Here is a 55183-nt window from a genome sequence, read left to right as displayed (position 1 = left end):
GCGGTTGGTCGTACTCAACCGGCTGGCCGTCTTCGACGAGGATGGACTCGATCACACCGCTGGTTTCAGCTTCGATGTGGTTCATCATCTTCATGGCTTCGACGATGCACAGGGTGTCGCCTTTCTTCACGCTCTGGCCGACTTCGACAAACGACGGGGCGGCCGGCGAGGATTTGCGATAGAAGGTACCGACCATCGGCGAACGGGCTACGGTGCCGTTCAGCGCCGGGGCGGCTGCAGCGACCGGGGCCGCTGCCACTGGGGCGGCAGCCGGAGCGGCGGCGACCGGTGCTGGCATCGGTGCCGGAGCGTAGTACTGCTGCGCCGGGGTCTTGCTGTGGCGGCTGATGCGTACGGACTCTTCGCCTTCCTTGATCTCGAGCTCGTCGATACCGGATTCTTCCAGCAATTCGATCAGTTTCTTAACTTTACGGATATCCATTAATCGTCAACTCCCAAGGGTCGGTCAGGGGTGTTTAGCCTGTGATTCAAGCTGTTCCAGGGCGGCCTCCAGGGCCAGTCGGTAACCGCTGGCGCCAAGGCCGCAGATCACTCCCACAGCAACATCTGAAAAGTAGGAGTGATGGCGGAAAGGTTCGCGTTTGTGCACGTTCGACAAATGCACTTCGATGAATGGGATGCTCACCGCCAGCAACGCGTCACGTAATGCGACACTTGTGTGTGTAAAAGCCGCTGGATTGATCAGTATGAAGTCCACGCCTTCGCCACGGGCCGCGTGGATCCGGTCGATCAGTTCGTACTCGGCGTTGCTTTGCAGGTACAGCAGATGGTGCCCGGCCTCGCGGGCCCGGCGTTCCAGGTCCTGGTTGATCTCGGCCAGTGTTACCGCGCCGTAGACACCCGGCTCGCGGGTGCCGAGCAGGTTCAGGTTGGGTCCGTGCAGAACCAGTAGGGTCGCCATCGGTTGTTCCTTGTTATTCACGTGCAGTTGTCGGTGCGGGCCGACTATGCCGGAAAGCTTTGGCGACTGTCCAGTTACCTGCAATAGCCAGCACGATGTCCGATGTTCGCGCGAAGTTTATGACTGATTTGTCGGATCTGGTCATTCGTCGCGGCAACAGGTTCGACGAAGTTCGCCGCAGCGGTTTCGCCGATGCCCCCCGCAGTGGCGATTTTGCCGCTGTCGCGGGTGAGGGCACAGGGGGGAGGCGGTGTGTGTGGCGCCCGGTCAGACGCGGAAGGCCTGCACGGCGGTACGCAGCTGTCCGCCCAGCACCAGCAGGTGTTCGCCCTGGCTGCGGCCTTCGCCGATGCGCAGCAGGTTGTCGCCGCCCAACTGGTGAATACGTTCGCTGTGATCGCGGATTTCGCTGACGGCGCCGCTTTGCTGGGCGGTGACATCGGCGATGCGCACCGCGGTCTCGGCGATGGTCTGGATCGCGCCGACGATCTTGTCCAGTGCGCCGTCCGCCGCCTGGGCCTGGCCGGCCGTGGCCTCGGCATGTTCGACCTGGGCACGCATGCCTTCCACCGATTGCCGCGCGGCGTTCTGCAGGCCGGCGATCAGGGTCTGGATCTCGCCCGTGGCCCCGGCCGTGCGTTGCGCCAGGCTGCGCACCTCTTCGGCGACCACGGCGAAACCACGGCCCATTTCCCCGGCACGAGCGGCTTCGATGGCGGCGTTGAGGGCCAGCAGGTTGGTCTGGTCGGCAATCGAGCGAATCACCGTGAGCACGCCGCCGATGGTCGCCGACTCCTCGGCGAGTTTCTCGATCATCTGCGCATTGCCCTGGACTTCCCCCACCAGTGCGTGCAAACCGGTGAGGCTCAGGCCGATGACTTTTTGCCCATGTTCGACCGCGCTGCCAGCGCTGCGGCTGGCATCGGCGGCCTGGCTGGCGTCGCCGGCGACTTGCTGGATGGTGGCTTCCAGTTCGCCCAGGGCGTCGCGGATCTGCGCGGTATCGCCGGCCTGGCGCTCGGCGCCGCTGTGCAGGCCGCCGCTGAGGTCGGCGAGGGCGCGACTGCTGCCGGCGACTTCCTCGGCGTTCTGCCGGATAGTGCCCACCAGATCCACCAGGTAGGCGCGCAGGCGGTTCAACGAGGCTTCGATATCGTGCAGTTCGCGGTTGGTCTTGCCCAACTGGATATCCCGGCTGAAATCGCCTTCGGCCCAGGTCGAGAGCGCCGGCGCGAGGTTGGTCAATACCCGCGACAGCTTGCGTTGCAGGGTGTCGATCAACAGGGCGATCAGCAGGATCAGACCGATCATCAGGCCCTGCATCATCCGCACGTCGCCCTGGATCTTGCCATGCTGGGCGCGGACTTCCGGCTCCAGCCCGGCAATCGCCTGCTGTACGGCGCTGATCTTGAGGTGGGTCGCCGCCGCCAGGTCCGAGCGTTTCTGGATCTGCTCGCGGGTGCGGTTCAATTCCGCCGGGTAACGGGTCAGCAGGCTGTGCAGTTCGCGCTTGAGGTCGACGCCGGTGTCCTGGACCACGGCCTTTTCGGTGTTTTCCAGGCCCATCATGGCGCTGAAATCGTCGGTGCTGGACTCACTGCTGGCGGTCACGCCGAGCAAGGGCAGGGCTTCGAGCTGCTCGGCCTGGCCGCGGATGCTCGCCAGTTCGCGTTCGACATCGGCGGCCAGTTCGCTGCGTCCGCTGCTGACCAGCTTGTCCCGCGCCAGGCTCAATTTGGCCAGGTGCGATGAAGCGGTCAGCAACAGGGGCAGGTAGGCGGCGGCTTCCGGCGTCTTGGCCTGGGTGGCGTATTGGCTCAGTTGATCGAGGTTGCCGCCCAGCTCGCGTTCGGCCTGGAGCAGCAGGGCCTGGGGGTCGCCAGCCAGCTTGCCGGCGGCGAGCAGGTCGGTCTTGCTGAAGTCGTTCAGGGCGGCCAGGCTCGGGCGCAGGGTCGCGGTCAGGTCCGTTGGCAGGGCATCGAGCTGCTTTCCCAGTTGCTCGATGGCCTGGCCCGCGCTGCTCAGGCGCAAGGCGTCGCCGCTGCCCAGGTAATCTTCGATATTGCGCGCCGCCTGGTTCTGGAACTGTTGCGACAGGCTGAGGTAACGCTCCATCAGTTGGTAGGGACGTTCCAGCGCCTGTTGCGACCACCAGAGCGTGGCTCCGAGCGCCAGGCAGACGGCGACGAGCAGCAGGGTGTTGAGGTTGGTCAGCAGTTTCAGGCGCATTCAGGATTCTATCCACGACAAAAAGTGGTAAGTACCTGAAGTTATTGCTGTTTTGTTACAGGGTCATGACTGAGTCGGTGGAGTCCGATGAAAAGCTGGCACTTTGCCTTGCCGCTTGCACGCGATTGCGGCCGGCATGTTTGGCGCGGTAGAGCGCTTCGTCGGCCTGGCCGGCCATCATCAGGCTGTCGGAGTCGGCCTGCAGTTCCACCACCCCGGCGCTGAAGGTGCACCACAGATCCTGCGGTTGCGCCGGGTAGTGGATTTCGGCGAAGCGCTGGCGAATTTCATCCAGCACTTTATAGGCCGACTCGATATCGGTGTCGGGCATGACGATGGCGAACTCTTCGCCACCATAACGGCCGATAAAGTCGGTCTTGCGCAGGCGTTGTTTGAGAAACAGCGCCAGGCTCTTGATCACCCGGTCGCCCATGGGGTGACCGTGGCTGTCATTGACCCGCTTGAAGTGGTCGATATCGAGCATTGCGAAGCTCAGCGGCTTGCATTCGCGGCGGGCGCGGAAGCTGCAGTCTTCGAGCAGTTGCAGGATATGGGTGTGGTTGTACAGGCCGGTGAGGCTGTCACGGACCATCCGCGCCTTGAGGTTGCGGGCGCGGGCGGCGCGGTTGCGCACGGTGGTGATCAGGTGACGCGGCTTGATCGGCTTGGTCAGGAAGTCGTCGCCGCCCTCGCTCATGGCGTCGAGCTGCTTGTCCAGGTCGTCCTCGGCCGACAGGTAGATGATCGGCACGCTGACATAACGGTCGTTGTGGCGGATCACCTTGGCCAGTTCCGTGCCGGTGCAGGCCGGCATGTACATGTCGAGGATGATCAGGTCGGGCTGGAAGTCCGCCAGTTCGGCCATGGCCTGGATCGGATCGATCAGCGTGCGGGTGACGATCCCGGCGCTGTTGAGCAGGCGTTCGGTGTGCAGCGCCTGGGCCCGCGAGTCGTCGATGATCAACACCTTGTACGGATCGTATTGGGCGACGCAGGTGAGGACCTCGATTTTCTCCAGCAGGCTGGAGGCTTCCAGGGTCCCGGTGAGGAACTCCTGGCCGCCGGCGCGCACGGCGGCCAGGCGGGTCGGGGTGTCGGTTTCGTGGAGGCTGAAGAACAGCAACGGCAGTTTCTGCTCCAGACCCAGCTGCGCTTCGGCAGCCAGGTGCAGGCCCATGCCGGCGCCGCTGAAGTCGACGTCCATGACAATGGCCGAAGGCAGGCGCTCGGCCATCGACGAACGGAACGCCGCGACACTGTCCAGCGACTGGGCGCTGAGACCGAAGAATTCCAGCTGCTTGGCCAGGCGCTCGCCGCGGTCGTGGTCCTGCAGCATCACGTAGACCGGTTTGCGCAGTGGCGGCAGGAAGGTCTGTTCGAGCTGGTCGCCATGGCGCAGGCCGGTGCGCGACAGGCGCTGCATCAGACGATTGAGTTCGCTGATCAGGCCGCTGCTCAGACGTCCGCGGTTGGCCTCGACGGCGACCAGGGATTCGCTGATATGGCGGGCCAACTGGGTATGTTCGGGTTGTTCGAAGCGTTCGGCGAAGCGCAGCAGGCGCAGGTTGGCTTCGCTCAGTTCGGACATGTCGATGCTCGACCATTCGCTGCGTTGCAGGCGTTGCCAGATCTCAAGGATTTGCCGGGCCTGGTGGATGACCCGCTGGGCAAAGTGCTGCTTGAGGCGCTCGCGGCTGGGGTCTTCTGGCTCGGTCATGTCCTGACTACTTAGTGAGGGGAACGGCTGGGGTCGACTGATGGCTCTATGCTAGCAGCTCTTTTCGTCAATGGCGGTGTCATCTGTCAATTAAGCTGATTCATTTGGTGACCCATGAGTTTCGCTGTTTCGGATCCCACAACAAGACCGGAGAGGTCGTATCGAGGAGGCGTCCTGCCGGGGCTTGATTTATAGTGCTCGCACGGATGGCAACGCTGCCGTGCCCTTGACCTTGCGCAATGACAGGAAAGGCACGATGGAGCAGGGTTGTGGTCGAACCGATGAATTCAGGAAAAGGATAGAGCCATGCTGGACTGGAAAAAACGCCAAGACAGCGCGCCGGAGCGCGCCGCCGAACCCAAGTCGGCGACCCGCGGTTATTTTCGCGGGATGCTGTTCAGTCGAGCACTGGCGACCCTGCTGGGCTTGTACCTGCTGACCACGATCCTGATCGGCTGGTACTGGAGCCAGGAGCCGGCGCTGTTTCCGGTGCAGCAGAACGCACAGATGGCCGCCGAGAAGGAAGGCCGCAAGATGGTGGTGGGCTACACCACGGTGGAAACCCTCAAGACCGTGGCCGGCACCTTGCTCCACAAGCCCGGTGGCTACCTGTCCAACGACCGCTTTCCGCCGGGTATCTGGCTGGACAATATTCCCCACTGGGAATACGGCGTGCTGGTCCAGGTTCGCGATCTGACCCGCGCCCTGCGCAAGGACTTCGCCCGCTCCCAGTCGCAATCGGCTGAAGATGCCGACCTGGCGAAGGCCGAGCCGCGTTTCAACTTCGACAACAAGAGCTGGATGCTGCCGTCCAGCGAATCGGAATATCAGGAAGGGATCAACTCCCTGAGCCGCTATCAGGCCCGTTTGTCCGATCCGAACCAGAGCAACGCGCTGTTCTATGCCCGCGCCGACAACCTGAACAACTGGCTCGGTGATGTGGCTACCCGCCTCGGTTCGCTGTCCCAGCGCCTGTCGGCCAGTGTCGGACGGGTCAAGCTCAACACCGCGCTGAAAACCGAAAGCGTGGTCCCGGGGCAGGTGCCGCAGGTCGACGAGGAAATCGTCGAAACCCCGTGGTTGCAGATCGACGACGTGTTCTATGAGGCCCGTGGCCAGGCCTGGGCGCTGTCGCACCTGCTGCGGGCCATCGAAGTCGACTTCGCCGACGTGTTGGCGAAGAAGAACGCCACGGTCAGCGTGCGTCAGATCATTCGTGAACTGGAGGCCTCCCAGCAGCCGGTCTGGAGCCCGATGATCCTCAATGGCAGCGGCTTTGGCATTCTGGCGAACCACTCGCTGGTGATGGCCAACTATATTTCCCGGGCCAACGCGGCGGTGATCGATTTGCGTCAACTGCTGAACCAGGGTTGAACCATGGATAACGCTTCGAAGGAGGCCCTGCATCGCGCCGCCTCCGATGCCGAGCAGATCGCCTGGGTCGACGCCGATGACCAATTGCTCGGCGCCCTGGCCCGAATCGAGTTGCGCGAGCGCGGCCTGATCGGGCGCGGCACCTATATCCTGCTGTTCAACTCCGCCGGTGAGCTGTGTGTGCACCGGCGTACCTTGAGCAAGGCCATCTACCCGGGTTACTGGGATGTGGCCGCCGGCGGCATGGTCCAGGCCGACGAAAGTTACGCCGAGTCCGCCGCCCGAGAGCTGGAAGAGGAGCTGGGGGTCAGTGGCGTGCCGCTGACCGAACACGAGCACTTTTTCTTCGACCAGCCGGGTAACCGGCTCTGGTGCGCGGTGTTCAGCGCGGTCTGGGACGGGCCGCTGCGGCTGCAGCCTGAAGAGGTCCTCGAGGCGCGTTTTGTCCCGGTGGACCAGGCCCTGCGCGAAACCCTTGAAAAGCCCTATTGCCCGGACTCCCTGGCAGCCTTGAAGCGTTATCTGCAATAACACCGTAGCGACGTCGCAAAAGCTTCATCAATTGGCGCTGTTTGGCTATTGGGCCGGGGGCCTTTTGCCGTTACACTGCGCGACTTTCAAAGCTGCGGCGGCGTTGCCCGCCGCAGTTGCGCTGCCCCTGCCTGAGTGGGGCTTCGCGGTCGCAGACCCCTCCCGGGGGTGTGACCAGTCTTTAGTCCTCCCAAGAGGATTGCCGGTGGCCAAAAAAGCCGCATCCTTCGCCGCCCTCGGTGGCCTGGTGTTTTCCACCGACGCAGGTCGACATTGCCCGGACTGTAGCCAGCCGGTGGCGTCCTGTATCTGCAAACAAAATGTGCTCCCAGCCGGTGACGGTATTGCCCGCGTGCGTCGCGAAAGCAAGGGCCGTGGCGGCAAGACGGTAACCACCGTCACCGGCGTGCCCTTGGCCGAAGACGCCCTCAAGGACCTGGCGACCGCGTTGAAGAAACGCTGTGGAACCGGTGGCGCCTTGAAGGACGGGGTGATCGAGATCCAGGGCGATCACGTCGAGTTGCTGCTGGCCGAGCTGGAAAAACACGGTTTCAAGGCGAAGAAGTCCGGCGGTTAGCAGCCTCTGTGAAAACCACCGTGAAGTTGACCCGCCGGCCCGGATAAACGAAGCCGGGCTGTCGTCCCCATGGTTTTCACAGAGCCTGTTCCCGAACAGTTTCTAAACTCGGTGCTGGATCCAGGGTCTTACCCCCTTGTATGCAGGCGAATCGTCATTTTCATTCTTTAGACTGCGCGCAGCCTGGACCCAGGTGGCGCTATTTGACTTCTTTATAGGGGACTTCGATGTCCGTACGACGCACACGCAAAGACGATGGCAGCCAATGGACAGTTGCGGACAGCCGCAGTGTTTATGGGATTCGCCATTGGGGGGCCGGGTATTTCGCGATCAATGACGCCGGTCGCGTCGAGGTTCGTCCGAACGGCCCGAGCAGTTCGCCCATCGACCTCTTCGAGCAGGTCGACGAACTGCGCAAGAGCGGTTTGTCCTTGCCGTTGCTGGTGCGCTTCCCGGATATCCTGCAGGACCGCGTCCGTCAACTGACCGGGGCCTTTGACGCCAACATCGAGCGTCTGGAATACCAGAGCAAGTACACCGCGCTGTACCCGATCAAGGTCAACCAGCAGGAAGCGGTGATCGAGAACATCATCGCCACCCAGAACGTTTCCATCGGCCTGGAAGCCGGCTCCAAGCCGGAGCTGCTGGCGGTGCTGGCCCTGGCGCCGAAGGGCGGGACCATCGTCTGCAACGGCTACAAGGACCGTGAGTTCATCCGCCTGGCGCTGATGGGCCAGAAGCTCGGTCACACGGTCTTTATCGTGATCGAGAAAGAGTCCGAGGTTGAACTGGTGATCGAAGAGGCCGCGGCCCTCAAGGTCAAGCCACGGATCGGCCTGCGGGTGCGCCTGTCATCCCTGGCCTCGAGCAAGTGGGCCGATACCGGCGGCGAGAAGTCCAAGTTCGGTCTCTCGGCGGCGCAGTTGCTGTCGGTGGTCGAGCGCTTCCGCGACGCGGGCCTGGACCAGGGCATTCGCCTGCTGCACTTCCACATGGGTTCGCAGATCGCCAACCTGGCGGACTACCAGTATGGTTTCAAGGAAGCGATCCGCTACTACGGCGAGCTGCGCAACCTCGGCCTGCCGGTGGACCATATCGACGTCGGCGGCGGCCTGGGGGTGGACTACGACGGTACCCACTCGCGCAACGCCAGCTCGATCAACTACGACATGGATGACTACGCCGGTGTCGTGGTCGGCATGCTCAAGGAATTCTGCGATGCGCAGAACCTGCCGCATCCGAACATCTTCTCCGAAAGCGGCCGTTCGCTGACCGCCCACCACGCCATGCTGGTGGTGCAGGTGACCGACGTCGAGAAACACAACGACGACGTGCCACACATCGACAACCCCGAGAACCTGCCGGAAACCGTGCAGTGGCTGGTGGAACTGCTGGGGCCGACCGATATCGAGATGGTCACCGAAACCTACTGGCGCGCCACCCACTACATGAGCGACGTGGCCACCCAGTACGCCGACGGCAAGCTGACCCTGGCCGAGAAAGCCCTGGCCGAGCAATGCTATTTCGCTGTGTGCCGGCGTCTGCACAACTCGTTGAAGGCCCGCCAGCGTTCGCACCGCCAGGTGCTCGACGAACTCAACGACAAGCTGGCCGACAAGTACATCTGCAACTTCTCGGTGTTCCAGAGCCTGCCGGATACCTGGGCCATCGGCCAGGTCCTGCCGATCCTGCCGCTGCACCGTCTCGACGAAGAACCGCTGCGCCGCGCCGTGCTGCAAGACCTGACCTGCGACTCCGACGGCAAGATCAAGCAATACGTCGACGAGCAGAGCATCGAAACCAGCCTGCCGGTGCACGCCCTGAACGAGGGCGAGGACTACCTGCTGGGGATCTTCCTGGTGGGCGCCTATCAGGAAATTCTTGGTGACATGCACAACCTGTTCGGTGACACCGACTCGGTGAACATCTACCAGAACCCGGATGGCAGCGTTTACCACGCCGGTATCGAAACCCATGACACCATCGAGGACATGCTGCGTTATGTGCACTTGTCGCCGGAAGAACTGATGACGCACTACCGCGACAAAGTCGCCAGCGCGAACATCAGCGTCAAGGAGCGTACCCAGTACCTGGATGCCCTGCGTCTGGGGTTGACCCGCTCTTCGTACCTGTCCTCATAAGGCGACGCCAATAGTTCCCAGGAAATTGCCTTGTTTGAGATTGGTTTTTTCCTGTGATCTTGTAGGCAATGTCCTTTTGTGAAAAACCCACCCTTCGCGGTGGGTTTTTTATGCCCTGAAATCAAGATGCTGGCTTCTCATGTTCCGTGTTTTGCGTAGGTCTTTTCTCTAACACTACTTCAGCCCTCTACTCGGCCTTGTCTCTCGGCGAGAATCCCAGGTCGGTGCCACGATGAGGAAAGCCAATGTTTGATCCAGTCAGCGAGCCGTTTTTTCGGCTGGATGTAGCGGGCTTGTCCCATCCCCTGATTGTCACGGCCTTTAGCGGCGTGGAGGCGATCGACGAACTGTTTGCCTTCGAGCTGGATGTTCTCGACGAGGAAGGCGAACTGGACCTGGCCGGGTTGATGTACCGCAGTTGCTACCTGGCGCTGGGGACTGAAAACGCCGGGTTTCACGGGCAGATACAGGGCGTCAACCTGACGCTCCGGGGGTTGCCGCGGGGCCATTGTCGCCTGTCCCTGGGGCCGCGCCTGGGTTGCCTGGCGCAGCGTGTGAGCCGGCGTCTGTTCCAGCACTGCTCGGTTCCGGCGATCATCGCCCGGGTGCTTGAGGAGCATGGCCTGGGCGACGATGTCGTGCGTTTCTGGCTCAAGGGCCACTATGCCCGGCGTGCCTATTGCGTGCAGTACGAAGAGTCGAACCTGGCATTTGTGCAGCGGCTCTGCGCGGAAGAGGGCATCCACTATCATTTCCAGCACAGCCGGGACCTGCACTTGCTGGTCTTTGCCGATCACCAGGGGGAGTTTCGGCGTACCCCGCGGGCGCGCTTCGCCCATGAGACGGGTCCGGGCGTGCTGGATTTTTTCGTCACGCTGGCCGATGGCAGTCGTCGGCGTGGCGGCCGTGGGGCCCAGGTGGCGGAGGGCGAAAGCGATCTGCCCGGTCTGGCCAGTGGCGCGTATCTGCCTGTTTCCGGCCACCCTTGCGCGGCGTGGAACCGGTTGTGGCTGGTCACCCGGCTTCGCCACCGTGGCGACAGCCTGCCCGGTGGGGCCGCGGACGGCGGGCCTCGGCTGCGTTATGGCAATGCCTTTGCGGCGACTTCCTGGGAGGTGGCGTTTCGTTCCTGGCGGCGCTGGCCCAGCCCGGTGTTATCGGGGCTGTTCCGGGCTCAGGTGGTCGACGCCGACGAGCAGGGGACCTTTCGCGACCAAGCAGGACGGGTGGCGGTGCGCATCGACGCCTTTTCCCAGGGCTGCGCTGCGCCAGCGGTGCCTTGCTGGCTGCCGTTGGCTCGCTCTCTGCAATATGAGTGCGAAGAGCTGACCGTGGGGACGGCGGTGTGGGTGCGTTTTCAGGATGGCGATGCGCAAGCGCCGCGAATTGTCATGCGTGGCGATGTCCAGTTGCCGAGGCCGCTGCCCGCTGGCGCGCAACGTCTGCACCGGGACCCGATTTTCGAATCTCTGCACGCCGGTTATCCGCTGGTGCTGTTGTGTGGGCAACCCATGGGCGGCGGCGAGCGTCACTGCGCGGTGCGGGATTGCGTCTGTCGGGGCGCACTCCCGCGAAGGGGCCTGCCATGAAGGCGACGGACGATTGCAGCCAGTGGTTGCTGCTGGATGTGCCCGGTGCGCCGGAGGTGCTCGAGGCGCTGAAGGAAGGTTACGCGCACTATCTGGCTTACAACCTGTTTGAGGGCTCGCCGTTTCAGGGCCAGGGCGAAGTCGCCCCGCGCCTGCTGCAACTGGCCGAAGGTTGCCCGTTGAGCCGCCTCAGCCAGGCCAACCCGAGTCTCTGGCCCGGTTTGTTCCTGCACACCCGGGCGCCGGTGCAGGCGTTGCTGACCCACCTGCGACAGATACTGGTGGTGGGTTTCGACGAACAGCATCGGGGCTTGCTCAGCTACTACAACCCGCAGACCGCCAGCTATTTCTTCGACTCATCGGACCCGCGCGAACTGAGCGGCTGGCTCGGCCCCATCCGCTGTCTGTACTGGTATGGTGGGACCTGGGCGGACCGGGCCATTGGCGGCGTCGGCTGGCAGCAACTGTTCAACCCCGGGCTCGAGGTGGCCGGTCTCGGTGCGCCACCGGTCCTGAGCAGCCACCAGCAGCGCCGCCTGCAGACCTGCCTGCTGGAGCGCCACGCCTACCAGTGGAGCCGCTGTAGCGGACATGAATACGACCGGACCTGGTGCCATGTGCAGGAGGGCATCGCCCAGGGCTTTCGCGAGTACGGCCTGCTCGATGGCTGGCTGCATCTGCGTGCGGAGTATCCGGCGGCGTCCATTCCGGCCTGCCTGGCGGGAGACTCTCCCGGCGAGCGCCTGGAAAACCTGCGCCAGGCCTGGAGCAGTAGCCCTGATTGAGCCTAGGATGTGGCTCAGTGCGCGGCCTGGCCGAACCAGCCGTCGTTGCGCCGCAGTTTCACGGCGTAGAGCCCCAGGGTCAGGCTGCGCAGGGCCATGAACAGCAGGAAACTTATCCACAGGCCGTGATTGCCAAAGCGGCTCAGGAACCAGGCACAGGGCAGACTGAGGAGCACGCTGAGCAGCATGCTGTCGCGCATCTCCCGGGCGCGGGTGGCACCAATGAACAGGCCGTCGAGCAGGTAGCTCCAGACCGCGATCAGTGGCAACAGCGCCAGGTAAGGCAGGTAGCCGAAGGCAATCTCGCGCACGCTGGGGATATCGGTCTGCAGGCTGACGAACAGGTGCCCGCCGAGCAGGAACAGCAATGCGAAGCCCAGGCTCGCCAGCAGCGACCAACCGGCCGCGACCACCAGGGAACGCCGCAGGGTATCGCGATCACGGGCACCGATGGCATGACCACAGAGCGCCTCCACGGCGTGGGCGAGGCCGTCCAGGGCGTGGGCGGTGAGCAGCAAGCCGTTGAGCAGCAGTGCGTTGGCCGCGACGGTGGCATCCCCCAGGCGTGCGCCCTGGACGGTGATCAGGAAAAACACCGATTGCAGCGCCATGCTGCGAATGAAGATATCGCGGTTCACCGTCAGCAACGGGCGCCAGCTCTGCCAGCGCCGCAGTGCCGCCCAGGCGATCTGCCCGGGGTAGGCGCGCAGGGCCTTGCCGGTCAGGCTCAGGCCGAGCAGGGCGCCGGTCCATTCGGCGATCACCGAGGCCCGGGCCGAACCGACCACGCCCCAGTCCAGCCCGAGGACGAACCACAGGTTCAGGGCAATATTCACCAGGTTGGTGGTCAGCAAAATGGCCAGCGGTGCGCGGGCGTTCTGGGTGCCGAGGAACCAGCCGACCAGGGCATAGCTGGCCAGCGCCGCCGGCAGCCCGAAGAGCCGGATGTGGAAGAAGTCCAGGGTCAATTCGTGCAATTCGGGCGAGGGTTGCATGAAGGTCAGCGCCAGTTGGCTGAACGGCACGGCGATCGCCCCCAGGAACAGCGCCAGCACCAGGCTCAGCAGCAAACCTTGGACGAGCACCTGGCGCAAGGCCGCGCCGTCTCCTCGTCCGGCGGCCTGGGCGGCAAAACCGGTGGAGCCCATACGCAGGAAGCCCATGGCCCAGGCGAGAAAGATATACAGGCTGGCGCCGACCGCCACCGCACCGAGCTGGTGGGCGTGGGGCAGGTGGCCGATCACGCTGCTGTCGACCAGCGCCACCAGGGGCACGGAAATATTCGACAGGATCATGGGGGCGGCGAGTGCCCAGACCCGGCGGTGAGTCGGGCGGTCTCGCCAGTCAGCGATCAGGGGGGACATGCGGGCTCCTTGAAAGAGCGGGCATTGTAGCGATTAGTGGACCACCCAGCTCAACAGCCAGAGCCCGAGCACCAGCCAGATGATGCCGAGGATGATCGAGGCCCGCATAAAGGCGCGGACCGCCGAGTAGAGCAGCATCAGGCCGAGGATCAGGATCAGGATGCTGAAGAACGAGGGGCTCATGCCCAGGGAGCGGGCGAAGCCATCGATAAAGTTGCCGCCGGCATGGGTCAACGCGTGGAAGAAGCCGCTGAGGCCATCAATGATAAAACGAATCACCGAGCCTAGCGCCTGGCCCAGCCATTCAAAAAAACTTTCTACCTGCATAGGTACCCCTGATGAATATGCCGACTGATGCGCCGCACTCGCAGGGAGCAGGTTTTACAGGCCCCGCCTGAGGTTGTCCAGACGGTGCATCAAGAGGGGTTGACCAGATGCATCCTGGGCTGTGGAAACAGGTTGTTGAGGGTTTCCAGCAAGCGCACGTGATAGATGGGTTTACGGAACAGGTCCAGCACCTGGAGCCTGAGCATATCGCTGACATCGTCCATGTCGGCATGGCCGGACGTGACGATGACGGGCAGGTGCTGGCGCGAGGTGTGTTCACGCAGACGTTTGATCAGCGACATGCCGCTTTCTTCCGGCATGCGCAGGTCGGTGATCACCAGGGCGATATCCGGATGATGGGTCAAGTGCGAGAGCGCCAGCTTGACGGAGGTGGCGGTGAAGCAGCAAAAGCCTTCGCCCTCCAGCAATTCGGCCAGTTCGAGCAGGGCGTCCTCTTCGTCGTCCACTAGAAGGAGCTGTTGCCGTGGGGGGGAAGAGGCGTTCATGGGACCATACCTGTCGTTGAGTCGTCTTGAAACTCTAGCTCCCTATTAGAGACTCTGGAGGGGGAAGTTCGTCAAGTCCCTATACCGGTTTGAATTGCGGTGAAGATCGACTTCACCTTGGTGCTGATAGGGTCCATGAAAATCCCGATCACCGCCGCCACCATGGCCGCGACAATCGCGTATTCGATACCCGAGGCGGCTTCTTTGTCTTCGGCAAACAGCTGGGCTTTTATGAACAGCCTGAGGACGATATTCAGCAACATCTGGCTTCTCCTTGCGCCTGAAAAGCGCTGTGCAGCGGTCGTGCGGCGTGATTTGCCTACCTTTAAAGCATTGTCAACAAAACCGCCCTCTACAACTGTAAGAACGGATTAATCACAAAGAATTAGTTTTTGGCCTGGCGTTGAACACTCAGAATTTATCCATCCGAACGAGGGGATATTTGGCGCTCGGTAATGGCGTTTTGTCCTAGCTGCGCTACCGTCCAATAGCGAAATAGTTGATGTTCATCGCTGCCTGATTGCGAATGGGTCATGGCCTCGGGTCTGGCAGGAAAGGGAGAGCAGTCGTGAACAGTCGCGTTACCATAGGGTTGGCCGCCCTGTTTTTGGTCGCAGCCATTGTGGTCGGTTACTGGGGGTTGAGGCTGAGTCGTCAGCCGGTCCCCGTGGCGCCTGCCGATGCAGCGGTAGTCGCGCCTGTGGAAAAAAACGCGGGGGGGGCCGAGGACGCGCTGCGCCAGCCGGTGGTGGTGTTGGCCCACGATGTTCCCCCTTTTGTGCCCCTGACGGCGGCCGATCTCACCGTCGAGCGGCTGCGTACCGCACCGGCCGGCAGTCTGAGCTCGCTGCAACAAGCCATGGACCGCATACCCTGGCGGCCCTTGAAGGCCGGCACCTGGCTCAGCGACGAGAGTTTCGAGGCCGGCGGCCCCCTGGCGCGGATGATCCGTCCCGATGAGCGCGCCCTGGCGGTGGCGGTGGATGAGGTCGTTGGCGCCGGTGGCCAGTTGACGCCGGGAGACTACGTCGATGTCTTGTTGTTTCTGCGTCAGGACGCCAGTAACCCGCAGCAGTCGGCCCAGGTGGTGGTGCCGGCGATGCGCCTGCTCAGTGTCGGCGACCAACTCGGGCTGACCAACGATGGTTTGCCGGCCACGCCGTCGTCCGCTGCCGACGAACGCCTGCACCACTCCCCGAGCCCCGGCAACGCCCGTACGGTGGTGCTGGCCGTGCCGCAAGTGCTGCTCAGCCGCCTGATGCTTGCCACCCAGGTCGGTACGTTGCGCCTGGCGGTGCGTAGCGCCGACGAGCATCTGCTGCCGCGCTACTGGGCGGGGGAGAGTGCTGCCGACAGCGTCGAAAGCATCAATCACGGCCTGTTCCAGTTCAACCAGCTGGCCTTGGCCGGTGTGCCCAGGGGCCAGGCAACGGCGGCTCCCGGGGCGCTTCCCGGTGCGGCGAAAAGCCGGGGCGTCGAAGTGATCCGCGGTAATCAAATCAGCCAACAAACGCCCTGATCTGCCAACAAGGAAGTCGCGGATGAGTCGATGTGTATCGAGATTCAAACCCATGATCGGGGCCCTGCTAGTGGGGAGCTTGGGCTGGAATGTCGCCCTGGCGGCGTCGAGCGGTTGTGCCGGCCTGGGCCCGTTGCCCGCGGTGCTGGAAGTCGGTGAAGGCCTGCAACAGGAACTGCGCTCGCCAGTCGCGATCACGCGCCTGGCGGTGGGCGATGCGAAAATCGCCGATGTGCACCCCAACGGCAACAATGCCTTCCTGCTCACCGGCATGGCCCCCGGTGCCACCAGCCTGATGGTCTGGACCGCCTGCGCCAGCGAGCCGCGCCAGAGCATGGTGTTTGTCCAGGGCAAGGCCACGGCGAGCCTGACCACGACGACCATATCGCCGTCGATGGACCCGTCCCTGCCGATCCAGGTGCAGACCGATATTCGTTTTGTTGAAGTCAACCGGACCAAGCTCAAGGAGGCGGGGACGGCGATTTTCGGCCAGGGCGGTAACTATGTGTTCGGCTCCCCGGGCACGGTAGCGACCAATGCCGTCCCCGGCGCAATCTCCGGTGGGCAGTCACCGGACAGCACCAACTTCAACATCGGTTTTGGCGGCGGACGGGTCAAGGCTTTGATCAACGCCCTGGAAGGCAGCGGTTTCGCCTACACCCTGGCGCGCCCCAGCCTGGTGACCCTGAGCGGGCAGAGCGCGAGTTTCCTCGCTGGCGGCGAGATTCCGATTCCGGTGCCGAGCTCCGGCAGCAACAGCGTTTCGATCGAGTACAAGGAGTTCGGTATTCGCCTGACCCTGACTCCGACGGTGATCAGCCGCAACCGCATCGCCCTGAAAGTGGCGCCCGAGGTCAGTGCGCTGGACTATAGCAATGCCGTGACCATTTCCGGCACACCGGTGCCGGCGCTGACGATCCGCCGCACCGACACCAGCATTTCCCTGGCCGATGGCGAGAGTTTTGTCATCAGCGGCCTGATCAGCACCAGCAACAGTTCGCAGATCAACAAGCTGCCGGGCCTGGGCGACATTCCAGTGCTGGGGGCGTTTTTTCGCAACTCGAGCATGAAGCGCGAGGAGCAGGAGCTGTTGATGATCGTCACGCCGCACCTGGTCCAGCCCCTGGCGGCGGATGCCCGGTTGCCCAGCCTGCCGGGGGAAAAATTGCGCGAATACGATCCGAACTGGTTCCGCCTGTTCTTCCTCGATAACGGCAACTACGATCGCCGCAGCGGGTTATCAAAATGAGCCAGAGCCTGAGCCAGACCTTTCTGGCAATCACCCGCAACAGCACTGATCTGGAGTGGCTGCAGGGCGCGCTGGCGCCCCTGGGGCAGGTGGTCAGCGCCGGCGGCAGCCTCGACGAGTTGCTCTCGCTGGTGGATGTCACCTTTGCCAGCCTGATCTTTGTCGGCCTGGACCGGGAAAACCTGGTGGCCCAGAGCGCCTTGATCGAAGGGGTACTGGAAGCCAAGCCGATGCTGGCGATCGTCGCCCTCGGCGACGGCATGGATAACCAGTTGGTACTCAATGCGATGCGCGCCGGTGCGCGGGATTTTGTTGCCTACGGTTCGCGCTCCAGCGAAGTGGCCGGCCTGGTGCGGCGTCTGAGTAAACGCCTGCCGGCGGTGACCCCAAGTGCGGAACTGGGTGGTTTCACCGTGTTGTATGGCGCCCAGGGCAATGCCGAGGGCGCCTTGCTCGCCAGCCATCTGGCGCTGGTGGTGCAGAAGAGCGGCCAGCAGACCCTGTTGCTGGACCTGGGCCTGCCCCGGGGCGACAGCCTGGCGCTACTGGGCCTGGAAAGTTCGTTCCATTTCGGCGATGCCCTGCGCCATCTGCGCCGCCTCGACGCGACCCTGATGGACAGCGCCTTTACCAGTGCTGAAGGGGGCCTGCGCATCCTCGCCTACTCCAGCACCGACGAACCCCTCAAACGCACCAGTGCGGCGGAGTTGTACATGCTGCTCAGTGCCCTGCGCCAACATTTCCAGCATATCGTCGTCAACCTGGTGGGGCAGCCCGACAGTGAGGCCTTGCGGACCTTTGTCAGCCACTGCGACAAGTTGCTCTGGTATACCGATCAGAATGTGCTCGATTGCCGGCGCAGCCTCGCGGTGCTCAATCTCTGGCGGGAAAAAGGCATGAAGCTCGATCACGCCCGATTGCTGGTCGACCGCTACCTGCGCGGTGTTTCGCCCGACTCGGAAACCCTGAGCAAGACGTTCGGCCTGGAAGTGATTGCCGTGCTGCCCTACAACCCGGACGTTCGCCTGAATGCGAAGAACCAGGGCCAGACGCTGTTCGAGCTGTCGCCCCGGGAAGCCCTGACCCAGGGCCTGAAAGCCCTCGGCGAACGCTTGGCGAAACGTTCCCAGGGTCTGACCAAGACCTCCGAAGGCTGGTTCAATCGCCTCTGGGGGCATAAGTAATGGCGGAGAAACTGTTCGGCGGGCACTCCCGCGGCGGGACTGGCAATAGCGATCATGACGGCCTGAAACTGGTGCTGCACCGCTACATCATCGATGCCATCGAGGAGTCGGGGAAAAACCTGCTGGAAGGCTCGCGCCAGGCCCTGGCACAGTTTGTCATCGACAAGGTCGGCGAGTATGTCTCGCGGCTGCACCTGGCAGTGTCGCGGTATGAGATGGAACGGCTGGCGGAGGAGATCGTCGACGAGCTTACCGGTTTCGGGCCGCTGGAGGTCCTGCTGCGTGACAGTTCGGTGACCGAGATCCTGGTCAACGGCCCGCACCGGGTGTTTATCGAACGTGACGGTGTCCTGTACCAGAGCGACCTGCGGTTTATCGACGATCATCACGTGGAGCGGGTTATCCAGCGGATTCTCGCACCCCTGGGCCGGCGCCTGGACGAGTCCTCGCCGATGGTCGATGCGCGGATGCCCGATGGCAGCCGGGTCAATGCCATTATTCCGCCGATCGCCCTCGACGGTCCGTGCCTGTCGGTACGGAAATTTCGCAAGGACATGCTCAAGAGCAGCGACCTGATGGCAATGCAGACCATCGACCAGTCGATTTTCGAGTTTCTCCAGCTGGCCGTGGGCAAGCGCTGCAATATCCTGATCAGCGGCGGTACCGGCACCGGCAAGACCACCCTGCTGAATATCCTCAGCCAGTTGATCAACCCCCATGAACGGCTGGTCACCATCGAGGACGTGGCTGAACTGCAACTCAACCACCCCCATGTCGTGCGCCTGGAAACCCGCCCGCCGAATGCCGAAGGGCATGGCGAAGTGAAGTCCAGCGACCTGATCCGCAACGCCCTGCGGATGCGCCCCGACCGGATCATCCTCGGTGAGATTCGTGGTGTGGAGGTGCTCGACGTGCTGACGGCGATGAACACCGGCCACGACGGCTCAATGAGCACCGTGCATGCGAACAACGCCCAGGATGCCTTGCTGCGCCTGGAAACCCTGGTGGGTCTGACGGGACGGCAGATCGGCGAAAAGACCCTGCGCCAGATGATCTGCGCGGCACTCGATGTAGTGATCCAGTTGACCCGCCTGCCCGACGGCCGTCGTTGTGTCAGCGAAGTGGTGGAGGTGCTGGATGTGCGCGAGGACATCTATGTCACCAATACCCTGTTTCGCCTGGATCGGCGCAACGGCTTTGGTTTCCTGCGCGAGGCGGTGAACCCGGGCGGTGAGAAGCTGCGCCGTGACTCGCCCTTGTCCTTCGGTTGAGGAGGGGCGCCGATGTTAATTCCCCTGTTGCTCTGGTTGATCAGCCTGGTATTGCTGGGGCTGTCGATGCGTTTGTTCTACATCAGCCTGCGCAAGACCGGTCATGAACGGGTGCTGAGCCGCCTGGGCCAAGGGCAGCCGGTCCTGGCGCCGACGACCCACACCACGAAGAACCACCTGGATCGGCTGTTTGTGCGCGCCGGCCTGAATCGCCCCGGCGAGCGGCAAGGCTTGTGGCTGGGGATCTGGGCGTTGCTGGTGGCGCTCGGCGCTGTGCAGGCCGCTGGCATGGGACTGTTGCTGATGCTGGTACTGCCGCCCCTGGCCTTGCGTCTGTATCTGGCCTGGCGCTATCGGCGTCGTTTGCGGCGGATGGTCGAGCAACTGCCTTCGGCGCTTGATCACGCCGTGCGCAGTCTCAAGTCGGGGCGAACCCTGGCCGATGCGCTTATGGGCGGTGTCGAGGCCTCAACCGATCCGCTGCGCGAGGCCATGGGGCGGGTACGACGCAATGTCGAGCTGGGGGTCAGCCTGTCGGATGCCGTGCACGACTTTGCCCAATTCTATGAGCGCGACGAGTTCCGTTTCCTGGCCCTGGGCTTGAAGGTCAACCACCGGTATGGCGGCAACGCCAGCGAGTTGCTGGAAAACCTGATCAAGCTGATTCGCGAACGCGAGCAGGGTGACCGGCAACTGCGGGCGATGACCGGGGAAACCCGCATGACCGCCGTGGTGCTGGCGTTGCTGCCGGTGGGCATGGCGGGCTTCTTCCTGGTCTCCAACCCGGGCTACCTGATGCACATGTGGGAGGACAACAGCGGCCAGCATATGCTGCTGATGGCCGTCGGGTTACAGGTGTTCGGTTGCCTGGCGCTTTGGCGCATGTTGCGGAGCGTGTGAGATGACGATCCTGGCCAGTGCCCTGCTGCTCTTCGCCGCCTTGACCCTGGCGGCTGGCCAATGGATGCAGCGACGTCGGCGCAAGCGTGCCGTGACCCGGCGTCTGCAAGGTCATATGAGTCGCGACAACCGTTTCGGCAACCTGCTGCGTCGTTTGGGCGAATCCCGTTTTGGCCAGCACTTGATCAGCATGGATAACGAAACCCTGGTGCTGCTCAATCGTGTGGGTTGGCGCAAGGCCAGCCAGCGTTCGTTGTTTGCCGCCAGCCAGATCGCCACTCCGGTGCTGGCGCTGGGGATAGTGTCACTGCTGGAAGGGGGGCTCTTCCCTGACACCACCTCGCCCTGGATCGCGCCTTTCCTGGCCCTGGCCGGTGGCTATCTGTTTCCCAAGCGACTGTTGGTGGTGCTGGCTCGGCGTCGGCAGAAGCAGGTGGTCCAGGAGATATCGACCTTCATTCCGTTGCTGCGCATCCTGTTCGAGTCGGGCATGGCGGTGGAACAGGCCTTGCGGGTGCTCTCCCAGGAGGGTCGGGAGCTGCTGCCGGTGGTGACCGGGGAGCTGCGCCTGGTACTGGCGCGGGTCGATTCGGGGCTGGAGTTGGGAGAGGAGTTGAACAAGGTGGCCGGCCTGTTGGAGGTGGACGAGTTCGACGATATCTGCGTGATTCTCCATCAGTTGATCCACCAGGGCGGTGGGGCGATGAAGTCGTTGCTGGCCCTCAAGCAATTGCTTGATGACCGGCGCTTGACCCGTCAGCAGGAGTACATCTCCAAACTGTCGGCAAAGATGTCCGTGGTGATGATGGTGTTTCTGTTTCCAGCATTGTTGATTGTCCTGGCGGGGCCGGGTTTTACCGCCCTGGCCAAGGCGTTTGGCGCATCCTAGGGAGTGGTTGGATGAAGGTATTGATTGCCGCGGTGGCGTTTCTGACGCTGGCCGGTTGTGCCGGGGATGGTCGTGCGCCCTGGACCGCACTGATGGGGACCGGGGGCAGTTGCGCCAAACCGGACGCCGACCAGGAGCTGTCCCTGAACCTGGCGGATGACATGGCCAATGAGGGCAAGCTGCACGCCAGCCTGGCCAACCTGCAGAACCTGCCGGAAAGCCTCGACGCCGTGCGCTTGCGCAAGGCCCGGGTCTATCGGCAGTTGGGCCGTAGCGAGGCCGAGCCGCTGTATCGCAGCCTGCTCGGGACTTGCCTCGCGGCCGAAGGTGAGCATGGCCTCGGGCAACTGGCGGCGGCGCGCAACGACAACGGCCAGGCCATGGCGCATTTGCAGCGGGCGGCGCGCCTGGCGCCGACCGACGAGAAGATCCGCAACGACCTGGGGGTGGTCTATCTCAACCAACTGCGACTGGAGGATGCCCGTTTCGAGTTTCTTACCGCCATCGAACTCAAGCAGTCCGATCCCTTGGCGTCGGTGAACCTGGTGAGCTTGTTGCTTTATCAGGACAACTGGAGCCAGGCCGCTGAGCTGGTCACCCGGATGAACCTGAGCCCCGGGCAGTTCAGCGAGGCCCAGGCCCGGGCGCAGCAGCTCAAGAGCGGCGTCGGAGCGGGTAGCCGGCCCGCCAGTGACCGGGTGGCGGCAAGGGAAGAGGCGCCTGCCGCTGCGGCAAGCGTGCGTTGAATCGACATCAAGGAGGTCGGGATGAAACCATACAAACTCTGTGGCGTGGCGTGCCTGCTACTGTCGTTGGCGGTCCAGGCGGTAGAGCAGAGACCGTCTTCGCCCTATCAGAAGGAGACGGAAAACTGGTTGCAGCTACAGGTGGCGGGAAAGCAGCAGAGCTCGACGCCCCAGGTCGCCACGCCGAGCGAACGCGAGCAAAGCCTGCAACGCTGGCTGGACAGCTACAAACATCCGATTCCGGAATTTTTCAAGCAGGATGCCGGCGGGTCGTTGAAGAGCAATTAAGCGGACAGGATGCAAGCAGCAGGGCTTGGTGGCGATGGCGGCGGTGAATACAACATCGTTATCGCTGGCAAGCGGATGCCTGGCGGGATCAGTGCTCGGTGATCCCTCTGTGGCCGACCCTGGCGGGCGACAAGGCCAGTGCCAGTTGGGTGCGGTTGTGCATATGGGTCAGGCGCAGCACCTGGGACACATAGAGTTTCACCGTGTTTTCGGTAATGCCCAGCTCACAGGCGATCTGGTAGTTGGTCTGGCCCTTGCCCACCAGCCGCGCGACGTCCAGTTGGCGCGGCGATAGCTGGCTGACGATTTCGGGCAGGATCTGTACCGAGTCGGGATCGGCTTCCTCGCTGCTGTCGGCAGGCGAACCGCTCCGGATCCTGTTCAGGTCCTGGTACAGGTCGTCGATGGATTCGGCGAGGAACTGCAGCTTCTGGTTCAGATGCCCGAGGCTGTCGGTGCGTTTGCGCTCGGCGAGTGCCTTGTCCTGGCGATGGATGCCCTCGAGCAGTTCGTGCAGATCCACGGGCTTCTGGTAGTAGTCGGCGATACCGGCGCGCAACGCCTTGATCACGTCCTGCTTGTCGGCCCGCCCGGTGAGCATGATGGCCTCGAAAGCCCGATGTTTCCCGGCGATCTGTTGCAGCTGGCGCACCAGTTCGATGCCGTCCAGCTCCGGCATCTGCAGGTCGCAGAGCACCAGGCCGATCTCGCTGTCTTCGCTGAAACCTTCAAGCGCCTGCCGACTGGACAGGCAAGGGACGCAACGGTAGCCGTTGCTTTCGAGAAACTCGCAGATTTCTTCGACGATCGGTGGTTGGTCATCCACCACCAGTACTTTTACTTGAGAGACAAGCTTGTTCACGCGCGACTCCATGCTCTACCAGCCAATGACTACGAGCTCCTTGCCCACGCGCGCAGTTTCGCAGGGCTTGTTCCTCAAAAGTAGACGCACTTTGCCACTCTGTACATAGTGCTACTACTAAAGGGAGTTGATCGACATGCCGAGCAGGCCAATCAGCAGGAATGGCGCGAAAGGGCGTTTGCCCAAGGTTTCCGGGGCCAGGTGGTGCAGGCTTGCCTGCGTTCCTTGCCCCAGTAATGGCCACACTCGGGGGGCCAGCCAGTGCCAGAGCAGCATCGCGGCGCCGGCGCCGATAAAGGTGCCGAGCAGGGTCGACGGCTCGCTGGCCAGTGCCAGCGCCGACAACAGCTTGACGTCTGCGGCACCCATGCGTCGGGTGGCGTAGCCGGGCAAGGTCAGCAGCAGGGCCAGGAGCAAGGCGATGCCGCCCTGGGCGGCAGGCGCCCCCAGCCAGGTGCTGCCGGTCCAGAGCAGATAGACCAGGGCCAGCACCGCGCTGCCGAGGGTCAGGCTATTGGCGATTTGCCGGTGGCGCAGGTCCTGGGTGGCACAGAGTGCTAACCAGGCCGCTAGAACAAGGCTGTGCATGGGCTAAAAAACGTCTCTTCCCGGCGAATGATTCTATGCTGATAGCAACGTGCAGTTGTCAGGGTAGACCTTGTCATGAGCCCCAGCCTCCCCCGAAAGCAAAAAGGCGCCGCCGCCATCGAGTTCGCCCTCGTGTTCCTGATTTTTTTCGCGGTGTTCTATGGCATGGTCAGCTACTGCCTGCCGCTGCTGATGGTGCAGTCGTTCCATGAAGCGACGGCCGAGGCCTTGCGCAGTAGCGTGGCGGTCGACCCGGTGGCGGCCGGAAGTGGCTATACCGCTCTGGTCCAGACCACCGCCGTCCAGGCGGCCGCCAACCGGTTGACCTGGATTCCCAGCAGCTTCAACTTCACCGCCGCCAACAATATTACGGCGCTCTACTCGGGCGGTATCCTGACGGTCACCATCACGTACCCGACATCCCAACTGCGTAATGTCCTGCCGTTTCTGGTGTTACCTGGCATCGGCACGGTGCCCAGCCTTCCCGCGAACCTGACGGTCATCTCGAGTCTGCAATTTTGAGCGCAGGGGACAAGCTGTTCGGGCGCTTGCTGGGGCGCGGCAGTGAGTCGCCGCCCGAGCCCATGCGCCACTTGCCCGCCCCGGCCTTCGGCTTGCTGCTGCGGCTCGATGACGAGGGCCGGGTCTTGAGCGTCGACGGTCCCTTGCGCCATGACCTGGCGCCGCAGGCGGCAGGCTGTGAGTTGCGTAACCTGTTGCTGCTCTCCAGTCGCTTGTCTGTCGAAGGCGTGCCGGCGGATTGGCTCGGCCAGAGCCTCGACCTGGACTTCAGTGGACCGGCCGGGCAAGTCCTGCATACCCGCGCCTGGGTCCAGCCCGGCAATCCCGGCTGGTGGTTGCAGGCCCTGGACATCGGCGACCTGCTTGAGCACAACCTGCGCTCATCGTTGCGTGAGCAGCTGCAGCAGGTCGCCGGGCAGATGAGCGAACAATTGCGCCTGTGCAGCCTGGCACGTCTGCCCCAGGTGCTGAACGAGCAGTTGCAGGGCCTGTCCCAGCGCTGGCGGATTCCCTGTGTTGCCCTGGCGCTGCTTGACGAACATCAACAGCAGTGGACGGTGCACAGTCAGTATCGGGCCCATGACGCTCCGGCCCTGTGGCAGACCGGCCAGGCCCTGGGCAGTGGCCTGGACAGCCTCAGCGGCATGGTGCCGCTGTACTTCAACGCGCAACAAGGCCTCAGTGAGCATCTGCGCCTGCAAGGGGTGATGGGCAACGCCGATGGCTTGCTTATTCCTTTTTGTGATGACCATGGGGTGGCGGCGTGGTTGCTCGCCGGTTTTTACCCGGCCCGTCAGCGCGCAACGCAGTTGGACGACCGTGACTGGCTGCAACTGGCGGCGGCCCTGGCGGCGCCGTTGCTGGCGCGCCTGCGCCAGCAGGTTCATCACCATCAACTGGAGCGCCTGGAGGTGCTGCAAGGTTTGTTGGGCACCGGCTGGTGGGAGTGGACGCCGTCCCTCGACGAACTGCAACTGGCCCCGCAACTGGTGCAGGAGTTGGGGCTTGAAGCGTTGCACGGGGTGGTGTCGCTGGAAGGTTGGCTGGGGTTGTTCCACGCCGCCGACCGCCAGGAACTGTCCAGCCGCATGTACGACTTGCAGCAGGGCAAGGCGCTGCTGCTCTGTGTCCGCCGGCATGCCGAGGACCCGCAGCAGGCCCCTCAGTGGTATCGCCTGCAGGGTCAGGTGCTGGGTGTTGGTGACAGCTTGCGGATCATTGGTTTCATGCTCGACATCAGTGACGTCAAGAACCAGGAGCAGGCCGCCGCCGCCGCCCATGCCCGGCTGGACAACCTGATTGCCAGCTCGCCGGCGGTGATCTATGTACAGCGTTATGTCGAGGGTGCCTTGCAGCCGGTGTTCTTCAGCGACAGCCTGTTGCCGCTGCTGGGCTGGACCCTGGCCGACTGTGCCGATGGCAGCCTGGCGCAGTGGATTCATCCCGAGGATCGCGACCGTTATTTCGAGCGTACCCGCCAGTTGCTGCGTAAAGGCAACGTCAGTTGCCGTTATCGGCTCCGGGACAAGGGCGGTGCCTATCACTGGATGCTGGATGAGGCCCGGCTGTTGCGTGATGACCTCGGCTTGCCGGTGGAAGCGGTGGGGCTGTGGCTGGACATCACGGAAGCGACCCTGGCCGCCGAGCAGATCGAGAAGAGCGAGGAGCGCTATCGCATCCTGGTGGAAGATTCGCCGGCGATGATCTGTCGTTACCGCCCGGACCTGACCCTGACCTTCGGCAACAAGCCGCTCGCGGTCTATCTGGAGTGTTCGCCCGAGCAATTGCCGGGGGCCAACCTGGGCAACTGGCTGTCGCCCGAGCAGCGCGCGGCGTTTGTCCAGCGTCTGTCCCTGTTGACTCCGGAGCTCCCGGTGAGTACGGCGGAAATCAGCCTGCAATTGCCCGGCCGCGAGCATGCCTGGTGGGTCTGGTCGGATCGCGGGGTGTTTGACGCGCAAGGCCGGCTGGTCGAGGTGCAGGCGGTGGGACGTGATAACACCGAGGTGCGGCGTTCCCAGCAGCAACTGACCCAGAGCGCGAAGATGGCCACCCTGGGGGAAATGGCTACTGGCCTGGCCCATGAGATCAACCAGCCGCTGAACGTCATGCGCATGGCCATCGTCAATGTGCTCAAGCGCCTGGGCAATGGCGATGTGCAGGTCGACTATTTGCAGGACAAGCTCAATCGCATCGACGCCCAGGTCCAGAGGGCGGCGCGGGTGGTCGATCATATGCGGGTGTTCGGTCGCCGTTCGGAAATCGAGCAGGCGCCGTTCAATCCTGCACAGGCGGTGGAAGGCACCTTGTCGTTGCTCAGCGAAGGGATGAAGGGCAAGGGCGTGGAGCTGCGGGTGGCGCCCATCGGGTTCGAGGTGCAGGTGCGGGGTTTTGTCGACCAGTTGGAGCAGGTGCTGATCAACCTGATGGTCAATGCCCGGGATGCCTTGTTGAGCAAGCGTGAGAAGAACCGCGATTTCGAGCCCTGGATTGCGCTGACCGCCGAACGTGATGAGCGGGCGGTGCGCTTGTTTGTCGAGGATAACGGCGGCGGCATCGATCCGCGGTTGCTGGAGCGGATCTTCGAACCCTTCTTCACCACCAAGCCGATAGGCGTCGGCACCGGGTTGGGCTTGTCGGTGAGCTACGGGATTGTCGAGAACATGGGCGGGCGCCTCAGCGTACGCAATGGCGAGGCCGGGGCGCGGTTCTGTGTGGAACTGCCGATCGCTTCAGATCACCAGGTAGGCCTTGCCGGTCTGGCCGCAGGTGAGGTGGCCGTCGACGGAAATCTGTCCGACAGTGATCCCCAGCCCCGCCAATAGCGTGTTGATCAGGCTGTCCAGCAGGGGGCTGAGCAGGCCGCTCAGGGTTGAGGCCAGAGTGCTGATCACGCCGTTGAGGGTCGTCGTGAGGAGCGTGAAAACCGCTGTCAGGAGCGTTGGGGCGGTGTAAGTCGGTGGATAGGTCGTCAGCTGTATGCCATTGACGGATTGAGCCAGGCTGGCGATGGGATTGGACATCGACAGGGTGTAGGGCGGATAGGCGGGCGTTGGCGTCACATTGACATCGGGTGGATTGATAAAGGTATTGGTGCCGGTTGTTTGCAGCGCCGGGCTGCTGATCATCAGGGATGCGCCGCCGGCGGAAAAAGGTGCCGTTGCCGTGCCGATGGATACCAACGTGAAGGGTGTTACGGTCAGCGGTGTGGTGTTGGTCGCCCAGTCCGAATTGATATTGCCCACCCGCAGGTAGGCGGTATCGGTGGTGGCGCTGATGGACAGGCTTTTATTGGTGTCGCTGACGCAGGTGTAGCCCGTGACATAACTGCTGCCGCCACCGGCTTCAAGGCTGATGTCCAGGGTTGGATTGGGAAGTACATGCAGAGTCAGTCCCAGCAGTCCGGTACCGGCTGAAAGCAGCCCTGTCACTACACTCAATAAATTGGTCACCAATGACAGATCAAGGGTCACCAGTGTGCGGATCTGTGCCGTGCGCACATAGATGCCATTGGGGCCTGTCGGGTTGAGCGCGGCGAGGGCCGGGTTGCCGATCGCGGAGAACTGCGGTGCTTGAATCACCTTGGTCTGCACCGTCGCCCCCACTCCCAAGCCCAGCAGGCTGACGGGCAGATTCACCGCCAGGCCGTTCTGGTTATTGGCCACCTCGACAATCGCCTGGAGTAGTTGGAACAGCTGCAGATTGGCATTCAGTACCGAGGTCGGCGTGAGCGTCGACAGGTTGAGAAAACTCCCCAGTTTGATGCTTCCGGCCGTTTGCGCGGCGACTTTCAGGTTGCCCAGCGCGGTCAGCACGTCGGCGCTCGCGCCATTGGCCTGGGAGACGGTGATAGCGGTCTGGATCAACTGCGTGACGGTGGCATTGGTGGCGAGCAATTGGGTGTAGTTACCGGCTGTCACGTTAAGGTCGATGGCCAGTTGTTGCAGGTAGCCGAGCAGGCTGATGTTGGTGCTGAGCAGGCCGTTCCAGCCGGCCGCGGTGATATTGATCGAACCGCCGAGCAAGGGCCCCATGACCCCGTTGAGCAGGTTCACATTGGCGACGGTGCTGCGGATGCTCAATTGCGCGGTGGGCGGCAAGGGCGTCGCGGCCACCGCCGTTGCGGTCAATTGGGTATTCGGATTGAAGGTGCCGGGCGACACCAGGGAGTAGATCCCGGCAGCGATGCTGGTGGGCACGGCATGGGTGGCGACTACCTTGATGGCCGAGGATTGCGTGGCATCCACGGCAAAGGTGCGCAGGTTATTGGCCCCGGTCACCAGGGTGCCGCAGGTCGTGGTCAAGGTGTTGCCGGTGCCGACCGTGAAGGCGTTGCGGCTGGCACTTTGGGTCGCGTAGCTGGCGGCGCTCAGGCCGGGCAGGCAGGTCCCCGCGCGGCTCACCGCTTCCAGCGCCGAACCGTCGGCGATCCGTTGCAATTTACGTTGTTCGAGGTAGAGCCGGCCGGTATCGACCACCACCACCATCAGGAGCAGGGCCAGGCCGAGGGTAAGGGCCGCCATCAGGCCAATCGCCCCGCGTTGCCCGGACGGGCCACGAAAACCGACGACACGACCGGGGAAAGACATCGAGCACTCCCTTGCCGGCCGCTGGCCGAGCGCTTACTTTCCAGTGTTGTCTGCCAGTGTAGCCAAGGTTGGGCGATTCGATAGGGCCCCTGCAGGCGCCATCGGTCGACGCGCTACAGGGGCGGGAATGTTGCGGCGAACGACTATTTCGGCGGATACGCGCTCATCAACTTGGCCACCGCCTGGTTGATCGCCGCGCTGCGCTCGGCGGGTGTCGAACCGTTGTTGACCATCTGTTCGGCGCTTCCACGCCAGACCAGCTTGCCGTCCTTGCCATCGAGCAGGTCGATCTGGATCGTCGCGACCTGATAGTCGACGCTACGGGTTTCGGTGTAGCCCGGGCCGCCCCAGAAACCGCCTTGCCAAGGGCCACCCCAACCGCCGCCGTAGCTGGTGCTTACCTGCTGCTGGCGGTTGTCGACGATCAGGTACGCCTGGACCTTCACATCGGCCTTGCCGCCGGCCATGACCGGGCGCAAGCCGCGCTGGTCCAACTGCTCGCCGACCGCCTGGCGAATCCGCTGTTCGGTGAGGTCGCTCTTGATTCGCGGATCGTCGGGTCGGTACTGCAACGCGGGTTCTTTCCAGCTCCAGCTGCGGTAGCCGGCGAAGTCGCGACTGGCGTCGAAGTCGTGGTTGACCCGGGTGGTTTCGCAGGCGCTGAGCAGCATGGCAAAAACCACTAAAGCGAGACGGCGGAACATGATTTTTCTCCGGAGGGGGTCTAGCTGGGTGGATAGCTGGCCAGGGCTTTGCTCACGGCCTCGCGCAAGGCATCCGCGCGTTCGAGCTGATTGCCCTGGGTGCCGGTTTCGGCGCTGGCGCTCCAGACCGGTTGGCCGGTGCCGGCGTCGAACAGGCTGATACGCACCACGAGCACTTGCACCTCGTAGGTGCGCACGATCGGGGCGCTGGGGTACATGCCATAGCGGTAGCCATAAGGGCCGCCAGCATAACCGTAGTCTTCCTGGACCTGGCGCAGGCGTTTCTCCACATGCAGGTCGGCGCTGACCCGCAGGTCCGGCGGTGCCGTATCGCGGCGTGGCCGCAAGCCCTGTTGTTCGAGGGCATTGCCGACCACTTCGGCCAACTGCGCCGGATCGGCCCAGGTGGTGCCGGCGGGCAGCCGGTCATTGCTCCAGGCCCAGGTTCGGTAGCGTCCATAGTCCCGTGGTGGCGCCGGGTAGGCGCTCAGGTCCGGGCCATGGGCGACCTGCGCCGGGGCCGGCGGCAGGGGCATGGAACTGCTGGTGTAGGGGTTGTTGCTCTGGCAGGCAGCCATCCCCAGGCACAGCGCTAGCAGACAAAAACGGCGACTCATTGCATCCTCCGTATTCAGACCGGACGGCAGATCCAGTGCAGGTAACGTCCCAGTCCGGCAAAACCGGGATGGCGACGGTGGGCCAGTTCCATTTCCAGCAGGTCCGCCAGGGTGGCGCGGGCCTGGAATTCAACCGGCATGTAGTCGTGGAAAACCCGCACGCCACTCTGGGTTTCGACCCGCCACAGACCTTCAAGTTGCGCCGCCAATTCCCGTGGATCAAGGGGTTGTTGCGGGGTCAGGCTCTGCTTTTCGCCGGCCATGTCGTTCTTGCGCATCTTGCGGAAATGGCCCTTGAGCAAGTTGCGATAGATCAGTGCATCGCGGTTGTAGAAGGCCAGGGACAGCCAGCCATCGGGCTTGCACAGCTGGTGCAGCACCGGCAGGATCGCATGGGGTTCGGCCAGCCATTCAAGCACGGCGTGGCAGAGCACCAGGTCATAGGGTTCGGTGAGCTGGCCGAGCAGTTCCTGCCACGGTGCCTGGATAAAGGTCGCGTTTTGTCCGGCCTCGGCAAAGCGCTGGCGTGCGCCCTCGAGCATCGGTTCGGCGGGTTCGGCGAGGGTCACCTGATGACCGCGTTCGGCCAGCCACAACGACATATGGCCCAGGCCCGCGCCGATATCCAGCACCCGCAACGGGCGCTGCGGCAGGCTCTCGGTCAGGTCGGCCTGGAGCACGGCGAGGCGGATCGCGCCCTTGGCCCCGCCATAGATTTTTTCGGCGAAACGGGTCGCCAACTGGTCGAAATGACGGTCGCTCATTGGGCGAAGCGCCGTTCGCTGTCGGCCAGTTTGGCGCGGACCACTTCGTTCATGTCCAACCCCAGTTCGCTGCACAGCAGGAGCAGATAAAGGACGATATCGCCGACTTCCTGTCCGGCATGGGCGAGCTTTTCCGGTGGCAACTGGCGCGATTGATCCTCGCTGAGCCATTGGAAAATCTCCACCAGTTCGGCCATCTCCACGCTGGCGGCCATGGCCAGGTTTTTCGGGCTGTGGAAAGTTTTCCAGTCGTTGCGATCGCGGATGCCGTGCAGGCGTTGGGTCAGTTCGTCGAGGTTCATGCGGGTGTTCTCCTTCAAGGCGTCTAGCTTCCGGTGGATGAGAACGGGAAGCAAGGGCCTTGCTGTAGGGATAACACCTGGAGCCGATGAAATATTCGTCAGGGCGGGTAGGTGTGGTGTCAGGCAATGGGGCGCCAACGGCCGCTCAGATGTTCCAGTCCCTTGGCCCCGGACAATTTGAACGCGCCGTTCGAGCCCGGTGCACTGACCCACAGGCCGACTTCGCCGGGCAGGCGCACCGGTCTTCTGAACGCCACCTCGATCTCGATATTCGCGCTCGGCAGGTGCTCGTGCAGGGCCGCGAGGATCCGGGCCTTGTTCCACAGGCCATGGGCGATGGGCCGGGGGAAACCGAACAGGCGGGCGCTCAGGGCCGTCAGGTGGATCGGGTTGTAGTCGCCGGAAACCCTGGCGTAGCGCCGACCGATATCCACCGGAACCTGCCAGTGCGTCAGCTCGGTCAAGGGCGGGACCGGGGCCTTGGTTTTCCGTGGTGGCTTGGCGTCCAGGGTGACGCCCCGGCAGAGCAGCCGGCTTTCAGCCTCCCAAAGCGGCCCGAGGGCATCGTCGATCTCGGTGAGCAGATCGAAGGTCGCGCCCTGGACATGAGGCTGCAGGTTACGCACCTGCACACCGATCCGCAGATTGCCCATGCCGCCCAGGGGCCGCAGCAGGCGGATACGGTTGTTCAGGTGAACCAGGCCCGGCAGCGGAAAGGGAAACTCCTTGGCCGTCAGCAACTGCAGTTGCAGGGGCAAGGCCAGCACATGGGGATAGGTCGCCGGCATCGGGCTGCCCTCGGCAAAGCCGCAGACCCGGCGATAAGCGGCCAGGCGCCGTTCATCGACGGTCACCCAACTGCGTAGCCCCTGGTCAGGCAAGTGTTGGCCCGCGATGATGCGTCGTGTCGCAGCGCGCAGGTACAGCGCGGGCAAGCTCGGCGCGGCGGTCAGGTATTGCCAGTTCACGGGCATGAGCAGTCGCTTTGTTTGTGGGAAAAAACTTTCATGTTTATAGGCTGTATCTCGCACAGGATAGGGTTTATTCGTTGCGCCGTGTTGCTTTGCTGCTAGAAGCGAACCACTGTCGGGCGCTGATGGCCCGCGGCATTGTCAGAAACGATGGCTTGGCCTAAGGTCGCAGCCTGAAAGCTGTCTTGCGATACAAGGTCTATTCATGCCGACTAACGGACAACGTGGTCCCCAACGACAGATTCCGCAACTGGCGTCCCTGCCGCGCCCGTTGTATGCCCGGGCCGAGAGTCTGAGTGCCGGGTCGTGGACGCCGCGTCACCGGCATGACTGGGTGCAGTTTTCCTATGCCATCAGCGGGGTGCTGGGGGTGCATACCGCCGAGGGCAGCTTCTTTGCGCCGCCGCAATGGGGTGTCTGGATTCCGGCGGGGCTGGAGCATGAGGTGGTGACCTCGATGCGCGCGGAAATGCGCAGCCTGTATGTGCGCCGCGAGGATTGCCAGTGGGCACCGTCGCGTTGCCGGGTGCTGGAGGTCACGCCGCTGGCCCGGGAGTTGATCAAGAGTTTCTGCCTGTTGCCGGCCGATTATCCCGAGCAGGGCGGCAGCGAGGGGCGTTTGGTGCAGGTGTTGCTGGATCAGTTGGCGGGGCTGCCGGAGGTGGGGTTTTCGCTACCGCTGCCGCGTCATTCGCGCTTGCTCGACTTGTGCAACGAACTGATTGAGAACCCCGAGCTGGGGGTGACCCTGGGGCAGTGGGCCGAGCGCCTGGGCATGTCGGAAAAAACCTTGATGCGGTTGTTTCAGCGTGAGACCGGCTTGAGTTTTCGGGGCTGGCGCCAGCGTGCGCGATTGCTCTCGTCGCTGGGGACGTTGGAGGCGGGGGACAGCGTGACCCGGGCCGCGCTGTCCTGTGGTTATGACTCGACGTCGGCGTTTATCGCCGCGTTCAAGGGCTTGTTCGGTTATACGCCGGGAGAACTGTTCCGCCACTGAGTACCGCAACAGACTCAAGAACACCACCCACCTGTAGGAGCAGGGCTTGCCCGCGAAGCTTTTGGCGGCCTCAAGGGCCTCTTCGCTGGCAAGCCAGGCTCCTACAGGTTATGCGGCGTGCTCAAGATCTGATCAGGTCCGGAAGCGCTTGACCAACGCATCCAGCTCACTGGACAGCCCCGCCAGACCCTGGGAATCGAGCCGCGCCGAGTTCGCCAGTTCCGCCACCAACTGCGCATCGCCATGGATCTGGCTGATATGCCGGTTGATGTCTTCGGCCACGTGGTGCTGTTCTTCCGCCGCGGTGGCGATCTGGGTGTTCATGTCGCGGATCACGTCCACCGACTCGCGGATCTGCCCGAAACTGGTGCGTGCCAGGCCGATACGGTTCACCGATTCCTGCGATACCTCAAGGCTGGCGTGCATCTGTTGGGCGACCTGACTGGTGCGCTTGGCCAGATTGCCCAGCAGGCCGTCGATCTCCGCCGTGGAGTCGGCGGTGCGCTTGGCCAGGGCCCGCACCTCGTCGGCGACCACCGCAAAACCACGGCCCTGTTCGCCGGCCCGGGCCGCTTCGATGGCGGCGTTGAGCGCCAGCAGGTTGGTCTGTTCGGCGATCGAGCGGATGGTGCCGAGAATCGACTGGATATTGTTGCTGTCGGTCTCCAATTGCTGCATCGACTGGGCCGACTGGGAAATTTCATGACTCAACTGGTCGACGCTGCTCACTGCCGCATCGATCTGTTGCTGGCCTTCGCGGGCCTGGCGCTGGCCGCTGTCGGCCGATTCGGCGGCCTGGCTGCAGGAGCGGGCGACTTCGTTGGCGGTGGCGACCATCTCGTGGAAGGCGGTCGACACCATGTCCACCGCTTCGCGCTGGCGCCCGGCGGCGTCGGCCATGTCCCCGGAGACCCGGGTGGAATTACGCGACGAATCGAGAATCTTGTTCGCCGACTGACCGATGTGCTGGATCAGGCTGCGGATCGCGCCAAGGAACTGGTTGAACCAGTTCGCCAGTTGCGCAGTTTCGTCGCTGCCACGGATCTGCAGGTTCTGGGTCAGGTCGCCTTCGCCCTGGGCGATGCCTTCCAGGCCGCTGGCCACGCTGCGGATCGGCCGCACGATAAGGCTGGCGAAGCTGGCGCCGACAATGGCGAAGATCACCGCGAGCACGGCGGCGATGATTGCCACCAGCCAGGTCAGTTGGTTGGCCGAAGCCATCACTTCGCTTTGTTTGATCAGGCCGATAAAGGTCCAACCCAACTGCTCCGATGGCCAGACATTGGCCATGTAGTGTTCGCCGTTGATATCGACTTCCACCAGGCCCTTGCCGGCCTTGGCCAGGTCCGCATAACCGCCACCGAGACTGCCCAGGGCCTTGAAGTTGTGCTCAGGCTGCTTGGGGTCCACCAGCAGGTTGCCGCTGTTCTCCATCAACATCAGGTAGCCGCTTTCACCGAGCTTGATCTGCTTGACGATCTCGGTGAGCTGCTTGAGGGTCACGTCGACACCGATGACACCACCCTGGGAGCCCAGCTTGTTGTCCACGGTGCGCACGGTACCGATCATCACGGCGTCGTCGGCAGCCCAGTAGTAGGCGGAGGTCCGCAGGGTCTTGCCGGGATTGGCGATCGCGGTCTTGTACCAGGGACGGACACGTGGGTCGTAGCTGGCCAGTTTCGGGTCGGCTGGGGTGGAGACGTAGCCGCCGTTGCCAACGCCGTAGGACACATAGGAATAGGCCGGATGGGCCAGTCTCATGCCCTCAAGCAGGTCGTAGATCTGTTTGTCCTGCTCGTTGAGAGGCGTTTGCGCTGCATCGGCGCTCATGTAGCTCTTGAGCACACCATCGGAATTTTTTATCAGCGGCTGGGTTGTCAGGTATTCGACGTTCTGGCTGACGCCGTCAAAAAACAGCTGCATGGCGTTGCTGACCTGGCGGATCTCCCGGCCACTGCCATCGACAAAGTTGCTGCGGGCTTCACTGCGCAGGTTCAGTACCACCAGGGTGGCAACCAGCACCACCGGCAAACAGGCGACGATTGCAAACGCCCAGGTCAACTTTTGCTTGATGTTCATCCGCGCTCCAGATTTTTCTTGTAGACCCCAGACGTGCTGATCACGTGTGGTCGGTATAGGGCAGCTGTGAAAGTGGTGCCGAAAATCCGTTTCGCTGGCGGCGTAATGATTGTCCGACAAAAACGCCTTTGTCCTAGAGCGCTTCGGCCGGCGCGGAAAAAAGTTGAGGTACAGGGCGAATATTCTGATTTTTTCTGAGCATCAGGCTGTCGGCCTCGGTCAGAAAAGGCAAGGTGCTGCGTGAACAATAGCTTGATAATCGTCAGCTATTCTTTGGAGTCGCGGCTTTCATCTGGCCGGTTCGTCGGAATAATCTGGCACATTGAGTGCATTGGAGAGTATTCGAGGTCGGCATCCTCTCCCCGCTGTGAGAGGATTGCCGTATAACGAGTGACATTCGCGTGTTTGGCAATAAAGGACCCACAATAAAAGCTGATGAAGACTCCAAAACGCATTGAACCCCTGATCGAGGACGGTCTGGTCGACGAGGTGCTGCGCCCACTCATGAGTGGTAAAGAGGCAGCGGTTTATGTGGTGCGCTGTGGCAACGAGCTACGTTGCGCCAAAGTCTACAAGGAGGCGAATAAACGAAGTTTTCGTCAGGCGGCCGAGTATCAGGAAGGCCGCAAGGTGCGTAACAGCCGGCAGGCCCGCGCCATGGCCAAGGGCTCCAAGTTCGGTCGCAAGGAGACCGAGGACGCTTGGCAGAACGCGGAAGTGGCGGCGTTGTTCCGTCTGGCCAGCGCTGGCGTACGGGTGCCCAAGCCGTTCGACTTCCTGGAAGGCGTGCTGCTGATGGAGTTGGTGGCGGACGAGTACGGCGATGCCGCACCGCGCCTCAACGATGTGGTGCTGGAGCCGGATCAGGCGCGCGAGTATCACGCGTTCCTGATTTCCCAGATTGTGCTGATGTTGTGTACCGGTCTGGTGCACGGTGACCTGTCGGAGTTCAACGTGCTGTTGACGCCACAGGGCCCGGTGATCATCGACCTGCCCCAGGCGGTGGATGCGGCGGGCAACAACCACGCCTTCAGCATGCTGGAGCGGGACGTCGGCAACATGGCCTCGTACTTCGGGCGTTTCGCTCCGGAGCTGCGGGACACCCGTTATGCCAAGGAAATGTGGGCGTTGTTCGAAGCCGGCACCTTGCATCCGGGCAGCATTCTGACGGGTGAGTTCGACGATCCGGAAGAACTGGCGGATGTCGGCAGCGTGATGCGCGAGATCGAAGCGGCACGTTTCGAGGAGGAGCGCCGGCAGGCAATCCGCGCGGCGGATGACAAACCGCCGAGCAAGGCTGAAGAGCCGCCTCCGCCTTGGATGCAGCAGTGATCGCTTGAATGAAGAATCCGGCCTCGGCCGGATTTTTTAATGGCAGCAACCGCCCGATGCCAGGTCCTTGAGGATCGGGCAATCGGGCCGCTGGTCGCCGTGGCAGTGCTCCACCAGGTCCTGCAAGGTGTCGCGCAGGCTGGCCAGTTCCTCGATCTTGCGGCTCAATTCCTCGATATGCTGGCGGGCCAGGGCCTTGACGTCGGCACTGGCGCGCTGGCGGTCCTGCCAGAGGGTCAGCAGCTTGCCGACTTCCTCCAGGGAGAAACCCAGGTCCCGGGAACGTTTGATAAAGGCCAGGGTGTGCAAGTCCTGCGCACTGTACACACGGTAGCCGCTGTCCGTGCGGTTGGCGGCCTTGAGCAGGCCGATGGACTCGTAATAACGGATCATCTTCGCGCTCAGGCCGCTCTGGCGGGCTGCTTGGCCGATATTCATGACAACTCCTTCAGTCGAGGTCTTTGGGTTTCCAGGTCTTGAGCAGCAAGGCATTGCTTACTACGCTGACGCTGGACAAGGCCATGGCCGCACCGGCCAGTACCGGATTGAGCAGGCCGAAGGCGGCCAGGGGAATGCCGATCAGGTTATAGACGAAGGCCCAGAACAGATTCTGGCGGATCTTCCCATAGGTCTTGCGGCTGATTTCCAGAGCCGCTGGCACCAGCCGCGGATCGCCGCGCATCAGGGTGATGCCCGCCGCGTGCATGGCGACATCGGTGCCGCCACCCATGGCAATGCCGATATCGGCGGCGGCCAGTGCCGGGGCGTCGTTGATGCCGTCGCCGACCATTGCCACCACACCGTTGCGTTTCAACTCGGCGACGATGGCGGCTTTGTCCGCCGGCAGCACCTGGGCGTGAACATCGTCGATACCCAGGGCCTCGGCGACCACCCTGGCGCTGCCACGGTTGTCGCCGGTCAGCAGGTGGCAGCTGATCTGCCGGGCCTTGAGCTGTGCGATGGCTTGCAGGGCGCCGTGCTTGAGGGTGTCACCGAAGGCGAACAGGCCGAGCACCCGTGGTTGCGGGCTTTGCTCGATCAACCAGGACAAGGTCCGACCTTCTGCTTCCCAGGCGCTCGCGGACTCGGCCAATGCGCCTGCGTTCAGGCCGCTTTCATCCAGCAGACGCTGATTGCCCAGGGCCAGGGCGCGTTCGTCGAGGCGACCGGCAATGCCGCGCCCACTCAGCGCGCGGCTGTCACTGACATCCGCCAGGACCAGGCCGCGTTCCGCGCAGGCGTCCAGCACCGCCTTGGCCAGGGGATGTTCGCTGCCGCGCTGGAGGGCGCCGGCCAGTTGCAACGCGTTGTCGTCGTCACCGGCCGTGGTGATCAGGTGGGCGATGCGCGGTGCGCCGGAAGTCAGGGTGCCGGTCTTGTCGAAGACCACGGCGCTGACTTCATGGGCGCGCTCCAGGGCCTCGGCGTCCTTGATCAGAATGCCATGGCGCGCGGCCACGCCGGTGCCGGCCATGATCGCCGTCGGAGTCGCCAGGCCCAGGGCGCAGGGGCAGGCAATCACCAGCACCGCCACCGCATTGATCAGCGCGGTCTCCAGCGGCGCGCCGTGCAGCCACCAGCCGATCAGCGTCGCCAGGGCCAGCAACAGAACGGTCGGGACAAACACCTGGCTGACCTTGTCCACCAGTTTCTGGATCGGCGCCTTGCCGGCCTGGGCGTCTTCCACCAGGCGGATGATCCGCGCCAGTACGGTCTCGGCACCCAGCGCCCGGGTTTTCACCAGCAACCGCCCTTCGCCGTTGATGGCCCCGCCAGTGACCGGGTCGCCGGGCTGCTTGGGCACCGGCAGGCTTTCGCCGCTGATCAGGGCTTCATCGGCGTGGCTGCGGCCCTCGACCACTTCGCCGTCCACCGGAAAGCGTTCGCCGGGTTTGACCAGTACCAGGTCATCGAGACGCAGGGCACTGATGGCCACGTCCTGCTCGCGGCCGTCGATCACCTGGATCGCCCGCTCCGGACGCAAGGCTTCCAGGGCGCGGATGGCGCTGGCGGTCTGGCGCTTGGCGCGGCTTTCCAGGTATTTGCCGAGCAGCACCAGGGCGATCACCACCGCCGAGGCTTCGAAGTACAGATGGGGCATGCTGCCGGGCGCGGCGTTGGCCCACTGATACAGGCTCAGGCCATAACCGGCGCTGGTGCCGAGGGCGACCAGCAGGTCCATATTGCCGGCCCCGGCCTTGACGGCTTTCCAGGCGGCGACATAGAAGCGCGCGCCGAAGATGAACTGTACCGGCGTGGCCAGGGCCCATTGCAGCCAGGCCGGAAGCATCCAGTGGTAACCCAGCGGTTGGGCCAGCATCGGCACCACCAGCGGCAGGGCCAGGGCGATCGCCAGCAGCAGGGACAGGCGTTCGCGGTGCAGGCGTCGTTGCTGGTCCTGGGCGACGACGGCCTCGCTTTGCCGCAGGCTGGCGCGGTAGCCGGCGCCGGTGACCGCGGCGATCAGCACGCTGGAGTCGACTTGGCCCAGCAGATCCAGATGGGCCCGTTCGCTGGCCAGGTTGACACTCACGTTCTGCACGCCGGACACCTTGCTCAAGGCCCGCTCGACCCGGCCGGCGCAGGAAGCGCAGGTCATACCGCCGATCTCCAGTTCCAGGCTGTGGGTGGGCACGCTGTAACCGGCCTGCTCGACGGCGCGCAGCAGCGCCGGCAGGCTATCAGCGGGGGCCTGGACGCGGGCCTGTTCAGTGGCGAGGTTGACGCTGACGGCACTGGCGCCGGCGACCTTGCTCAGGGCGCGTTCGACACGGCCGGCGCAACTGGCGCAGGTCATGCCGGCGATCGGCAGGTCGAAGAGGGTGGAGGCGAGCATGGGCAATACTCCTGGAGAAGTTGCCCCAAGGATCAACCTTGCCCCCTTGGCAAGGTCAAGCCCTTATTGATAACCCAGCGGTGCCTGTTTCAGGCGCAGGCCTTCCGGGCCGCCGACGATGGAGAACTTGCGCACATCGCCGCCGTTGAGCTTGATCACCTGCTCGGGGGTGGTCAGCATGCCGGCTTCGCAGCCTGGGGTCTGTCCGGGCAGGAATTTCAAGCGGATCGAGACATTGCCTGGTGGCAGGTTGAAGGAGCTGGACTGCTCCTGGAAGAGACGGCCGGACAGTTGATCCTGCAGATAGATGCCGATCTCGCAGGAAGTGGAGACTTCCAGGCGCTCGCGCGAAATGATCAGGACGGCATAGTTCTCTCCGGCCGCACTGGCGAAAGGGCTCGCACCGAAAATGCTGAGAAGGCCGAACAGGCTGAATGCTGACCAGCGCATGGCTGAATCTCCTACGGTTTGATCGTCGATGCCGAAGCTTGGCGCAGGCTTGCGTTAAATGCCAGCCCGGCAGTGTCATCAGGAACTTGACCTTGCCACGGTGGCAAGCTTGAGACTGCCCATATTCCCCCATGAAAGGAGCTGTGTCATGCAAGTCTTCAATGTCCAGGGTATGTCCTGCGGTCACTGTGTACGGGCCATTACCCAGGCGGTCCAGGCCCGCGATCCGGCGGCCGAGGTGCGGGTCGACCTGGCGACGAAGGAAGTCGGTGTCAGCAGCCGGCTGTCGGCGGAGGAAGTGCTCAGCGCCATCAGCGAAGAAGGTTATGAGGCGAAGCTGGCCGGTTGACGCGGATTCGGTTTTTTTAATAGTTAGCGACCTATCAGATTGTTCTAGGCCTCCTCGCGCCGCTAGACTAGCGACCCGCGCCGATCTTCCCTGGACACCTGATGAACCTGCGAACCATCCTGATTCTTGGCGCCCTGAGCGCCTTCGCGCCCCTGGCCATCGACTTCTACCTGCCGGGCTTTCCGGCGATGGCCACTGCCTTCGGGACCGATGAAAAACATATCCAGCTGACCCTGGCGGTGTATTTCCTCGGCCTTTCCATCGGCCAGTTGGCCTACGGGCCAGTAGCCGATCGTTTCGGTCGGCGGGTGCCATTGCTGGTGGGGGTGGCGCTGTTCACCGTCGCGTCCCTGGCCTGTTCCTTTGCCCCGAGCCTGGACTGGTTGATTGCCGCGCGTTTCGTCCAGGCCCTGGGCGGCTGCGCCGGGATGGTGATTTCCCGGGCGGTGGTCAGCGACAAATGCGACGCGGTGGGTTCGGCCAAGGTCTTCTCACAGCTGATGCTGGTGGTGGGACTGGCACCGATCCTGGCGCCGATGCTCGGCGGCGTGCTGGTCAACCTCTATGGCTGGCATTCGATTTTTGTCGCCCTGACGATCTTCAGTGCCCTGGCGGCCATCGCCGTGATTCTCGGCCTGCCCGAGAGCCTGCCGGCCAATCAGCCACGTCCGCCGTTGTCGGGGGCGCTGCGCCAATACGGCCGCTTGCTGGGCGACCGCCTGTTCCTCGGGCACGCCCTGACCGGCGGCATCGCGATTGCCGGGATGTTTGCCTATATCGCCGGTTCGCCGTTCGTGTTCATCAAGCTTTATGGCGTACCGGCCGAGCACTACGGCTGGTTGTTCGGCACCAACGCCGCGGGCTTCATCCTGACCGCGCAGGTCAATGCGCGCCTGCTGGCCAAGCGTGGCCCGGCCTTTCTGCTGGTGCGCGCGGTGTGGGTCTACCTGGTGGCCGGCCTGACGCTGCTGGCGATCAGCAGCCTGCACCCGCAACAGCTGTGGCCGTTGCTGGTGCCGCTGTTCATCTGTATTTCCAGCCTGGGCTGTATTTTGCCCAATGCTTCGGCCTGTGCCATGAACGGCCAGGGCGCGCGCGCCGGCAGCGCATCGGCAACCCTGGGTTGCCTGCAGTTCGGCGTGGCGGCCGCCGCCGCCTCATTGGTCGGCGTGTTGCACGATGGCAGCGCCGTGCCGATGGCCCTGGTCATCAGCTTGTGCGGTGTACTGGTGGTCGCGCTAGCGATGTCGACTCGCCGCGTACATAACGCGCGAGTCATCCAGGGCTAGGTTCCCGACACGGGATTAGCCGACGGCGCGTTGCCGGTGTTCGGGGAAAACGTGGGGGGCCTGCAGCCTGATTTGCAGGGTGGTGACAAAGGCACGGGCTTCAGCTTCGCTACGGAAGGTCACCACGTGCTGGTCCAGGCGGACCTGCCATTGATTGCCGTGGGGCCTGGTCAGTTCTTTAAGCAGTATATTCATTGCGCACTTCCTCCTGTTGGTAACGGCTCATTCTCTGTTGCTTGAAAATGACTGCGATAAAACCAAAACAGCAGTGAGGGTACGAGTGTAGCGCTGATTTCCTGCTTTTAGATGACCAGGCTCAATCATCTGACTGGTGGTTGCTCAGAACCCTTCCAGCACGATCTTGCCCTTGGCCTTGCCGCTTTCCAGAAACCCATGGGCACGGCGCAGGTTGGCGGCATTGATCTGGCCGAAGTGCTCGCCCACCGTGGTTTTCAACACACCGGCATCGATCAGTTCGGCGACGCGGTTGAGCAGGTTGTGCTGTTCGATCATGTCGTCGGTCTCGAACATCGAACGGGTGTACATGAACTCCCAGTGCAACGACAGGCTCTTGCGCTTGAGCTTGCTGATATCGAGGCTTTTCGGGTCGTCGATCAGCGCCAGCTTGCCCTGGGGCTTGAGGGCTTCGACCAGCTGGTCGAGGTGGCTGTCGGTCTGGGTCAGGCTGGCGACGTGGGTCACGTGCACCTGGCCATGGGCCTTGAGTTCTTCGCTCAGCGGCAGGCTGTGATCGATCACCAGGTCGGCGCCCAACGCCGTGACCCAATCCTTGGTTTCGGCCCGTGAAGCGGTGCCGATGACTTTCAGGCCGGTCAACTGGCTGGCGAGCTGGGTCAGGATCGAACCGACACCCCCGGCCGCGCCGACGATCAGCAGGCTCTGGCCCTGATCGGCTTTGTTCTCGGCGATCTGCAGGCGCTCGAACAGCAGCTCCCAGGCGGTGATGGCGGTCAGCGGCAAGGCGGCGGCTTCGGCAAAACCCAGGCTTTTCGGCTTGTGCCCGACAATGCGCTCGTCCACTACGTGCAGCTCGCTGTTGCCGCCGGGACGGGTCAGGGAGCCGGCATAGAAGACCGGGTCGCCAACCTTGAACAGGCTGACGTCGTTGCCCACCGCCTTGACCACACCGGCCACATCCCAACCGAGCACCTTGGCTTCGCCGTTTTCAGGCGGCATGAATTGACGGACCTTGGTGTCCACCGGATTGACGGAGATCGCCCTGACCTCCACCAGCAGGTCACGGGGACCGGCGACCGGGGCGGGCAGTTCGATGTCTTGCAAGGACAACGGGTCGTTGACGGGCAGGGACGCGTAGAAGGCAATGGCTTTCATGGGAAAACTCCAGAGGGCAGTGATTTCGATGGGGTCATGATTGGCTATTTCACTTGAAGATAAAACCGGCTAAAACAGCAGGCTCTTTCAATATTTTTTTGATAATGCCGAGGCCACCATGTTGCGTTTCGATGACTTGCAGTTGTTTGTCCGTGCTGCCGACCTGGGCAGCCTGTCGGCGGCGGCGCGGGTCATGGACATGTCGGCGGCGGTGGCCAGCGCGGCCTTGAAGCGGATCGAGCAGCAACTGGGCGCGCGCCTGCTGGCGCGCTCGACCCGCAGCCTGAGGCTGACCGCCGAAGGCGAGGGCTTCCTTGAATATGCCCGGGGGGCGTTGAGCCAACTCGATGAAGGCCGCCGTCTGCTGGCTCGCGGCCAGGACCAGGTCAGCGGCGTCTTGCAGTTGTCGGCGCCCTCGGACTTCGGGCGCAACCTGCTGCTGCCCTGGCTGGACGAGTTCCAGCGCGAGCACCCGCAATTGACCGTGCGCCTGCTGCTGGGCGACCGTATCGCCGATCTGTTCCGCCAGCCGGTGGACATTGCCTTGCGTTATGGCGAGCCGGAGGACTCCAGCCTGGTGGCGCTGCCCGTGGCGCCGGACAACCGCCGGGTGCTGTGCGCGGCACCCAGCTATCTGGCGCGGCACGGTGAACCCCGCACCTTGGCGCAACTGGCGCAGCACAACTGCCTGCTCTACATGTTGAGCAGTCGGGTGCATGACCATTGGAGTTTTCACGACGGCAAGCGCGACGTCGGCCTGACCGTCAGTGGCGATCGCTTCAGCGACGATGCCGATGTGGTGCGGCGCTGGGCCGTGGCCGGGGTCGGTATCGCCTACAAATCCTGGCTGGATGTGTCGGCCGATGTCCTCGCGGGACGCTTGCAGGTGCTGTTGCCGGAGTTGCGCTGTGAGCGTGCTCCGCTGAATTTGTTGTGCGCCCATCGCGCTCAATTGAGTAAGCCGGTGAATCTGCTGCGCGAGATGTTGAGCCGGCGGTGCGCGCAGCTGGGGCGACTGGCGCCGGTTTCCCGGTCATGAGACACGCGGATCCCGAAGAGGTTCTGTTACAACCCGTTCAGGAATAAAGGTCGGCTCCGCGCACATTGTGGTTTAGGCTGAAGACATTGGATCCAATATCCTTTCGGCGAATGAAGAATTTTGTTTCATTCGCCACCGTTGATTGCCGAACGACGAAAAAATCGCCCCTTTTTTGGCATTTTCGCGTCTTGGCTTGGGCGGGATTACTCCTCAGTATGCCCCGTGTGCGTTCGATCAATGTTTCAACAGGGAGTGAAGACATGGAATATGCACCTTGCGTCAGTCAGATTGCCACGTTGCTTGCAGACCCCAAGCGCAGTGCAATGATGTGGGCGTTGTTGGATGGCAGCGCCCGGGCTGCCGATGAGTTGGCCCTGTGCACGGGCCTGTCGCTGTCCTCGGCCAGCGCCCATCTGGCGCGCCTGAGTTCAGGCGGCCTGGTCCGTATCGAGGAGCGCGGGCGCAAGCGCTTCTTCCGCCTCGCCGCCCCGGAAGTCGGCGCGGCGGTGCAGGCCCTGGCCAGTGCTTCATTGGCCAGTGCACCGCTGGCGATGGCCCATGCGGTCAAGACCATGGCCCCCGATGCCGACGCCTTGCGGCATGCCCGGGTGTGCCACGATCACCTGGGCGGTGAGTTGGCTTGCGAGCTGTACCAGCGCCTGCTGGGGGCGGGCTGGGTCGAACAGCAGGAACTACGGCTGCGGGTCACCAGCAAGGGCGCGGCGCGCCTGGCCGAGCGCGGCCTGTACATCCAGGCGTTGGCCCATGGGCAGCGCGAGATCGCCTGTGTCTGCCACGACCTGCAACGTCGCCCGCATCTGGGTGGCGCGCTGGGCGCCGGGCTGCTGCAACTGTTCCTGCAATCCGGTTGGCTGGCCTTGCGGGAAGACTCCCGGGCCTTGCAGGTGTCCGCGCTCGGGCAGCGGCAGATCGACAAGCTGGCCAGTGAAATCGAGCTCGAATTGGCCGGCTGAGCCCCGGTAGCCTGCCGCACGGATGCGGCGGGCGTCGCGCAAGACTGCAAACAGGTCGTATCCAGAAACAAGCCCTCCTGACGATACCGCACACTCGATCGAAGATTCGAATCGAGGGATATCCCATGGAAGTTCAAGGCTACAGCGCGGCGGAACGACTGGAGCGCTTGCCCATCAGCGGTTATCACCGGCTGATTTTCATCATCATCGCCCTGGCGTTTTTCTTCGACTCCATGGACCTGGCGATGATGACTTTCCTGCTCGGCTCGATCAAAGCCGAATTCGCCCTCAGTAGCGCCCAGGCCGGTCTGCTGGCCAGTTCGAGTTTCTTCGGCATGGTGGTCGGGGCTTCGTTGTCGGGGATGCTCGCCGATCGTTTCGGGCGCAAACCGGTCTTCCAGTGGAGCATCGTGCTCTGGGGCGTGGCCAGCTACCTGTGTTCCACCGCGCAGACAGTCGAGACACTGACGCTGTTTCGCATCCTGCTGGGGTTCGGCATGGGCATGGAGTTTCCGATTGCCCAGTCGATGCTTTCGGAACTGATTCCGGCCAAGCGCCGCGGGCGTTATATCGCGCTGATGGACGGCTTCTGGCCCCTTGGTTTTGTCGCGGCGGGGGTGCTGTCGTATTTCCTCCTGCCGCTGGTGGGCTGGCGGGACATCTTCCTGGTGCTGGCGATACCGGCGGTGTTTGTCCTGGCGATCCGCTTTTTTATTCCCGAGTCGCCGCGTTGGCTGGAACAGGCCGGGCATCATGGGGCGGCGGACAAGGTGCTGGGGGATATCGAGGCGCGGGTGCAGGCCTCGCTCAAGCGCACCTCGCTGCCGATTCCGCTGCGTCTGCCCCGTGGCGTGGACCGCGCGCCGAGCTTCTTTTCGGCCTTTCAACAATTGTGGTCGCCGCTGTACCGCCAGCGCACGATGATGATCTGGAGCGTCTGGTTCTTTGCCTTGCTCGGTTTCTACGGCCTGACCTCCTGGCTCAGCGCCTTGCTGCAGCAGTCGGGGTTCGCGGTAACGCAGTCGGTGTATTACACGGTGCTGATTTCCCTGGGCGGGATTCCGGGGTTCCTGATGGCGGCCTGGCTGGTAGAGCGCTGGGGGCGTAAGCCGGTGTGTATCGTGACCTTGCTCGGTGGCGGGGTCATGGCGTTTTTCTACGGGCAGAGCGCGGTGTTCGGCGGCAATGTCGGCTTGCTGGTGGGCTCGGGGTTGTTGATGCAGTTCTTCCTGTTCGGTATGTGGGCGGTGTTGTACACCTACACGCCGGAGTTGTACCCGACGTCGGCGCGGGCCACGGGTTCCGGTTTTGCTTCGGCGGTGGGGCGGATTGGCTCGTTGCTCGGGCCGCTGGTGACCGGGTTGGTGTTCCCGGTGACGGGGCAGGGTGGGGTGTTTGCCCTGGGGGCGTTGTGCTTCGCGATTGCGGCGGCGCTGGTCTGGCGCTTCGGCATGGAAACCAAGGGCAAGGCGCTGGAGGAGTTGAGCGAGGTGGTATAAGCGCAGTGGCGTCGAGCGCAAACAGGGAGTACGACATAACTTTGTAGGAGCAGGCGGTCCGGCGTCCCGGCTTGCCCGCGAAGCTTTTGGCGATCTTGCGGCCCCCTTCGCAGGCAAGCCTTGCTCCTACAGTTCGGTGTTGTTGCTCAGACCGGGTTTATCAAGGCTTGACCAACCGTGCATCCAGGCTGTTCTGCGCCAGGCGTTGGGCCTGTTCCTTGGTCATGCCCAGGTCGGTGTACAGGGCGTGGAAGTTCTCGGTCACATAACCGCCGAAGTAGGCCGGGTCATCGGAGTTCACCGTGACCTTCACGCCGCGTTCGAGCATGTCGAGGATGTTGTGCTGCGACATATGGTCGAACACGCAGAGCTTGGTGTTCGACAACGGGCAGACAGTCAGCGGGATCTGCTCATCGATGATCCGCTGCATCAGCCGCTCGTCTTCGATGGCTCGTACGCCATGGTCGATACGCTGGATCTTCAGCAGGTCGAGGGCTTCCCAGATGTACTCCGGCGGACCTTCCTCGCCGGCGTGGGCGACGGTCAGGAAACCTTCGCCACGGGCACGATCGAAGACCCGCTGGAACTTGCTCGGCGGGTGGCCCATTTCCGAACTGTCGAGGCCGACCGCGACAAACGCATCGCGAAACGGTAGCGCCTGGTCCAGGGTCTTCTGCGCTTCGTCTTCACTGAGATGACGCAGGAAGCTGAGGATCAGGCCGCTGCTGATGCCCAGTTGCTGTTCGCCGTCCTTGAGGGCCGCTGCAATGCCATTGAGCACCACTTCGAAGGGGATGCCCCGGTCGGTGTGGGTCTGCGGATCGAAGAAGGGTTCGGTGTGGATCACGTTCTGCGCCTTGCAGCGCAACAGGTAGGCCCAGGTCAGGTCGTAGAAGTCCTGGGAGGTGCGCAGCACGTCGGCGCCCTGGTAGTAGAGGTCGAGGAATTCCTGCAGGTTGTTGAAGGCATAGGCCTTGCGCAAGGTGTCCACATCGTTCCACGGCAGGGCGATCTTGTTGCGTTCGGCCAGGGCAAACAGCAGCTCCGGCTCCAGCGAGCCTTCCAGGTGCAGGTGCAGTTCCGCCTTGGGCAGGGCATTGAGCCAGTCGTACATGGTCTTTTTTCTCATCAGGTGCAGTGGGTGGACATTCTACAGATGTCTGTCGAAACACTGGCTAAATCCGCTGCAGGAGCAGCCCGTCGGCGCTCCTGCAGGGTTGTTGCCTACCAGGGAATGGTCTCGCCCTTGTAGTTGATGAAGTGATGCCCGCCCCGGCCGGAATAGGCATTGACCTGATCGATCAGGCCGCGAACGCTGGTGGCCACGTCGATATCCGCGTCTTCGCCGCCCATGTCGGTTTTCACCCAGCCCGGGTGCATCGACAGGACGGTGAAGGTCGGCGCTTCGATTTCGCTGAGGAAGGTGCTGGCCATGGAATTCAGTGCGGCCTTGCTCGCCTTGTAGAAGGCCAGGTTCGGTGCGTCGGGGGTGGTCACGCTGCCCAGGCCCGAACTCATGAAGGCGACTACGCCATTGCCCGGGCGGATCTGCCCGACGAAGCGCTGGGCCAGGGCCACGGGGGCGACGGCATTGGTCATGAACAACTGGCCGATCTCGCTCAGCGAGGCATTGCCCGGTCGTTGATCGTCAGGCCCCTTGACGCCGGCATTGACGAACAGCAGGTCGAAGACCTGGCCTTCCAGACGTTGCGCCAGCGCGACCACCGCCGCGTGATCGTCCATGTCCAGGGCTTCGATACGGACCGGTCCGACGGCCTTCAGGGCATCGGCCTTGTGGACATCGCGCACGGTGGCGGTCACGTCCCAGCCGTCGGCCAGCAGTTGTTTGGCCAGCCCGAGTCCAAGGCCTCGGGAAGCACCGATGATCAATGCATTCTTACTGCTCATGAGCAAACTCCTTGTCAGATGAAAGTCCGGTTCTCAGAGGACAACTTTGCTGCAGGCGATGCTGCAGTTCCAAACGCAACTCACCCAGGTCGGCGAGGCGTGCTTCGATCAGCGTGAGCTTGTCTTGCAGCAGTTGCGTGATGGCACTGTCGGCATCCGGCGCATGCCACACGCCGGCGACGCTGCTGCCGATTTCTCCCAGGCTGAAACCCAGGCGCTGGGCGGTCTTGATGTACTGCACCAGTTGCACCATCTCGGGAGGATAGTCGCGATAACCGTTGGCGCTACGTTGGGCCACGATCAAGCCGCGCTGCTCGTAGAAACGCAGGGTGTCGCAACTGACGGTACAGGCCCGGGCCAGTTCACCGATACGCATGCTGTCTGTTCTCTGGAAAGGCTTGACCTTGGAGCATACTCCAGGCTTTAGCCTCTGTGTTCCTTGAATCGCTATGGAGATGCCTTATGTGGAGCACAGCGCAGTACCGTCGACTGGTCCGGGCCAGCGGTTGGTATGACTTGATCGTGACGGCGGCCTTTGTCACCCCCTGGAGTTTTCTTGCCTTGCATGCTGCCCTGCTGGCGCTGGCCGCCGCGCTGAACCTGCCGGGAAGCTTTCCGCCGTTTGCGCCTGTGCACCTGCTGATGGCGAACTTGTTGGGCTCGATCGTCTGCGTCTGGGCGGTATTGCGTATCCGCGATCCGCAACAGACATTCGGCCGCTATGACGCGGCGGGCCGGATGCTGTTCGCGACCTGGCAGGCCTACGCCCTGAGCCAGGGGGCGAGCATGATCATTGCCGTGTTCCTGTTCTTTGAACTGGCCTGGGGGATCGCGCAGTTGTTGCCGGTGCGCGGAGCGTCCGATGAAGCCATATTGGTCAGTGCGGGCTGATCAAAAAACGATCAATTTCGCGCAGGCGTGGCTGGATCGGCTACCCGGCCACCCTTGCACGGCTTATCCACAGGTTGCTCCACAGTATCTGTGCGCAAGCTTGCAGCATGGGTATAAAGGCTATCGGGCTATTTTCAAAACGCGATAAACCCGGGTAACTCGCTGTTTACTGGACGATTTTGCGCCGTTGGCGGGTGATTGGACAAAAACTGATCAGCGGCCGCAAAGCCACGTTGCAGAAGGGTTACAGCGGGATGTGCTCAGGTTATCCACAGTCGGGTGCACAGTGACTGTGGGCAACCGGCGGGGCTGTGAACAGAGGCCGGTTACGCCTCTCGCTGCAGGAGAATGCGGCCGCGGCTGAGATCGGCCAATTGCCGTTGCAGGGTATCGATCTGCGCTGCGCCCACCGCCAACTGGAGTTCCACGCCATTGGCGGTGAACTGCTCTTCCAGGATCAGGCCGCCGAGTTCGGCCACCCGTAGCTTGACCAGCGCCAGTTCGCTGAAGCCGCAGGCGCAGCTCAGCGCGACCCGGCTGATCAGCGGCAGTCGTTCGGCATTTTGCAGGCACTTGTTGGCGCCGCCGCCATAGGCACGGGCCAGGCCGCCGGTGCCCAGTTGGATGCCACCGTACCAGCGAATGACCAGTACCGCGACCTGGTCGCAGTCCTGGGCCTCGATGGCCGCCAGGATCGGCCGGCCCGCGGTACCGCCGGGTTCGCCGTCGTCACTGCTGCGGTACTGGTCGGCGAGCTTCCAGGCCCAGCAGTTGTGGGTGGCATCCAGGTCGCTGTGTTGCTCGATAAAGGCCTGGGCTTCGGCGACGCTGGTGATCGGGGCGGCGAGGGTGATAAAGCGGCTTTTGCGAATTTCCTCGCGGTATTCGCAAAGGCCGGCAAGGGTAAAAGGCATACGGGATTCGGCTTCAGTTCAAGAGGATCAGAGCGGCGGCGTCAGGCCGCAGCCCTTGAGGATAATGCGGATCAGATTGTTGCCGGCGTCTTCCATGTCCTGCTTGGTCAGCCGCGGGCGGCCGGTGACGCGACAGATCTGGGTGGCGAAGTCGGCGTAATGCTGGGTGCTGCCCCAGAGCAGGAAGATCAGGTGCACCGGATCGACCGGATCCATCTTGCCCGCATCGATCCAGGCCTGGAACACATTCGCCCGGCCCTGGAACCAGGCGCGGTAGTCCTGGTTGAAGTGCTCGGTCAGGCATTCGCCGCCGCTGATGATTTCCATGGCGAAGATCCGCGAGGCCTGTGGCTGGCGCCGGGAAAACTCCATCTTGGCGCGGATGTAGCGGGCCAGCGCCTGCGCCGGATCGTCATCGACACTGAGGTGGTTGAAGGTGTCGTCCCACTGTTCGAGGATATTGCTCAATACCGCGATATATAGGCCCAGCTTGTGGGTGAAGTAATAGTGCAGGTTGGCCTTGGGCAGTCCGGCGTTCTGGGCGATGGTGTTCATGCTGGTGCCTTTGAAGCCATGGCGGGCGAACTCGTCTTCGGCGGCCTTGATTATCGCTTCCTGGTTTTTCTGGCGAATTCGGCTGGCGGGCTTTCCGGCGTGGGCAGGGGCTTCAACGGTCATAGGCAGTTCCGAACGGGTCTGTGGGTGCAACCCGTGCACAGATAGCGTACCCAGGGGGTTGAGACAAGTCCTGTCATCATATAAAGCCTGGATCCGGGCCGATTCTGTCGCTTTCGGGGCAACTATTCGCGGCAGTGGCTTGGGCACGATATTTTGCTGGCGCCGGCTTGTTGGCGAAGAGGCCCGCAAGCCAGTTCAAGATTGCGCAAGGCTGTGGATATCTCAGCGGGTTGCCGCCAGGCTTTCCAGGAAACTTTCCAGCACCAGGTGTGGGCGCCGCCCTTTACGTGTCACCGAAGCCAGGCTCAGGTCATAGAAACGGCTGCCGGCCTTGAGGGCGCGCAACCGACCTTGCTGGACCCAGAGATTGGCATAGTGATCAGGCAGGTAGCCGATATAGCGCCCGGTCAGGATCAGGAACGCCATGCCTTCGCGGTCCGAAGCACTCGCGGTGCAATTGAGCGCCTGGTAATGCGCCTGGATCTCGGCCGGCAGACGGAAGGTCGGAGCGATGGCGTCCTGGGCATTGAGCCGTTCATCGTCCAGTTGCTTGTCGTCCACATAAAACAGCGGATGTCCCACCGCGCAGTAGAGCAGCGAACGTTCGCTGTACAGCGGTTGATACTCCAGGCCCGACAAGGCGCTGGCTTGGGGCACCACTCCGACATGCAGGCGGCCGTCGAGCACGCCTTGTTCCACTTCGTTGGGGGCGATCATGCGAATCTGGATCTGCACATCCGGCCCGCGTTCCTTCAATTGGGCCAGTGCATGGGTGATGCGCATATGGGGCAGGGTGACCAGGTTGTCGGTCAGGCCGATGGTCAGCTCTCCACGCAGGTGCTGGTGCAGGCCGTTGACTTCGGTGCGAAAACTTTCCAGTGCGCCCAATAGCTGCAACGCCGAGTGATAGACCTCGCGACCTTCCTCGGTCAGTGAGAAACCGGCCCGTCCACGTTGGCACAGGCGTAGCCCGAGACGTTGCTCCAGATCGCTCATCTGCTGGCTGATGGCCGAGCGGCCGATACCGAGCACGCTTTCCGCGGCGGAAAAACCGCCGCACTCCACCACGCTGCGAAAGATACGCAGCAAGCGGATATCAAAGTCGCTGACTTGCGCCAGGGGATCGGGGCGGCGGCTGCTCATGGCTGGGTCATATTGTTTAGTAGCCTGCTGACTGAACATTAGAAAAGTTGGATTTCACCGACTTTATCGCCATGGCAATTTAGCTGCAAGAACGCTTTCAACTCCTGCGCCGCTTATTGCCCTGTGAGGTTTCGCCCATGAACATGCCTGAACACGCTCCCGGCTCCCTGGCCAGCCAGCTCAAACTCGATGCCCACTGGATGCCCTACACGGCCAATCGCAACTTCCAGCGCGATCCGCGCCTGATCGTTGCCGCCGAAGGCAGCTGGCTGATCGATGACAAGGGCCGCCGGGTCTACGACTCGCTGTCAGGCCTGTGGACCTGCGGTGCCGGGCACACCCGCAAGGAAATCCAGGAAGCGGTGGCCAAGCAACTGGGGACCCTCGACTACTCGCCGGGCTTTCAATACGGTCACCCGCTGTCGTTCCAACTGGCGGAGAAAATCACCGCGCTGACGCCGGGCAACCTGAACCATGTGTTCTTCACCGACTCCGGCTCCGAGTGCGCCGATACCGCGGTGAAGATGGTGCGTGCCTACTGGCGTCTGAAAGGCCAGGCGACCAAGACCAAGATGATCGGTCGGGCCCGTGGTTATCACGGGGTGAACATCGCCGGTACCAGCCTGGGCGGTGTCAACGGCAACCGTAAACTGTTTGGCCAGGCGATGATGGATGTCGACCATCTGCCCCACACCCTGCTGGCGAGCAATGCCTTCTCCCGTGGCATGCCGGAGCAGGGCGGTATCGCCCTGGCCGATGAGCTGCTCAAGCTGATCGAACTGCATGATGCGTCCAATATCGCCGCAGTGTTCGTCGAGCCCATGGCCGGTTCCGCCGGTGTACTGGTACCGCCACAGGGCTACCTCAAGCGCCTGCGGGAAATCTGCGACCAGCACAATATCCTGCTGGTGTTCGACGAAGTGATCACCGGCTTCGGGCGTACCGGCGCGATGTTCGGCGCCGACAGCTTCGGCGTGACCCCGGACCTGATGTGCATCGCCAAGCAAGTCACCAACGGCGCCATTCCTATGGGCGCGGTGATTGCCAGCAGCGAGATCTACCAGACCTTCATGAATCAGCCGACCCCCGAGTACGCCGTGGAGTTCCCCCACGGCTACACCTACTCGGCACACCCGGTGGCGTGCGCCGCAGGCCTGGCGGCACTCGACCTGCTGCAAAAGGAAAACCTGGTACAGAGCGTGGCCGAAGTCGCGCCGCACTTTGAAAATGCCTTGCACGGTTTGAAAGGCAGCAAGAACGTGATCGACATTCGTAACTACGGCCTGGCCGGGGCGATCCAGATCGCTGGCCGTGACGGCGACGCCATCGTGCGTCCGTTCGAAGCCGGCATGGCCTTGTGGAAAGCCGGTTTCTACGTGCGCTTTGGTGGCGACACCCTGCAGTTCGGCCCAACGTTCAACAGCAAGCCGCAGGACCTGGACCGTCTGTTCGATGCGGTCGGCGAAGTGCTGAACAAGCTGGACTGATCCTTCTATATAGAAGACCAACACTATTTCCTGACAGGAGCGAGGCGACTCGCTTCTGTACGCCCATGTTCTGGAGCCCCGCAATGAGCGCAATTCAACATTTGATCGACGGCCAACTGGTCAGCGATTCCGGTCGCACGGCCGCCGTATACAACCCGTCCACCGGCCAGGTTATCCATCAGGTGCCGTTGGCGGATCGCGAGACCATTCAGCAGGCCATCGATTCGGCCAAGGCGGCTTTTCCGGCCTGGCGCAATACACCACCGGCCAAGCGTGCCCAGGTGATGTTCCGCTTCAAGCAACTGCTGGAGCAGAACGAGGCGCGTATCGCCCAACTGATCAGCGAAGAACACGGCAAGACCCTGGAAGACGCCGCCGGTGAATTGAAGCGTGGTATCGAGAACGTCGAGTACGCCTGCGCCGCGCCGGAAGTACTGAAGGGTGAATACAGCCGTAACGTCGGTCCGAACATCGACGCCTGGTCCGATTTCCAGCCGCTGGGCGTGGTGGCGGGGATCACGCCATTCAACTTCCCGGCGATGGTGCCCCTGTGGATGTATCCGTTGGCGATCGTTTGCGGTAACTGCTTTATCCTCAAGCCGTCCGAGCGTGATCCGAGCTCGACCTTGCTGATCGCCCAGCTGTTGCAGGAAGCCGGTTTGCCCAAGGGTGTGCTGAACGTGGTGCATGGTGACAAGACCGCGGTGGACGCGTTGATCGAGGCGCCTGAGGTCAAGGCCTTGAGCTTTGTCGGCTCGACTCCGATTGCCGAGTACATCTATGCCGAAGGCACCAAGCGCGGCAAACGTGTCCAGGCGCTGGGCGGGGCGAAGAATCATGCGGTATTGATGCCGGATGCCGATCTGGACAACGCGGTCAGTGCCTTGATGGGCGCGGCCTATGGTTCCTGCGGTGAGCGTTGCATGGCGATCTCCGTGGCTGTTTGCGTGGGCGACCAGGTGGCGGACGCGCTGGTGGCCAAGCTGGTGCCACAGATCAAGGCGCTGAAGATCGGTGCGGGTACTTCGTGTGGTCTGGATATGGGGCCATTGGTCACCGGTCAGCACCGCGACAAGGTCAGTGGCTATATTGCCGATGGCGTGGCGTCGGGCGCGCAGTTGGTGGTCGACGGTCGTGGCTTGAGCGTCAAGGATCATGAAGAGGGCTTCTTCCTCGGTGGTTGTCTGTTCGATCGCGTGACGCCTGAGATGCGCATCTATAAGGAAGAGATCTTCGGGCCGGTGCTGTGCATCGTCCGGGTGAACAGCCTGGAAGCGGCCATGCAACTGATCAACGATCACGAATACGGTAACGGCACCTGCATCTTTACCCGTGACGGTGAAGCGGCGCGTTTGTTCTGCGACGAGATCGAAGTGGGCATGGTCGGGGTCAATGTGCCGTTGCCGGTGCCGGTGGCTTATCACAGCTTTGGTGGTTGGAAGCGTTCGTTGTTCGGCGACCTGCATGCCTATGGTCCGGATGGCGTGCGTTTCTATACTCGGCGCAAGGCGATCACCCAGCGCTGGCCGCTACGTGCCAGCCATGAGGCGTCGCAGTTCGCCTTCCCGAGCCTGTAAGCGTCGATGGGTGAATGAGGTCCTTATAGGTGTCGCCTATGCGGGCCCCTTCGCGGGCAAGCTCCGCTCCCACGGGATCGAGTCACACCGCGAACTATCGGTCAGGCCTGAAGACTGTGGGAGCGGAGCTTGCCCGCGAAGGCGTCAGTACAGACACCGCAAAACCCGGGACGCGCACTGTTTTTGACCTTTATGACAGAAAAGTGAAAATAAGCGTTGACGGGAAAATCTGTGGCTCTATAATTCGCCCCACTTCCGGCGCAGTCGAAACGGAAAAGCCTTTTAGATTCAATGAGTTACAAAGGTTTTGAGGGTTTTGGCAGGCGGGTCGCTTCAGTTCATCGAAGTGTGGAAGTAGCTG

General features: G+C 62.9%; 54 protein-coding genes (1 of these 54 cut by a window edge). 26 read left to right on the top strand and 28 right to left on the bottom strand.

What is annotated here, in order from left to right; translation table 11 throughout:
• The 4 genes from accB to M5C56_RS28575 all read right to left on the bottom strand — a co-directional run.
• Positions 1-442, bottom strand: the 5' portion of a protein-coding gene (gene accB / locus M5C56_RS28590; RefSeq protein ID WP_100944285.1) for an acetyl-CoA carboxylase biotin carboxyl carrier protein. 17 nt of this gene lie to the left of the window's left edge; the window shows 442 of its 459 coding nt (coding positions 1-442); the start codon lies at positions 440-442; the stop codon falls past the left edge of the window.
• Between the two features lie 24 nt (positions 443-466).
• Positions 467-922 (bottom strand): type II 3-dehydroquinate dehydratase, encoded by a 456-nt coding sequence (aroQ, locus tag M5C56_RS28585; RefSeq protein WP_103497785.1) that lies wholly within the window; start codon positions 920-922, stop codon positions 467-469.
• Between the two features lie 267 nt (positions 923-1189).
• Positions 1190-3151: a methyl-accepting chemotaxis protein gene (locus M5C56_RS28580; protein WP_103497782.1), complete on the bottom strand. Its 1962-nt coding sequence runs from the start codon at positions 3149-3151 to the stop codon at positions 1190-1192.
• Positions 3152-3206: 55 nt separating this feature from the next.
• Complete coding sequence (locus tag M5C56_RS28575; protein ID WP_103497781.1) at positions 3207-4868, bottom strand: PleD family two-component system response regulator; 1662 nt, start codon at positions 4866-4868, stop codon at positions 3207-3209.
• Positions 4869-5174: 306 nt separating this feature from the next.
• Here M5C56_RS28575 and M5C56_RS28570 point away from each other — a divergent pair, with 306 nt between their 5' ends.
• The 6 genes from M5C56_RS28570 to M5C56_RS28545 all read left to right on the top strand — a co-directional run bounded on the left by M5C56_RS28570 (position 5175) and on the right by M5C56_RS28545 (position 11865).
• Entirely contained in the window at positions 5175-6242 is a 1068-nt protein-coding gene (locus M5C56_RS28570) for a DUF2333 family protein (protein WP_103497779.1), read from the top strand.
• Between the two features lie 3 nt (positions 6243-6245).
• Entirely contained in the window at positions 6246-6773 is a 528-nt protein-coding gene (locus M5C56_RS28565) for an NUDIX hydrolase (RefSeq protein ID WP_103497778.1), read from the top strand.
• A 205-nt stretch (positions 6774-6978) separates the two neighbouring features.
• Positions 6979-7350 carry a translation initiation factor Sui1 gene (locus tag M5C56_RS28560; RefSeq protein ID WP_103497777.1) on the top strand — a complete coding sequence of 124 codons (372 nt, stop codon included), beginning with the start codon at positions 6979-6981 and terminating at the stop codon, positions 7348-7350.
• 227 nt (positions 7351-7577) lie between these two features.
• Positions 7578-9491, top strand: coding sequence for an arginine decarboxylase (speA, locus tag M5C56_RS28555; protein WP_100944292.1), 1914 nt, complete (start codon positions 7578-7580; stop codon positions 9489-9491).
• A 245-nt stretch (positions 9492-9736) separates the two neighbouring features.
• The gene (locus tag M5C56_RS28550; RefSeq protein WP_103497776.1) at positions 9737-11080 is read left to right on the top strand and encodes a contractile injection system protein, VgrG/Pvc8 family; all 1344 of its coding nucleotides are present in this window, start codon (positions 9737-9739) and stop codon (positions 11078-11080) included.
• Positions 11077-11865: a DUF4123 domain-containing protein gene (locus tag M5C56_RS28545; RefSeq protein ID WP_103497774.1), complete on the top strand. Its 789-nt coding sequence runs from the start codon at positions 11077-11079 to the stop codon at positions 11863-11865. The genes M5C56_RS28550 and M5C56_RS28545 overlap by 4 nt, the downstream gene beginning before the upstream one ends.
• A gap of 14 nt (positions 11866-11879) precedes the next feature.
• Here M5C56_RS28545 and M5C56_RS28540 read toward each other — a convergent pair whose 3' ends face one another.
• From M5C56_RS28540 to M5C56_RS28525, 4 genes are all read right to left on the bottom strand, one after another.
• Positions 11880-13229, bottom strand: coding sequence for an MATE family efflux transporter (locus tag M5C56_RS28540; protein ID WP_103497773.1), 1350 nt, complete (start codon positions 13227-13229; stop codon positions 11880-11882).
• A 33-nt stretch (positions 13230-13262) separates the two neighbouring features.
• Positions 13263-13556, bottom strand: a complete 294-nt coding sequence (locus M5C56_RS28535) for a hypothetical protein (protein WP_103497772.1) — start codon at positions 13554-13556, stop codon at positions 13263-13265.
• An 89-nt stretch (positions 13557-13645) separates the two neighbouring features.
• Positions 13646-14062 carry a response regulator gene (locus tag M5C56_RS28530; RefSeq protein ID WP_100944299.1) on the bottom strand — a complete coding sequence of 139 codons (417 nt, stop codon included), beginning with the start codon at positions 14060-14062 and terminating at the stop codon, positions 13646-13648.
• A gap of 71 nt (positions 14063-14133) precedes the next feature.
• Positions 14134-14325 carry a Flp family type IVb pilin gene (locus tag M5C56_RS28525; protein ID WP_103497771.1) on the bottom strand — a complete coding sequence of 64 codons (192 nt, stop codon included), beginning with the start codon at positions 14323-14325 and terminating at the stop codon, positions 14134-14136.
• A 305-nt stretch (positions 14326-14630) separates the two neighbouring features.
• Between M5C56_RS28525 and cpaB the strand changes: the two genes are divergently transcribed.
• From cpaB to M5C56_RS28485, 8 genes are read left to right on the top strand one after another with little or no spacing between them, the layout of a single operon-like run.
• Positions 14631-15581 (top strand): Flp pilus assembly protein CpaB, encoded by a 951-nt coding sequence (gene cpaB, locus M5C56_RS28520; protein ID WP_103497769.1) that lies wholly within the window; start codon positions 14631-14633, stop codon positions 15579-15581.
• A 52-nt stretch (positions 15582-15633) separates the two neighbouring features.
• Positions 15634-16830, top strand: a complete 1197-nt coding sequence (locus M5C56_RS28515) for a type II and III secretion system protein family protein (RefSeq protein ID WP_281438936.1) — start codon at positions 15634-15636, stop codon at positions 16828-16830.
• The gene (locus M5C56_RS28510) at positions 16827-18014 is read left to right on the top strand and encodes a pilus assembly protein (RefSeq protein WP_103497766.1); all 1188 of its coding nucleotides are present in this window, start codon (positions 16827-16829) and stop codon (positions 18012-18014) included. The genes M5C56_RS28515 and M5C56_RS28510 overlap by 4 nt, the downstream gene beginning before the upstream one ends.
• The gene (locus M5C56_RS28505; RefSeq protein ID WP_103497765.1) at positions 18014-19285 is read left to right on the top strand and encodes a CpaF family protein; all 1272 of its coding nucleotides are present in this window, start codon (positions 18014-18016) and stop codon (positions 19283-19285) included. The genes M5C56_RS28510 and M5C56_RS28505 overlap by 1 nt, the downstream gene beginning before the upstream one ends.
• A 12-nt stretch (positions 19286-19297) precedes the next feature.
• Complete coding sequence (locus tag M5C56_RS28500; protein WP_103497763.1) at positions 19298-20185, top strand: type II secretion system F family protein; 888 nt, start codon at positions 19298-19300, stop codon at positions 20183-20185.
• Position 20186: 1 nt separating this feature from the next.
• Entirely contained in the window at positions 20187-21074 is an 888-nt protein-coding gene (locus M5C56_RS28495) for a type II secretion system F family protein (protein ID WP_103497761.1), read from the top strand.
• Between the two features lie 11 nt (positions 21075-21085).
• Positions 21086-21820 (top strand): tetratricopeptide repeat protein, encoded by a 735-nt coding sequence (locus tag M5C56_RS28490; RefSeq protein ID WP_103497760.1) that lies wholly within the window; start codon positions 21086-21088, stop codon positions 21818-21820.
• A 21-nt stretch (positions 21821-21841) separates the two neighbouring features.
• Positions 21842-22108: a DUF3613 domain-containing protein gene (locus M5C56_RS28485; protein ID WP_103497758.1), complete on the top strand. Its 267-nt coding sequence runs from the start codon at positions 21842-21844 to the stop codon at positions 22106-22108.
• Between the two features lie 88 nt (positions 22109-22196).
• Here the strand turns inward: M5C56_RS28485 and M5C56_RS28480 are convergent, their stop codons facing one another.
• The gene (locus M5C56_RS28480; protein WP_103497803.1) at positions 22197-22970 is read right to left on the bottom strand and encodes a response regulator transcription factor; all 774 of its coding nucleotides are present in this window, start codon (positions 22968-22970) and stop codon (positions 22197-22199) included.
• 117 nt (positions 22971-23087) lie between these two features.
• Positions 23088-23558 (bottom strand): prepilin peptidase, encoded by a 471-nt coding sequence (locus tag M5C56_RS28475; protein WP_103497757.1) that lies wholly within the window; start codon positions 23556-23558, stop codon positions 23088-23090.
• A 75-nt stretch (positions 23559-23633) separates the two neighbouring features.
• Between M5C56_RS28475 and M5C56_RS28470 the strand changes: the two genes are divergently transcribed.
• The gene (locus M5C56_RS28470; protein ID WP_103497756.1) at positions 23634-24080 is read left to right on the top strand and encodes a TadE/TadG family type IV pilus assembly protein; all 447 of its coding nucleotides are present in this window, start codon (positions 23634-23636) and stop codon (positions 24078-24080) included.
• Positions 24077-26905 (top strand): PAS domain-containing sensor histidine kinase, encoded by a 2829-nt coding sequence (locus M5C56_RS28465; RefSeq protein WP_103497754.1) that lies wholly within the window; start codon positions 24077-24079, stop codon positions 26903-26905. The genes M5C56_RS28470 and M5C56_RS28465 overlap by 4 nt, the downstream gene beginning before the upstream one ends.
• Here M5C56_RS28465 and M5C56_RS28460 read toward each other — a convergent pair.
• The 6 genes from M5C56_RS28460 to M5C56_RS28435 form a co-directional block, all read right to left on the bottom strand.
• Positions 26813-28669 carry a pilus assembly protein TadG-related protein gene (locus M5C56_RS28460; protein WP_103497752.1) on the bottom strand — a complete coding sequence of 619 codons (1857 nt, stop codon included), beginning with the start codon at positions 28667-28669 and terminating at the stop codon, positions 26813-26815. The genes M5C56_RS28465 and M5C56_RS28460 overlap by 93 nt on opposite strands.
• Positions 28670-28812: 143 nt before the next feature.
• Entirely contained in the window at positions 28813-29373 is a 561-nt protein-coding gene (locus M5C56_RS28455; protein ID WP_103497751.1) for a DUF4136 domain-containing protein, read from the bottom strand.
• Between the two features lie 20 nt (positions 29374-29393).
• Complete coding sequence (locus M5C56_RS28450) at positions 29394-29990, bottom strand: DUF4136 domain-containing protein (RefSeq protein ID WP_103497749.1); 597 nt, start codon at positions 29988-29990, stop codon at positions 29394-29396.
• Between the two features lie 14 nt (positions 29991-30004).
• Positions 30005-30754, bottom strand: a complete 750-nt coding sequence (locus M5C56_RS28445) for a methyltransferase (RefSeq protein WP_103497747.1) — start codon at positions 30752-30754, stop codon at positions 30005-30007.
• Positions 30751-31056 carry a MazG-like family protein gene (locus M5C56_RS28440; RefSeq protein ID WP_100944316.1) on the bottom strand — a complete coding sequence of 102 codons (306 nt, stop codon included), beginning with the start codon at positions 31054-31056 and terminating at the stop codon, positions 30751-30753. The genes M5C56_RS28445 and M5C56_RS28440 overlap by 4 nt, the downstream gene beginning before the upstream one ends.
• Positions 31057-31175: 119 nt before the next feature.
• The gene (locus M5C56_RS28435) at positions 31176-32030 is read right to left on the bottom strand and encodes a MaoC/PaaZ C-terminal domain-containing protein (RefSeq protein ID WP_103497745.1); all 855 of its coding nucleotides are present in this window, start codon (positions 32028-32030) and stop codon (positions 31176-31178) included.
• Positions 32031-32232: 202 nt separating this feature from the next.
• Between M5C56_RS28435 and M5C56_RS28430 the strand changes: the two genes are divergently transcribed.
• Positions 32233-33024, top strand: a complete 792-nt coding sequence (locus tag M5C56_RS28430) for a helix-turn-helix transcriptional regulator (RefSeq protein WP_103497744.1) — start codon at positions 32233-32235, stop codon at positions 33022-33024.
• Between the two features lie 132 nt (positions 33025-33156).
• Here M5C56_RS28430 and M5C56_RS28425 read toward each other — a convergent pair whose 3' ends face one another.
• Entirely contained in the window at positions 33157-35103 is a 1947-nt protein-coding gene (locus tag M5C56_RS28425) for a methyl-accepting chemotaxis protein (RefSeq protein ID WP_152741613.1), read from the bottom strand.
• 435 nt (positions 35104-35538) lie between these two features.
• Between M5C56_RS28425 and M5C56_RS28420 the strand changes: the two genes are divergently transcribed.
• On the top strand, positions 35539-36435 hold the full coding sequence (locus tag M5C56_RS28420) for a PA4780 family RIO1-like protein kinase (protein WP_100944321.1): 897 nt from the start codon (positions 35539-35541) through the stop codon (positions 36433-36435).
• A 36-nt stretch (positions 36436-36471) separates the two neighbouring features.
• Here the strand turns inward: M5C56_RS28420 and cueR are convergent, their stop codons facing one another.
• The 3 genes from cueR to M5C56_RS28405 all read right to left on the bottom strand — a co-directional run bounded on the left by cueR (position 36472) and on the right by M5C56_RS28405 (position 39721).
• Entirely contained in the window at positions 36472-36873 is a 402-nt protein-coding gene (cueR, locus tag M5C56_RS28415; RefSeq protein ID WP_103496999.1) for a Cu(I)-responsive transcriptional regulator, read from the bottom strand.
• Positions 36874-36883: 10 nt separating this feature from the next.
• On the bottom strand, positions 36884-39271 hold the full coding sequence (locus M5C56_RS28410) for a heavy metal translocating P-type ATPase (protein ID WP_103496998.1): 2388 nt from the start codon (positions 39269-39271) through the stop codon (positions 36884-36886).
• A 63-nt stretch (positions 39272-39334) separates the two neighbouring features.
• Positions 39335-39721, bottom strand: a complete 387-nt coding sequence (locus tag M5C56_RS28405; RefSeq protein WP_103496997.1) for a hypothetical protein — start codon at positions 39719-39721, stop codon at positions 39335-39337.
• Positions 39722-39869: 148 nt separating this feature from the next.
• Here M5C56_RS28405 and M5C56_RS28400 point away from each other — a divergent pair, with 148 nt between their 5' ends.
• The gene (locus tag M5C56_RS28400) at positions 39870-40070 is read left to right on the top strand and encodes a cation transporter (RefSeq protein ID WP_103496996.1); all 201 of its coding nucleotides are present in this window, start codon (positions 39870-39872) and stop codon (positions 40068-40070) included.
• Positions 40071-40171: 101 nt separating this feature from the next.
• Positions 40172-41359 carry a multidrug effflux MFS transporter gene (locus M5C56_RS28395; protein ID WP_103496995.1) on the top strand — a complete coding sequence of 396 codons (1188 nt, stop codon included), beginning with the start codon at positions 40172-40174 and terminating at the stop codon, positions 41357-41359.
• A 15-nt stretch (positions 41360-41374) separates the two neighbouring features.
• Here the strand turns inward: M5C56_RS28395 and M5C56_RS28390 are convergent, their stop codons facing one another.
• Positions 41375-41554 carry a hypothetical protein gene (locus tag M5C56_RS28390; RefSeq protein ID WP_103496994.1) on the bottom strand — a complete coding sequence of 60 codons (180 nt, stop codon included), beginning with the start codon at positions 41552-41554 and terminating at the stop codon, positions 41375-41377.
• A gap of 144 nt (positions 41555-41698) precedes the next feature.
• The gene (locus M5C56_RS28385; protein WP_103496993.1) at positions 41699-42712 is read right to left on the bottom strand and encodes a zinc-binding alcohol dehydrogenase family protein; all 1014 of its coding nucleotides are present in this window, start codon (positions 42710-42712) and stop codon (positions 41699-41701) included.
• Positions 42713-42830: 118 nt separating this feature from the next.
• Here M5C56_RS28385 and M5C56_RS28380 point away from each other — a divergent pair, with 118 nt between their 5' ends.
• From M5C56_RS28380 to M5C56_RS28370, 3 genes are all read left to right on the top strand, one after another.
• Positions 42831-43751, top strand: a complete 921-nt coding sequence (locus tag M5C56_RS28380; RefSeq protein WP_103496992.1) for a LysR family transcriptional regulator — start codon at positions 42831-42833, stop codon at positions 43749-43751.
• A gap of 260 nt (positions 43752-44011) precedes the next feature.
• A complete protein-coding gene (locus tag M5C56_RS28375) occupies positions 44012-44725 on the top strand; it encodes a helix-turn-helix transcriptional regulator (RefSeq protein WP_103496991.1) in 714 nt (237 codons plus the stop codon).
• A gap of 125 nt (positions 44726-44850) precedes the next feature.
• Entirely contained in the window at positions 44851-46224 is a 1374-nt protein-coding gene (locus M5C56_RS28370; RefSeq protein WP_247263412.1) for an MFS transporter, read from the top strand.
• Between the two features lie 160 nt (positions 46225-46384).
• On the opposite strand, the gene M5C56_RS28365 is transcribed toward M5C56_RS28370, so the two are convergent.
• The 3 genes from M5C56_RS28365 to M5C56_RS28355 form a co-directional block, all read right to left on the bottom strand.
• Positions 46385-47338 carry an adenosine deaminase gene (locus tag M5C56_RS28365; RefSeq protein ID WP_103499827.1) on the bottom strand — a complete coding sequence of 318 codons (954 nt, stop codon included), beginning with the start codon at positions 47336-47338 and terminating at the stop codon, positions 46385-46387.
• A 110-nt stretch (positions 47339-47448) separates the two neighbouring features.
• Positions 47449-48132, bottom strand: coding sequence for an SDR family oxidoreductase (locus M5C56_RS28360; protein ID WP_103499826.1), 684 nt, complete (start codon positions 48130-48132; stop codon positions 47449-47451).
• Positions 48122-48508: a MerR family transcriptional regulator gene (locus M5C56_RS28355; RefSeq protein ID WP_103499825.1), complete on the bottom strand. Its 387-nt coding sequence runs from the start codon at positions 48506-48508 to the stop codon at positions 48122-48124. Before M5C56_RS28355 ends, M5C56_RS28360 begins: the two co-directional genes overlap by 11 nt.
• An 86-nt stretch (positions 48509-48594) precedes the next feature.
• Here M5C56_RS28355 and M5C56_RS28350 point away from each other — a divergent pair, with 86 nt between their 5' ends.
• Positions 48595-49023, top strand: coding sequence for a hypothetical protein (locus tag M5C56_RS28350; RefSeq protein ID WP_103499824.1), 429 nt, complete (start codon positions 48595-48597; stop codon positions 49021-49023).
• 326 nt (positions 49024-49349) lie between these two features.
• Here the strand turns inward: M5C56_RS28350 and M5C56_RS28345 are convergent, their stop codons facing one another.
• The 3 genes from M5C56_RS28345 to M5C56_RS28335 all read right to left on the bottom strand — a co-directional run bounded on the left by M5C56_RS28345 (position 49350) and on the right by M5C56_RS28335 (position 51758).
• A complete protein-coding gene (locus M5C56_RS28345) occupies positions 49350-49937 on the bottom strand; it encodes a YigZ family protein (RefSeq protein WP_103499823.1) in 588 nt (195 codons plus the stop codon).
• Between the two features lie 27 nt (positions 49938-49964).
• Positions 49965-50615: a TetR/AcrR family transcriptional regulator gene (locus M5C56_RS28340; protein ID WP_103499822.1), complete on the bottom strand. Its 651-nt coding sequence runs from the start codon at positions 50613-50615 to the stop codon at positions 49965-49967.
• A gap of 222 nt (positions 50616-50837) precedes the next feature.
• Positions 50838-51758, bottom strand: coding sequence for a LysR family transcriptional regulator (locus M5C56_RS28335; RefSeq protein ID WP_100944338.1), 921 nt, complete (start codon positions 51756-51758; stop codon positions 50838-50840).
• 137 nt (positions 51759-51895) lie between these two features.
• Between M5C56_RS28335 and M5C56_RS28330 the strand changes: the two genes are divergently transcribed.
• The gene (locus M5C56_RS28330; protein WP_100944339.1) at positions 51896-53245 is read left to right on the top strand and encodes an aspartate aminotransferase family protein; all 1350 of its coding nucleotides are present in this window, start codon (positions 51896-51898) and stop codon (positions 53243-53245) included.
• Positions 53246-53328: 83 nt separating this feature from the next.
• A complete protein-coding gene (locus M5C56_RS28325) occupies positions 53329-54822 on the top strand; it encodes a CoA-acylating methylmalonate-semialdehyde dehydrogenase (protein ID WP_103499821.1) in 1494 nt (497 codons plus the stop codon).
• Positions 54823-55183 lie beyond the last annotated feature (361 nt).

The sequence above is a fragment of the Pseudomonas sp. MWU13-2862 genome (assembly GCF_023242495.1).
GTDB classification, from domain to species: Bacteria; Pseudomonadota; Gammaproteobacteria; order Pseudomonadales; family Pseudomonadaceae; genus Aquipseudomonas; species Aquipseudomonas gingeri_D.
The sequence above is the reverse complement of the archived record's forward strand: the minus strand, read 5'-3'. Positions and strand labels throughout refer to the sequence as shown.

Bases quoted from the DNA above. Each gene is read 5' to 3' on its own strand.
- M5C56_RS28530 (WP_100944299.1), bottom strand. From the start codon at position 14,062: ATGAACGCCTCTTCCCCCCCACGGCAACAGCTCCTTCTAGTGGACGAC.
- M5C56_RS28350 (WP_103499824.1), top strand. From the start codon at position 48,595: ATGTGGAGCACAGCGCAGTACCGTCGACTGGTCCGGGCCAGCGGTTGG.
- M5C56_RS28405 (WP_103496997.1), bottom strand. From the start codon at position 39,721: ATGCGCTGGTCAGCATTCAGCCTGTTCGGCCTTCTCAGCATTTTCGGT.
- M5C56_RS28550 (WP_103497776.1), top strand. From the start codon at position 9,737: ATGTTTGATCCAGTCAGCGAGCCGTTTTTTCGGCTGGATGTAGCGGGC.
- M5C56_RS28375 (WP_103496991.1), top strand. From the start codon at position 44,012: ATGGAATATGCACCTTGCGTCAGTCAGATTGCCACGTTGCTTGCAGAC.
- M5C56_RS28410 (WP_103496998.1), bottom strand. From the start codon at position 39,271: ATGCTCGCCTCCACCCTCTTCGACCTGCCGATCGCCGGCATGACCTGC.
- M5C56_RS28420 (WP_100944321.1), top strand. From the start codon at position 35,539: ATGAAGACTCCAAAACGCATTGAACCCCTGATCGAGGACGGTCTGGTC.
- M5C56_RS28440 (WP_100944316.1), bottom strand. From the start codon at position 31,056: ATGAACCTCGACGAACTGACCCAACGCCTGCACGGCATCCGCGATCGC.
- M5C56_RS28505 (WP_103497765.1), top strand. From the start codon at position 18,014: ATGGCGGAGAAACTGTTCGGCGGGCACTCCCGCGGCGGGACTGGCAAT.
- M5C56_RS28575 (WP_103497781.1), bottom strand. From the start codon at position 4,868: ATGACCGAGCCAGAAGACCCCAGCCGCGAGCGCCTCAAGCAGCACTTT.
- M5C56_RS28485 (WP_103497758.1), top strand. From the start codon at position 21,842: ATGAAACCATACAAACTCTGTGGCGTGGCGTGCCTGCTACTGTCGTTG.
- M5C56_RS28445 (WP_103497747.1), bottom strand. From the start codon at position 30,754: ATGAGCGACCGTCATTTCGACCAGTTGGCGACCCGTTTCGCCGAAAAA.
- M5C56_RS28390 (WP_103496994.1), bottom strand. From the start codon at position 41,554: ATGAATATACTGCTTAAAGAACTGACCAGGCCCCACGGCAATCAATGG.
- M5C56_RS28450 (WP_103497749.1), bottom strand. From the start codon at position 29,990: ATGAGTCGCCGTTTTTGTCTGCTAGCGCTGTGCCTGGGGATGGCTGCC.
- M5C56_RS28365 (WP_103499827.1), bottom strand. From the start codon at position 47,338: ATGTACGACTGGCTCAATGCCCTGCCCAAGGCGGAACTGCACCTGCAC.
- M5C56_RS28355 (WP_103499825.1), bottom strand. From the start codon at position 48,508: ATGCGTATCGGTGAACTGGCCCGGGCCTGTACCGTCAGTTGCGACACC.
- M5C56_RS28500 (WP_103497763.1), top strand. From the start codon at position 19,298: ATGTTAATTCCCCTGTTGCTCTGGTTGATCAGCCTGGTATTGCTGGGG.
- M5C56_RS28535 (WP_103497772.1), bottom strand. From the start codon at position 13,556: ATGCAGGTAGAAAGTTTTTTTGAATGGCTGGGCCAGGCGCTAGGCTCG.
- M5C56_RS28385 (WP_103496993.1), bottom strand. From the start codon at position 42,712: ATGAAAGCCATTGCCTTCTACGCGTCCCTGCCCGTCAACGACCCGTTG.
- M5C56_RS28340 (WP_103499822.1), bottom strand. From the start codon at position 50,615: ATGACCGTTGAAGCCCCTGCCCACGCCGGAAAGCCCGCCAGCCGAATT.
- M5C56_RS28425 (WP_152741613.1), bottom strand. From the start codon at position 35,103: ATGAACATCAAGCAAAAGTTGACCTGGGCGTTTGCAATCGTCGCCTGT.
- M5C56_RS28540 (WP_103497773.1), bottom strand. From the start codon at position 13,229: ATGTCCCCCCTGATCGCTGACTGGCGAGACCGCCCGACTCACCGCCGG.
- M5C56_RS28460 (WP_103497752.1), bottom strand. From the start codon at position 28,669: ATGTCTTTCCCCGGTCGTGTCGTCGGTTTTCGTGGCCCGTCCGGGCAA.
- M5C56_RS28475 (WP_103497757.1), bottom strand. From the start codon at position 23,558: ATGCACAGCCTTGTTCTAGCGGCCTGGTTAGCACTCTGTGCCACCCAG.
- M5C56_RS28430 (WP_103497744.1), top strand. From the start codon at position 32,233: ATGCCGACTAACGGACAACGTGGTCCCCAACGACAGATTCCGCAACTG.
- M5C56_RS28330 (WP_100944339.1), top strand. From the start codon at position 51,896: ATGAACATGCCTGAACACGCTCCCGGCTCCCTGGCCAGCCAGCTCAAA.
- M5C56_RS28510 (WP_103497766.1), top strand. From the start codon at position 16,827: ATGAGCCAGAGCCTGAGCCAGACCTTTCTGGCAATCACCCGCAACAGC.
- aroQ (WP_103497785.1), bottom strand. From the start codon at position 922: ATGGCGACCCTACTGGTTCTGCACGGACCCAACCTGAACCTGCTCGGC.
- M5C56_RS28580 (WP_103497782.1), bottom strand. From the start codon at position 3,151: ATGCGCCTGAAACTGCTGACCAACCTCAACACCCTGCTGCTCGTCGCC.
- M5C56_RS28335 (WP_100944338.1), bottom strand. From the start codon at position 51,758: ATGAGCAGCCGCCGCCCCGATCCCCTGGCGCAAGTCAGCGACTTTGAT.
- M5C56_RS28345 (WP_103499823.1), bottom strand. From the start codon at position 49,937: ATGCCTTTTACCCTTGCCGGCCTTTGCGAATACCGCGAGGAAATTCGC.
- M5C56_RS28525 (WP_103497771.1), bottom strand. From the start codon at position 14,325: ATGTTGCTGAATATCGTCCTCAGGCTGTTCATAAAAGCCCAGCTGTTT.
- M5C56_RS28395 (WP_103496995.1), top strand. From the start codon at position 40,172: ATGAACCTGCGAACCATCCTGATTCTTGGCGCCCTGAGCGCCTTCGCG.
- M5C56_RS28565 (WP_103497778.1), top strand. From the start codon at position 6,246: ATGGATAACGCTTCGAAGGAGGCCCTGCATCGCGCCGCCTCCGATGCC.
- M5C56_RS28495 (WP_103497761.1), top strand. From the start codon at position 20,187: ATGACGATCCTGGCCAGTGCCCTGCTGCTCTTCGCCGCCTTGACCCTG.
- M5C56_RS28570 (WP_103497779.1), top strand. From the start codon at position 5,175: ATGCTGGACTGGAAAAAACGCCAAGACAGCGCGCCGGAGCGCGCCGCC.
- cueR (WP_103496999.1), bottom strand. From the start codon at position 36,873: ATGAATATCGGCCAAGCAGCCCGCCAGAGCGGCCTGAGCGCGAAGATG.
- M5C56_RS28545 (WP_103497774.1), top strand. From the start codon at position 11,077: ATGAAGGCGACGGACGATTGCAGCCAGTGGTTGCTGCTGGATGTGCCC.
- speA (WP_100944292.1), top strand. From the start codon at position 7,578: ATGTCCGTACGACGCACACGCAAAGACGATGGCAGCCAATGGACAGTT.
- M5C56_RS28325 (WP_103499821.1), top strand. From the start codon at position 53,329: ATGAGCGCAATTCAACATTTGATCGACGGCCAACTGGTCAGCGATTCC.
- M5C56_RS28470 (WP_103497756.1), top strand. From the start codon at position 23,634: ATGAGCCCCAGCCTCCCCCGAAAGCAAAAAGGCGCCGCCGCCATCGAG.
- M5C56_RS28490 (WP_103497760.1), top strand. From the start codon at position 21,086: ATGAAGGTATTGATTGCCGCGGTGGCGTTTCTGACGCTGGCCGGTTGT.
- M5C56_RS28380 (WP_103496992.1), top strand. From the start codon at position 42,831: ATGTTGCGTTTCGATGACTTGCAGTTGTTTGTCCGTGCTGCCGACCTG.
- M5C56_RS28360 (WP_103499826.1), bottom strand. From the start codon at position 48,132: ATGAGCAGTAAGAATGCATTGATCATCGGTGCTTCCCGAGGCCTTGGA.
- M5C56_RS28370 (WP_247263412.1), top strand. From the start codon at position 44,851: ATGGAAGTTCAAGGCTACAGCGCGGCGGAACGACTGGAGCGCTTGCCC.
- M5C56_RS28455 (WP_103497751.1), bottom strand. From the start codon at position 29,373: ATGTTCCGCCGTCTCGCTTTAGTGGTTTTTGCCATGCTGCTCAGCGCC.
- M5C56_RS28400 (WP_103496996.1), top strand. From the start codon at position 39,870: ATGCAAGTCTTCAATGTCCAGGGTATGTCCTGCGGTCACTGTGTACGG.
- M5C56_RS28435 (WP_103497745.1), bottom strand. From the start codon at position 32,030: ATGCCCGTGAACTGGCAATACCTGACCGCCGCGCCGAGCTTGCCCGCG.
- M5C56_RS28515 (WP_281438936.1), top strand. From the start codon at position 15,634: ATGATCGGGGCCCTGCTAGTGGGGAGCTTGGGCTGGAATGTCGCCCTG.